We start from the raw sequence: 55250 nt of genomic DNA, 5'->3' as shown, positions 1-55250 counted from the left end.
AAGGACCACTCCGACAGCTTCCTGCTGCTCGAAACCGGCCGTGCCGACGCCTTCGTGATGGACGGCTCGATCCTGGCTGCGCTGGCCGCCAAGTCGAAGTCGCCCAAGGACTACAAGATCCTGCCGGACGTGCTGGCCGTCGAGCCCATCGCCATCATGATCCGCAAGGACGACCCCGCCTTCAAGAAGGCCGTGGACGACAGCATCAAGGCACAGGCCAAGTCGGGCGAACTCGCCAAGCTGTACGACAAGTGGTTCCTGAAGCCGATTCCCCCGGCTGGCGTGACCATCGGCCTGCCGCTGGGTGAAGCCACCAAGAACGCGTGGGCCAACCCGAACGACAAGCCGGCCGAAGAGTACGTCACCAAGGAATAAGCGGCGCGTCGCTGCGTGATGACGCCCACCTTTCGCGGTGGGCGTTTCTTTTCAAGGGACTGGTTTTCGAAGAGACGGTGAAGAAGGAGTAAACACAAATGGGCAACTGGGATTGGCAGGTTTTCCTGCAAGACCCCGGGGGGGAATATCCGAGCTACCTGCAATGGATGCTCTCGGCGTGGGGCTGGACCGTGTCGGTCGCGCTGCTGGCGCTGGTCGTGGCGCTGGTGCTGGGCTCGCTCATCGGCATCATCCGCACGCTGCCCGACAGCCCGTGGCTGGTGCGGCTGGGCAATGCCTGGGTCGAGCTCTTCCGCAACATCCCGCTGCTGGTGCAGATCTTCCTCTGGTACCACGTGATCCCGGCGCTCATTCCCGTCATGAAGAGCGTGCCGAGCTTCATCCTCGTGGTGCTGGCACTGGGCTTCTTCACTTCGGCGCGTATCGCCGAGCAGGTGCGCTCGGGCATCCAGGCGCTGCCCAAGGGCCAGCGCTACGCAGGCATGGCGGTGGGCTTCACCACCGCGCAGTACTACCGCTACGTGATCCTGCCGATGGCCTACCGCATCATCATCCCGCCGCTCACGAGCGAGACGATGAACATCTTCAAGAACTCGTCCGTCGCCTTCGCGGTGTCGGTCGCCGAACTCACCATGTTCGCCATGCAGGCACAGGAAGAAACCTCGCGCGGCATCGAGGTCTACCTCGCCGTGACGGCGTGCTACGTGGTCTCGGCGCTCATCATCAACCGCCTCATGGCGTTCATCGAGAAGAAGACCCGCGTACCGGGCTTCATCGTCTCGGCCGGCGGTGGCGGAGGACACTGAAATGATGAATCTCGACCTTTCCTTCTACAACTGGGACGTCATCAGCAACTTCGTCGTCAAGGGCTTCTACTTCAGCATCACGCTGACGGTGGTGGCCACGATCGGCGGCGTGATCTTCGGCACGATCCTGGCGCTCATGCGCCTGTCGGGCAAGAAGTGGCTCGATGCGCCCGCGGCGCTGTACGTCAACGGCATGCGAAGCATCCCGCTGGTGATGGTGATCCTGTGGTTCTTCCTGCTCGTGCCGGCGTCGTTCTATTCGCTGTTCGGCTCGGTGGGCTCCAACTACCGCTCCGAGATCTCGGCCGTGATCACCTTCGTCGCGTTCGAGGCCGCCTACTTCAGCGAGATCATGCGCGCGGGCATCCAGTCGATCCCGCGCGGCCAGGTCAACGCAGGCCAGGCCGTGGGCATGACCTACGGCCAGAACATGCGCCTGGTGGTGCTGCCGCAGGCCTTCCGCAACATGCTGCCCGTGCTGCTCACGCAGACCATCATCCTGTTCCAGGACACGTCGCTGGTCTACGCCATCGGTGCCTACGACATGCTCAAGGGCTTCGAGACCGCCGGCAAGAACTTCGGCCGCCCGATCGAGGCCTACCTGCTCGCGGCTGTCGTGTACTTCGTCATGTGCTACGCCCTTTCTTGGCTGGTGAAACGCCTGCACAAGAAGATCGCCATCATTCGCTGATTGAGTGGCTGAACCGGAGAGAAACCAATGTCCGAAAAAATGATTGAAATCAAGAACGTCTCCAAGTGGTATGGCCCGGTGCAGGTGCTCAACGACTGCTCCGTGAACATCGCCAAGGGCGACGTGGTGGTGGTGTGCGGCCCGTCGGGTTCCGGCAAGTCCACGCTCATCAAGACCGTGAACGCGCTCGAGCCCTTCCAGAAGGGCGAGATCACCGTCAACGGCATTCCGCTGCACGACCCCAAGACCAACCTGCCCAAGCTGCGCTCCAAGGTCGGCATGGTGTTCCAGCACTTCGAGCTGTTCCCGCACCTGTCGGTGACCGAGAACCTCACGATCGCGCAGATCAAGGTGCTGGGCCGCTCGCCCGACGAAGCCAAGACCCGCGGCCTGAAGATGCTCGACCGCGTGGGCCTGATGGCGCACAAGGACAAGTTCCCGGGACAGCTCTCCGGCGGCCAGCAGCAGCGCGTGGCCATCGCCCGTGCGCTGTCGATGGACCCGATCGTGATGCTGTTCGACGAACCCACCTCGGCGCTCGACCCCGAGATGGTTGGCGAAGTGCTCGACGTGATGGTGAACCTCGCCAAGGAAGGCATGACCATGATGGTGGTCACGCACGAAATGGGCTTCGCGCGCAAGGTCGCCAGCCGCGTGATCTTCATCGATGTGGGCGGCCGCATCCTGGAAGACTGCTCGAAGGACGAGTTCTTCGGCCATCCGGAAAACCGCCAGCCGCGCACCAAGGACTTCCTGAACAAGATCCTGCAGCACTGAGCGCCGCTGCTGCGTAGATCAAGCGACAAAGGCCATGCCGGCGACGGCATGGCCTTTTCTTTTGGGAGCGAGCCCGGGAGCAGGGCGGGCCCGGGCGCCATTCACTGCGGGCGAGTCTCCCCGGACAGCGCCTTGTCGAAGAAGTCCGGAATCTCCCGCCCCAGCCGTGCCAGGAACACCTGGCGGTCGAAACCCGGCGGGTCGTCCGCGATGTTGCCGTCGGGCGTCTGGATGGGCATGGACGGCGTGTCCATGAACGCGAAGTGCCATGCGCTCGGAATGCGGCGCAGCTCGGCCGCGGGCATGTTGCCGGCGACCCATTCGGCGTGGAAGCGCGGCACCAGGAAGCGGTCCTGCTCGGCTTCGTAGATTCGCACGGGCACCCGCACCTGCGCGAGCGACGAGGCCGTGAAGGGAACGCCGGCAGGGGCCAGCGACACGACCGCGCGCACGCGCGGATCGCGCAACGAGGGAAGCAACGATGCCGGCGCCGCGCTCGCGCTCGCGCTCGTGGTGCCGGAGGGCGGCGCGTCGCTGCGGTTGACACCGCAGAAGATCGGGTCGGCGGCGCGTTCGCTCGCGCAATGCGTGGTAATGCGCGACAGGTCGGCCTGGCCGCCCACGAGTGCCAGCACCGTGTAGCCGCCCGCCGAATGACCCACGGCGCCGATGCGATAGCCCTTGTCGTCGCGCGCGATCCGCTCCTTCCATAGCGGGTCTTGCAGCAGCGCGTCGATCACCCGCGAAGCCTGCTGCGGCCGCTCGCCGAAGTAGGCGGCCGCGCCCTTCTTCAGCAGCGACCCGTCTTGCCAGTTGTCGCCGGGATGGCGCAGCGCCGCGACCAGGTAGCCGTCCCGCGCGAGCGCTTCGGCCAGGCTGCTGTGGCCCAGCTCGGTGCCACCCAGGCCATGGCTCAGCAGGATCAAGCCCTTGATCTTGTCCTCGGGAGGCGCCTGGATGGCCGCCCGAACCGTGAACGGCCCCATGGGCGTCGTGCGCTCGGGCGCTTGCGTGGGGTAGTACAGCGCGACCACCGTGGGCGCGTCGTCGGGCGTGGCGCCCGGAATGCGGATCTGCCGCCAGCCGGCCTCGGAGGCCAGTGCCTGGAAGCACAGCAGCAGGCTGCTGGCGAGCAGCAGGGCGGGGCGGACAAGGGCTCTTCGCATCGCGGATCTCCTTGGTGAATGTGGAGCCGGATGGTCGCGATGTCATCGCATCGTTTCCATGGGATTGCGACGAAGTGCGTGAAAGGCGGTGTGAAATGACCGGATGCAGCGATGTGCTCAACTCGCCCGTTGTACGGCGAGCCGCATTCCCGACCTGAGTCATCGCAGAGATCCTGTTGGAAAATCGAAGGCATGACTGGGGAGAATCACGCCAGTGGTGCGAGCAGACGCATGAAGATGTACATCCTTGTTCGGGACGACATTCCCCTGGGCTTCGCGATGGTCGCTGTTGCCCATGCATCCTTGGCCGGTTATCTCAAATTCCAGAGCGAGCCGGAGACGCAGCAATGGCTTTCGGGCCCCTTTTTCAAGGCTGTCTGCAAGGCAAACACCAAAGAGTTCGAGAATGCCAAGCAGGTTGCCGATCACGTGGTGCTGACTGAGTCAGCCCTCGGAAATCAGGAGGTGGCGATCGTTTTCAAGCCTCGGGAGCAATGGCCAAGGATGTTCAAGTTCCTCCGGCTCTACAAGGAGCCGCCGCTGCTGTGAACCGGCCCTGAAACGCTGTAATTTGTTCGGTCCCATTGGATGGAACCTGGAAGCAATGAGCATCACCGAGATCACGGTTTCTGCAACAGAATGGGCCCGCGCCCATCCGACGATGTTCTTCAACCGCGATGAAGTCACGCTGGAGAGCATTGCCGAGCAGTTAGTCACTGGCGCACGGGTCCTGGGTGCAACGACTGTCAGGAGACTTTCCGCCGGCCCGTGGCAGACCGTCGCGGCCGACGAGGATTGGTTTCTCAAAGCCAGGCTGCCCATACCGGACGACTTCAGGTTCAGCCGCCTCGTCAGCTTCCCGGAGCAAGGTCAGAACTGTGTTCGTCCCGAGTTTCTTGTCGCGGCCTTCGCCGAGGATGTCATCGTCAAGGCTGCGCATTCGGAGCCAATTGTTCTTGGAGCCGTTTCTCCAACGGATGAGCTCCATGCGGTGCTGGGACGCATGGCGCCTTGGCGCCGTGTCATCGCATTCCGCGGCATCAAGGTCTAGGCGGTGCCGCGGGCAAGACTCGTCCTGGATGCGGACTTCCCCTGGGTCGAATACCGCATCACTGCGGTATCTGGCTTTTCACGAGCCCGACATACACGGGCAGCGCGATCACAGTGCCCAAGGCAAGCAGGAGCACTTCATAGGTCGCCAGTCCCAACCAGAACCTGTATGGCTCCTGCTGTCTGAAAACCTTGTACTTCGCGCCGATGACTCCTGTTTTCACCACGGAATAGGGATACCACAAGGGCAGAGCGAGCCAGCAGAGCAACGAGAGAGAGTAGAGGGGCAGCGACCAGAGGCCCGGCTCGACTGCCTTCGCGACGAGCGGCAGCGCGAGACCGCCCATCAACATGCCCGCTGAAATCCAGTTGAAGAACGCAGATCGATCCGTCGTGTTCGAGGTGGGCATTGCGCGATGGTAGCCGCCGCCCATGTCAGGTCGCGCCGATGCCCGTGGCGCATGGCTCAGGGCAGCCGCGAAACCCTTTGCGTCAGCAGATTGCAGAATCCCTGCACATCCCCTTCCGCCGCGGAGTACGCGAGAGAAGGCGCCAAGCGGTCGGTCGAAGTGCGGAGCTATGCTCGTGCCGTGGCAAGGACTGGAGCCGAGGGCACCGGCCCGCCTACACACACGGAGGAGAAGAGGATGAGAAGACCCAATCGATCCTTGCATCGCACGATGGCGTTGTGTCGCCTCGTCGCATCGGCCTGCGCGGCGGCGACCCTGTCGACGGCACTGCCGGCACAGGCAGCAGAAAACTGGACCGAGATCGCATCGACGCCCCGCAAGAAGGTGCTGCTGCAGCGCGATTCCATCCGCCCGCACGACGGCATGGTGGAGGCGTGGACGCTCTACCGCTACGACGAACTGCAGACCGACGTGGGCAAGACCCCGTACCGCACGTCGCGCTACCTCTACGACTACGACTGCAAGGGCGGGCGCGAGAAGGCGCGCCGCGTCGTGAGCCACAACGGGCCGCTGGAGGTGCACGACATCGACCTCAGCCGGCACACCGAGTGGAAGGCCGTCGGCGGGCCCACCACGGTGAGCGGGATCGTGTTCAAGCACGTGTGCGCCCAAGCCCGCTGATTGAGCCCGCTGATTGCGGACCCCTCCCTTCAGTTCAGTACGAGCCCGGCGGCGGTGTGTGCTTGAAGCGTCGCGACGAGGTCATGCTTCTGAACTTCGCGCGCGCAGCGCCCAGCCGGGCACGTCCGGCGCCGACCAGGCCTCCCACAGCCGACTTGATAGCATCGGCGGTGCGCGACTCCCTCGGGTACGAGGGCGAGAGGCCGCACTTGCGCATCACCCGGTTCACCTGATGGATGCGGGCCACTTCGCGCGTGGCGGCGGTGTAGAAGGTCACGCCGATCGAGATCGACAGGCGGCTCTCCGGCGCGGCGGCCGCGTCGACCCTCGATCTCGTCATGTGGGGCGAGGTGCTCGGGAAGTAGATGGCGTCCCCCGGCTGCGCATTGAATTCCAGCCCGCGCGGCAGGAACGCTTCGTCGAAGCGCACTTTCTTGAGCGACTGCGTGACGATGAAATCTTCCACGGCCTCGGCCGGCACGATGGTGCGGTCGCGGTGGTCCCACACGTTGAGCGTCTTGCGTCCGTGCAGCTGCAGCCAGAAGTTGTTCTCGCGATCGATGTGGAAGGGCGTGACGGAAGGCGGAGCGGAGAAGAAGACGAAACCGTTCACCAGGAAGATGTCGGGCTGTTCGCGCTCGACCAGGGAGCGCATCGAGTCGACCACCGACATCAGCAGCGCCCCGTAGCGCGGGATGACTTCGATGTTGTAGAAGGCGACCGACGAACCCGGCTCCTCCATCCGCTCGAAGAACTCCTCGATGCTGCGCCCGCCGGGAGGCCGTCCGTCGTGCGCCAGCGATGACGAGACCGTCCTTTTCGGGTCCATGAACCTGCACTGGTCCAGCTTCGAGAGCTCCATGCCGAGCTTCACGAGCTCGGGCACCTGGAAGAGGGGATGCTCGTGGAAGTTGTGGTGCATCGGCATGATCTTCAGGGTCGAGAAGCCCCCGGGGTTGTCGGTCCAAACCCGATACGTCGCTGCCGAGGCTCCGACGGAATTCATGTTGGTCGTGCACATAGCATCCTCCGGATCGCTTGTGGCCCTCCGCCCCTGAAACTGGACAGGAGCGAAGCCCGCGAGCTGAAGTAATACTTTAGGATTCAACTTTAGGCCGAACCCCTGACGTCAGCCTGACTCTGGAGTACCCACAGGAGAGAGTCCGGAAATGGCAGCCGGCCTGCCGAGCCGCAGGCCGGGCGCGACGCCGCTCAAGGCAAGCGCGAAATCCTCTGCGTCAGCAGGTCGAAGAACCCTTGCGCATCCCCTTCGGCGATCCAGTTCACGTTGGCCGGCTTCTTCAGCCCGCCATACCAGTCGACCACCGTCTGCCCGAAGCCCAGCCCCTCGCGGCTGTCGACTTCCACGTTCACCTTGCGGCCCCTGAAGAGCGAGGGCTGCAGCAGGTAGGCGACCACGGTGGCGTCGTGCACCGGGCCACCGGGCAGGCCGTAGTACTGCATGTCGTGCTGCACGTACGCGTCGAGGATGTCGGCCACGGTCCGGCCGGCCTGGTTGCCGAGGCCGCGCAGCTTTGCGATGCGCTCGGGGCTGGTCAGCACCTTGTGCGTCAGGTCCAGCGGCAGCATGGTGATCGGCACGCCGCTCTTCAGCACGATCTCGGCCGCGTGCGGATCGGCGAACACGTTGAACTCGGCTGTCGGCGTGATGTTGCCGCCGTTGAAATGCGCGCCGCCCATGAGCACCAGCTCGCGCAGGCCGCGCGTGATGTCGGGCGCCTGCGTGAGCGCGAGCGCGAGGTTGGTCTCGGGGCCGAGCATCGCGAGCGTCACGCTCTTCTCGGGCGCGGCGCGCAGCGTGCGGATCAGGTAGTCGACCGCGTTGCCCTCGGCCAGCGGCTGGCTGGGCTCGTGCACCTTCACGCCGGTGATGCCTTCGCTGCCGTGGATGTCGGCCGCGTAGATCGGCGTGCGCAGCAGGGGACGCGGCGCGCCGGCGTAGATCGCGATGTCGGGCCGCTTCGCCCATTCGCGGGCGAGGCGTGCATTGCGCGAGGTCTTGGCAAGCGGCACGTTGCCGGCCACGGTGGTGAGTGCCTGGATCTTCAACTGCTCGGGCGAGGCCATGGCGAAGAGCAGCGCGATCACGTCGTCGGCGCCGGGGTCGGTGTCGATGATGAGCGTGTGCGTCGTTGCCGGGGTGGCATCGGCGGCGTGGGCCTTCGGGGCGATGAAGCTGGCGGTCAAGAGGGCAACGAGTCCGAGAAAAAGAATCGGGAAGAGCGCGGCGAGGCGCGATGGCAGCGCCAGTGCTGCGGGCCTGGAATGCATGGGGAAGACTCCTTGCGGACGCTGTGAAGTAAGCGCCTCTCGAATCAGTCTGCCAGAGCATCGCGCGGCACGGACACCGGATCGCGAAGGCATTTTCGATGCGCTCGCGCGCGGCTGCAACGTTGCGCATACCAAGGCGTTAGCGCATCGGAAAGGCCGGAACTGAAAGTGCGCAAGACACGGCGAAGAGGTTTCATCCGCCGTGCCCCGCGTGTTGCGAAAACGCCGCTTGTTCAGGCTTTGCCGGAACTGGATGACCGCAGGCGCCGCGCGAAGAAGGCCAGTATCTCGTCGCGCGCCGCCACCGTGGGCTGCCCCGCTTCGTCGATCAGGTGCGCCGTCACCACGCTGTGCGGGCTCGCCACCACCTGCGCGAAGAAGGGCGGCGTATTGGTGCTGGCCGCGCTGTCGGGCAGTACGCGTGCGATGAAGCGCTCGCCCAGCGCCTGCGAGAAGGCCGCGAAGCGCTGCGCCCTGCAGTGCCTGTCGCCCTCGAAGCGGTAGGCCATGACGGTCAGGTCCTCGCGCTCCAGCCGTTCGCGCACCGAGGCCAGTTCGTCCGGCGACATGTTCGTGGCCTCCGGCTTGTCCATCGGCAACGAAGGCTGGCACACCACCGGCGCAAGCATCGCGGGCTCGAGCATCATCGAGAGCGCGAAGTTGCCCGTGAAGCACATGCCGATCGCACCGACACCGGGCCCGCCGCATTCCGCGTGCGCGAACCGCGCAAGCGCGCGCAGCCACTGCGTGACCGGGCTCGACTCGTTGGCCGCGAAGGCTCGGAACTCGGCGCTGACGCAGGCGCGCTTGAACACCGCGATGCCTTCCTCCGCGCCAGGCACGGCACCGTCGCGCCCGAACAGCGAAGGCATGTAGACGGTGAAGCCCGCGTCGCGCACCCAGCGTGCGAAGCGCGCCACGTGCGGGCTGATGCCGGGCATCTCGGTCATCACGATCACGGCCGGGCCCTGGCCCATGACGTAGACCTTCTTCTCGATGCCGTCGAGCGCGATCTGGCGCGCGGTGAAGTCGTCGAGCGGGTCGTCTTCGTTCATGGAGCGCTGCTGTGCCATGGGTTTTCCTTTTTGCCGTTCAGGTCGTGCGAAAGCCGGGAAGCTTGTATTGGACCTTCGGCCTCATCAGAATGGCAGTGTCCAATTCGACTTCTTTGAGGCTTTATCGGCCAACTCATCCAGATGCATGACTTCACCGTACTGGTGCTGCCCGGCGCCTTCAATTCCAGCGTCGCGGTCACCATGGACATCCTCGGCGCTGCGGAAGCGATGGCCGCGCGCGCGGGCGTCGCGCCGCCCCGTTGGCGGCTGTGCTCGGTGAACGGCGGCCCGGTGCAGCTGCACGCCGGCATGAGCCTCGACACAACGCGTATGCCCGTGCGCCCCCGCGACGACCGTTCCACCTGGGTAGTGCCGGGGCTCGGCCTCAACACGCCCGGCGAGATCCGCCAGTGCCTCGAGAGCGCCGATGCGGCCAAGGCCATCGCCGGCCTCGTGCGCCACGCCAAGGCAGGAGGGCAGGTCGCGGCCTCATGCTCGGCCGTGTTCCTGTTGAATGCCGCCGGCCTGCTGCAGGGCCGACGTGCCACCGTCTCATGGTGGTATGCCCCGCTGCTCGCTCGCATGTCGCCCGGCTGTACCGTCGATGCCGACCGCATGGTGTGCTCCGATGGCCCTGTCGTCACCGCGGGCGCCGCCTTCGCGCAGACCGACCTGATGCTGCACCTGCTGCGCGAGCGCTGCGGTAGCGCGCTAACCGATCTTGTCTCGCGCATGCTGCTGATAGACGGCCGCCAGGCGCAGGCACCGTTCATCGCGGCGGAGGTGCTGGCCAGCGGCAACGACCTGGTGGCGCGGCTGGCCGCTCGGGTCGAGTCCACCCTGCCCGATGCGCCCGCCGTGAGCGAACTGGCGCGCGAGTTCTGCATGTCGCAGCGCACGCTGGCGCGCCACGTCAAGAAGGCCACCGGCAAGAGCACCCAGGCGCTGGTGCAGAGCGTGCGGCTGCGGCGTGCCCGCGCGCTGCTCGAATCGAGTCGCATGACTGTCGAGCAGGTCGCAAGCGCCGTGGGCTACCAGGAGGCCACGGCGCTGCGGCGCCTGATGAAGAAGATCGCGGGTGCGAACCCGAGCCGCTACCGCAGTTGATGCGGCGAGATCAAGGGAACGAAATGCCCAGCACCACACCCTTGCCCGCCACGCTTTCGGGTGCCCCCAGCACGTTGGTGCCGGGAACGGTCGTGCCCGCCGTGATAGTGCTTGCGTTGCCGAAGATGTAGGCGTTGTTGTCGACGCCACCCACATAGAGGCGGTCGTTCTTCGCGTCCACGGCGATAGAGATGTTCGCCGTGGGCAGAGGCAGTCGCGCAAAGGTGGCTGGTGAACCAGCAGTGCTGGCACCATCGACCATGATGACCTCGCGTCCATCGCCTCCGAGGAAATAAAGCCTGTTCCGCGTGGCATCAAGGGCAACGTCGGTGGCAAATGCATTGGTACCGTTGAAGAGCAGGCGTGTCGGCGCGTTGTTGTAGGCGACCGAACTCTCGTAGACGGGCTCACCGGTCGACCCCTTGCGTGCGGGGGTCAACGTTGCAAGATCGAAGACTCCGCCAAGGCCGTCGGAGGTATAGACGAGCGAGCGGACCGGATCAACCGCAAAGCGCATGAGCATCGAGGAGCGGATGTACCAGATCTGGTAGGACGCGACAGGCTGCGATTCATTGGGGCTGATGGACTCGAGTGTGCGAATCTGGCCGTAGGCGGCGCTGATGTTGCTGATCTTCACCAGCGCCCCTTGACTGGACACCGGACCGCCCAGCCAGAGCACGTCGCGTTCGGCATCCAGCACCATCGTGCTGTAGCTGCCGAGTCCGCTCGACAGCAGGTCGTACTGCGCTGCCGTGACGTCGCCAGATGCCTGGCTTGCCTTGGGGATCATCAGGATGCGGGTGCCCATCGAGATGTACAGCCGGTCGCGTTTGGCGTCATAGGCCATGTCGCGCGGAGAGCCTCCCACGTTCTTGAAGGCGTTGATCGTCCGCATCTCGACTGTCTCGCCGGGCACCGGGTTGGGCTTGGAGAAGGACACGACCGCGGATCTGTAGGGCAGCAGGGCGAATGTTGTGTAAGCCGACGCAACCGGCGTGGGCTGCGTCTGTGGTTGTGCGGATGGCGCGGGCGTTGTCGTGCCGTTGCCCGACGAGGGCAACGGCAGCAACCCCATGCCACCACCACCTCCTCCTCCGCCTCCCCCGCCTCCGCAGGAAATCAATAGCGTAGCCAGCGCTGCCACGGCGGCGCTCTTCCATAGTCTCAGCATTGCTTTCTCCCTCGTTGCTTGCTTATATGCTTGGTTGTTGCCGCCGGTGGCTGGTGTGCAGCTCTGCGGGGCGCCGCGACGATACCTGCGATGGAGCGTTGAGGCAATCCACGTTTTCGTCGAATGCACCGTGCCCCAAAAGGAAAAGCCCCGCATGCGGGGCTCGCCGATAGCGTGAAAAGAGGCGCTTACTTCTTGCGCGCCGCGATAGCCTGCTCGGCCTTCGCCACCAGATCAGTGCCGATGGTCGACTTCCACTTGTCGTACACCGGCCGCGTCGCCTTCACGAACGCGGCGCGCTCGTCGGGCGTGAGGCTGGTCACGGTCACGCCCATGCCTGCGATGTCCTTGAGCACGGGCTTGTCGGCTTCCACCAGGCCCTTGCGCGCGATGGCGATCTCTTCCTTGCCCGCGTCGATGGCGGCCTGGCGCACGATGGCCTGGTCGGCCGGCGTCCACGAGGCCCAGATTTCCTTGTTGACCACGAACACCAGCGGGTCGGCCACGTAGCCCCAGGTGGTCACGAACTTCTGGCCCACGTTCTGCATCTTGAGCACCGTGAACAGGAAGAGCGGGTTCTCCTGGCCGTCGACCGCGCCGCTGGCGAGCGCGGGCTGCGCGTCGGCCCAGCTCATCTGCGTGGGGTTGGCGCCGAGCGCCGTGAACATGTCGGAGTAGATGGGCGAGCCCACCACGCGGATCTTCATGCCCTTCACGTCGGCCGGCGACTTGATCGGCCGCTTGGAGTTGGTGATCTCGCGGAAGCCGTTCTCGCCCCATGCGAGCGGCACCACGCCGGCCTTGTCGAGCGTCTTGAACATCTCCTTGCCGACCTCGCCCTGCGTGAGCGCGTCGATGGCCGCGTAGTCGGGCATCAGGAAGGGCATGGAGAACAGGTTGAGCTGCTTGACCTGCGGCGACCAGTTGATGGTCGAGCCCACGGCCATGTCGATCACGCCCTGGCGCAGCGCGCTGAACTCGCGCGTCTGGTCGCCCTGAATGAGCGACACGCCCGGGTACAGCTTGATGTTGATGCGGCCCTGGGTGCGTTCCTTCACGAGGTCGGCCCAGATCTTCCCGGCCTGGCCCCATGGCGTGGGCGGGCCCAGCACCAGCGACATCTTGTACTCGGCCTTGTAGGCGGCCTGCGCCATGGCGCCGGACGAGAACATGCCGAGGGCGGTGGCTGCGGCGGCGAGGCCGAGCAGGGTGCGGCGGAATTTCATGACGATGGCTCTCCTAATAATGGTTCTGCGACGGACAAAAAAATCAGTAGCCGAGCTTGTGCGGCAGCCAGAGCGCGAGCTCGGGAAAGATGATGACCAGCACCATCACCAGGAACATCGAGAACAGCAGCCAGCCGACCCAGCGCACGGTCTCTTCCATGCGCACGCCTGCGATGCGGCACGACACCATCAGGTTCACGGCGAGCGGCGGCGTGAACTGCCCCAGCGCCACCTTGAGCGTGAGGATCACGCCGAACCACACCGGGTCCCACTTGTAATACTGGACGATCGGCCACAGCAGCGGCACGAAGATCAGGAAGATCGACACGCCGTCCAGGAACATGCCGACCGTGATCAGCAGCAGGATCAGTAGCGCCAGCACGCCGTACTCGCCCAGCCCCGAATTCACGATGGCGTGGGCCACCGGGTCGATCACGCCCAGCGTCGCCAGCGAGTAGGCGAAGATGCCCGCGAGCGACACCACGATCAGGATCACGGCCGAGAGCTCGCCCGATTCGCGCAGGATCACGAACAGGTCGCGGACCTTGATGGTGCGATGCACCACCATGCCCACGAAGAGCCCGTAGAACACCGCCACCACGGCCGCCTCGGTGGGCGTGAACCAGCCCAGCCGCATGCCGCCAAGAATGAGCACCGGCGCCGCGAGGCCCCAGGTGGCTTCGCGAAAACTCTTCCAGAACGGCGGGCGCGGTTGCGCGGCTTCGAGCATGCCCATGCGGTGCTTGCGCGCAAGCCACACAGCCGGGACCATGAGCGCGAGGCCGGCCAGGATGCCCGGGATCATGCCGGCGGCGAAGAGCGCAGGCACCGAGGCATTGGGCACCAGCACCGAATAGACGATGAAGGCCACCGAGGGCGGAATCAGGATGTCGGTGGCCGCCGCGGCGCCCACCACGCTGGCCGCGAAGGGCCCCGGGTAGCCCGCGCGCGCCATGGCCGCGATCATCACCCCGCCCACCGCGGCGGCCGTGGCGGGGCCGGAGCCCGAGATGCCGCCCATGAACATGGCCACCGCGATGGTCACCAGCGGCAGCATGCCGGGCCCGCGCCCCACGATGGCAATGGCAAAGTTCACGAGGCGCAGCGCCACGCCCGAGCGGTCGAAGATGGAGCCGACCAGCACGAACATCGGAATGGCCAGCAGCGGATATTTGCCGAGGCCGGCATAGAAGTTCTGCGGCACGGCCAGCAGGCCGAACCACTGGGCGTCGCTGTTGGCCAGCGCGATGCAGGCGGCGCCCGCCAGGCCCAGCGCGGCGCCGATGGGCACGCCCACCAGCATCATCACGACGAAGGCGACGAAGAGCAGGGTGGCGATCACGATGCGTTGCCCTTGCTGTTGTCTTCGACTTCAGTGTGCGTCGTCTCGCGTCCGCGGCGGATCATGAGGCCCAGGGCCCGCAGCGCGATGCCGAAGGACACGATGGGCAGCCAGATCGAATACCACCAGGCGGGCAGGCCGATGCCGGGCGTCGTCTCTTCGAAGCGGTAGTCGTCCCACACCATGCGGATGCTGAGCGCGCCGATGAGCGTGAAGAGCACGGCGATCATCAGCGCGCCGAACTGCGCCAGCCGCTTGCGCCGCGCCATCGAGCCGCTTTCGGAGAAGTACTCGATGCGGATGTGCCGGTCGCGCGCCACAGCGGCCGAGCCGGCCACCAGCGCCAGCATGATCATGAGGAACACCGAGAACTCTTCCGTCCAGGCGAAGGAAGAATCGGTGAAGTAGCGGACGATGACGTTGGCAAAGGTGATGAGCGCCAGCGCGCCCATGATGATGACCGTGAGCCAGTCCTCGATGGCAAGGGGAACCTTGGTCGGTTCGTCTGCGGCTTCGATGTCGGGGGGAATGGGGCTGGCGGCGTCCAGCGTGGGGCCGGACTCGGGTGGAGTTGTCATCGCAGGATGGTCAGTGAGGCACGCACGAACGCCATGTCACCGGGCGGACGCCGGGACGCGTTCCATACACCTCGACAGGGAAACTGTTACCGATGCTAGGGGGTCCATGACCATTCATGTATCGGGGGTTTCCTTAGCCGCTCGGCCTGGGGCTGGCTCCTTTGGAGCGGCTTTCGGGGTGTGTGCACAGGGCGCCGGGTACTCCCCTCCGCGAATGTCCCCCGGCCTGCGGCCTCCTCCTTCATTTCGCTGCGGGGAGCACCCGACGCCCTGCGCACGATGAGTGCGGCTGTGACGTTGGCGGTTCGACCGCCGCGGCGGATTGCAGATGAGCGTGCGGGGGCGTACCGCTGGGCTTTCGTGAGAGACGGGCGCTGGAGAAACCGAAGTCCGAAGGGCTGGTGTTGGTAGCGGTCAACTTTGGTATGACTGCGTTCGATGTTCGCTTCAGACTGACATGAGTCGTTCGCGTAGAACGGATCGGCCGACTTCAATCGCGAAGGAGCAGACATCGCCTCTGTCGAACTTTGTGGCTAAAAACTGCCGGATCCTCCGATCCAACCGAGTTTGTGAGATTTAGAGAGCATCAGGAGGTGCGGACAACTGCAACGGCGGGACCCGATAAAAAATCGATGACCCGCTGCACGAAAGCTTCGAGCCCTGTCGGGCAGCCGTCGGTCTGAAGCTTCTCAAGCGCCTTGCGATTCCACTCTCTGCCCTTGCTCACACCGGTATTGATCCATTGCTCGAGCTCTCCGCAGGGAACGACGAATATACCGATCTTGGCGAGGTCCTCGATGAGGCTCTCGACCGCAGTCAACTGGTCGCCCGTGAAGTAGGAGATGCCCACCTCTTTCACGACTTCCCACTTGGATGTCGTCGCCTTAAGCGTGCTCTCGAGCCGCTTTCGGGATGAGCGAGCGTCAGCATGAGGAGACGTGATCCATGCGTTGACGCCGTCGAGCAGCTTCTGCAAAAACTGATCTTCCGGCATCTGGAGCACCCATTTCCCGATTTCGGCGCGTTGCTTTTCAAGCTCCGTCGGGATCGCGGCGCCCGTCAACGCTTTGACGATCTTGTCCAACGGGCTACTCGCGTTGAGGATATCGATGTCTACGATGACAGCGACCGGCGCTCCGGCGCTTTTTAGTAGCTGGACAGGAGTGTCCGCAGCGCCCTTTCCATTCGTATGGATAAAAAGCAGGTCTTCGCCCCTCTTGCCGCCGAGTGTGCGGTGCGCAACGAACTGATAGATCGCTCGATCGGGATCGCCTTCACAGACGACCACTCCTTGATGGAAGAGCGAGTCGAGGACTGGCTGGCTTGAGAGAAGCGGTGTGCGCGTCAACGCTGTCACTGTTGAGGCTGGCACCTGGGTGTAGCACGTTGTATCGGCCGTGCGATTGAGTCGCAGGACGTTGGCATTGTCGTTCTCGCTGACAACGCCCCACATGAATGCGGAGCTATGGGTCGAAACAATGATCTGTGCAGGGCGATCAATGCTCAGTCGCCCCAACAGTTGGCCCAGCACGCGCGCCTGCTTGGGATGAAGGAATGCTTCGGGCTCATCGAGCAAAAGGGGGCGATCTGGAAAGACAATCGCAGCCATGAGGATCCCGGCAAACGACTGGTACCCGTCGCCTTGTTCTTTGAGAAGTTGCCCAGTACGGAGCTGTTGTTTGAGGTTATCCATCGATTCGGAAAGGTCGCCGAATGCGTCGCCGACCTTGAAGTACCAGCGCTTCATGGCCGTCCAATCAAGCGCAATATCGCGTCCAAAGGCTTCCGAGAACGCTTGCCGCAGCTGTGGTTGCACATCAAGGCGTCGACGAAAAAACTCTTGCAGCGCGTGTGTAGGTCCCTCTGTCTCTAGATCGTAGGCCTCTTGCGGAGCGGTCAACTCGAACCGTGTGCCTGCATGGAGATGACTGATCAGAAACCTTCCCAGCGACTGAAGCCGGTGCTTCAGGTCGGTGTGTTCGATCACAGTTTTCGACCAGCCGATCTGGCTTTCTACGCTGTGAATCTTGACAAGACTCTCGGCTATGCCGAGAACGTTCTCGTTCATCGGCGAATGTTTTGAAGGGAGGATATCGAAGTGATTTCGAAAGTCCTCCTTGGAGGGCATCATCACATCAATGCTCTTGAAAAGTGTGAGCGCGCTCTCTGGACCTCCCAAAGCGAAGTCCCGCAGGTCTCGCAGGGTTTGTGACTTGCCGCTATTGTTTGGGCCAACGAGCACGGTTATTGGCCCGAACGCAACCGCCTCGTCGCTATGGTTGACGGCGGAAACAAACTTGAGCGGCATGCTTTTTCTCCTCGATTGGCGCTGTACAGGCCTTGCTGGAACTGGAATCGATGACGCGATAGAACTCGGCGCGCCTAGTATCGATCTTGCACAAGGCCGTTTCTAACACTCAGGCTTGCCTTCAATACGCGCAGTTCATTGTTGGACTACGGCTCAACAAGCATAGAACTGTCGCTTGTCAGGTGCTGCTCAATGGCGGAAATCAGGCGACCGACTGCGCAGCGATGACCGGAGGCAACGCCTGCAAAGCGGATACTCGCATTGTCTGTCGACGATCGGCGTGGAACACATAGCTGTTAACCGAGCCCTGCCCCACGAAACTCAATCGAACCGAGTTCCCTCCACCATAGAGGCTTCAGCCGTCCCATCCCAAAGGACCTGTCCCCAGGCGGGCCGCGGAATCCACAGCCCAGCCGCTACCCGCCAGCCTCAGGCGCCTCACGCCGCGCCTTCTCACTCACCTGAAACAACTCCCCCGCCTTCCGAGCCATCTCAGCCGCAAGCCAAAGCAGGTTATTCAACTGCCGAGGTCCATCCCCGCTGCACCAGTCGATCTCTTCCCCATGGCAGACCCAAAGGAGGGCTTCAAGCTGAGTAAGGGTGTTTTCAAGAAGATCCGCCGGGTCTTGGGCGGTTTCTGCAGAAGCTACCGGCGTAGTTGGCCGGGCTATAGTCTTGGTAGCCATTGATGTGCGCTCCTTAGAGGTCGTTGCACGTTTTTGGTTAGACGGCCGGGGTGCTCGTAACACCCTGGCCGTCGCCTTTTGATACCTCGCATCTGCATCAGTGCTTTCGCACCGACAACCTGCCGCGAGGCAAGCAGCCTTCAAACATCTCGGTGGTGGCTTGGTGTGTGGGCCTTTCTGCTCCCCTTGGCGGGGTATCGAGTGACAGGGGCATTCACTCTAGAGAAGAACCCGGCAAAGCAGCCGCTGCTGCAGCACGAAGTCGCGAAGACTGCCAACAAATGCAGCTTCCGCAATGCGCTGCTGCACGTGCGCCTCGTGAGCCGCGCTGTGCCAGTCAGCAGCGGCACTCAACGCTCAGGCCGATGGGGTGCCTTGCGCAGCGAAATAAAGCAGGAGGCCGAAGGCCGGGGGACATTCGCGGAGCAAGGTACCCCGTCGGCCTGAGCGCCCCCGGATGCGAATGAGCGGAGGGCTTCAGTCCATCCAGCCCCGAGCCCGGTCCAGATGCTCACGGCACTCGCGCACCATGCGTTCCAGCAGCTCCGCGCAAGTCGGAATGTCGTCGATCAGCCCGATGCACTGGCCGGCCGAGACCACGCCGTTGTGCACCTCGCCAGACTCCAGCGCCGCACGTCCGCGCGCGCCGGCCACCAGCGGGCGCACGTCCTCGAACTCGCAGCCGCCCGGACGGTTCTCGGTGGCCACCACTTCTTCGGAGATGGCGTTGCGGAACACGCGCGCCGTGTTGTGCAGGGTGCGAAACATCAGCTTGGTGTCGCGCTCGGTCGCCTCCACCAGCGCCTGCTTGATGTTGTCGTGGATCGGCGCCTCCTTGGTCACGCAGAAGCGCGTGCCCATGTTGATGCCCTCGGCGCCCAGCGCCAGCGCCGCCGCCATGCCGCGCCCGTCGGCGATGCCGCCCGACGCGATGATCGGAATGCGCAGCTTGCGCGCCGCCACCGGCAGCAGCACCAGGCCGGGCACGTCGTCCTCGCCCGGATGGCCCGCGCACTCGAAGCCGTCCACCGACACCGCGTCGACGCCGTTGCGCTCCGCCGAGAGCGCATGGCGCACCGAGGTGCACTTGTGGACGATCTTCACGCCGTGCTCCTTCAGCGCCGCGATGAAGTCCTTCGGGCTGTTGCCCGCGGTCTCGACGATCTTCACGCCGCTGTCGATGATGGCCTGCACGTACTCCGCATAGGGCGGCGGCTTCACGGCCGGCAGGATCGTGAGGTTCACGCCGAAGGGCTTGTCGGTCATCGTGCGCGTGCGCTCGATCTCGCGGCGCAGGTCGTCGGGCGTGGGCTGCGTGAGCGCGGTGAGGATGCCGAGGCCCCCGGCGTTCGACACGGCCGACGCCAGCTCGGCGCGGCCCACCCATTGCATGCCGCCCTGGATGATCGGGTAGCGGATGCCCAGCAGTTCGGTGATGCGGGTCTTCATCGTCGCGGCCTCTCGCTTACAGCGCCTTCACCAGTTCCGGCACGGCCGTGAACAGGTCGGCCACGAGGCCGTAGTCGGCCACCGAGAAGATCGGGGCTTCTTCGTCCTTGTTGATCGCCACGATCACCTTGGAGTCCTTCATGCCGGCCAAGTGCTGGATCGCGCCCGAGATGCCTGCTGCGATGTACAGCTGAGGCGCGACGATCTTGCCCGTCTGGCCCACCTGCCAGTCGTTCGGGGCGTAGCCCGCGTCGACGGCTGCACGGCTGGCACCGAGGCCGGCGTTCAGCTTGTCCGCCAGAGGTGCCATCACTTCGGTGAACTTCTCGGCGCTGCCCAGCGCACGGCCGCCCGAGACGATGATCTTGGCGGCGGTCAGCTCAGGACGCTCGCTCTTGGTGACTTCGCGGCCCACGAAGCTGCTCTTGCCGCTGTCGGCCACGCCTGCAGCGTTTTCCACTGCTGCGCTGCCACCGGTGGCGGCTGCCGCATCGAAGCCGGTCGTACGAACGGTGATCACCTTGGTCGCATCGCTGCTCTGCACGGTGGCAATCGCGTTGCCCGCGTAGATCGGACGCTCGAAGGTGTCGGCGCTCACCACGGCCGTGATGTCGCTGATCTGCGCCACGTCCAGCTTGGCAGCCACGCGCGGAGCGACGTTCTTGCCGTTGGCGGTCGAGGGGAACAGGATGTGGCTGTAGTTGCCGGCAATGGCCAGCACTTGAGCTGCGACGTTCTCGGCGAGGTTCTCTGCCAGGCTGGGGCTGTCGGCCGCGATGACCTTGGAGACACCGGCGATCTGGGCCGCCGCCTTGGCCGCTTCGGCCGCATTGGCGCCAGCCACCAGCACGTGCACATCACCACCGCAGGCCAGCGCCGCGGTCACGGTGTTCAGGGTCGCGGGCTTGACGGTCGCGTGGTCGTGTTCGGCAATAACAAGTGCGGTCATGTTCAGATCACCTTCGCTTCGTTCTTCAGTTTGTCCACCAGCGTTGCAACGTCAGGCACCTTGATGCCGGCACCACGCTTCGGCGGCTCCGCGACCTTCAGGGTCTTCAGGCGGGGCTTCACGTCCACGCCCAGGTCCTCGGGCTTGACCGTGTCGAGCTGCTTCTTCTTGGCCTTCATGATGTTGGGCAGCGTCACGTAGCGCGGCTCGTTCAGGCGCAGGTCGGTGGTGATGACTGCGGGCAGCGTGAGCGCGACGGTCTCCAGGCCGCCGTCGACTTCGCGGGTAACAGTGGCCTTGTCACCGGCGACTTCGACCTTCGAGGCGAAAGTGGCTTGGGGCAGGTCAGCCAGCGCAGCCAGCATCTGGCCGGTCTGGTTGGCATCGTCGTCGATGGCCTGCTTGCCGAGGATGATCAGCTGGGGCTGTTCCTTGTCGACCAGCGCCTTCAGCAGCTTGGCCACGGCCAGGGGCTGCAGTTCTTCGGAGGTTTCAACGAGGATGCCGCGATCGGCGCCGATGGCCATGGCGGTGCGCAGGGTTTCCTGGCACTTGGCATCGCCGCAGGAGACAGCGATGACTTCGGTCACGACGCCCTTTTCCTTCAGCCGCACCGCTTCTTCAACGGCGATCTCGTCGAAGGGGTTCATGCTCATCTTGACGTTGGCAATGTCCACTCCGGTGCCGTCGCTCTTCACGCGCACCTTCACGTTGTAATCGACGACCCGTTTGACGGGGACCAGAACCTTCATGGCTGTTCCTTTGAATGACGAAGAAGAAGAGAAGAAATAAGGAAGCGGGTCACTCGAGCTTGGCGCCCGACTGCTTGATCAGGCGCTCCCACACCGGACGCTCGGCCTTCCACGCAGTGGCGAAGAGCTCGGGCGAGCTTTCCTTGACCTCGAAGCCCATGGCCGCGATGCGCTCGCGCACGTCGGGCTGCTGCGTGGCCTTGCGCACTTCCTCGGCGATGCGGTCCACGATGGGCTTGGGCGTCTTAGCGGGCACGGCGATGGCGAGCCAGCCGGTCACGCGGTAGGCCTCGTCCTTCAGGCCCTGCTCGGCCAGCGTGGGCACATTGGGCAGCGTGCTCATGCGGCGCTCGCCGCTCACGCCGATGGCGCGGATCTTCCCGGAGTCGATGTGCGGCTTGGCCACCAGCGCGCTGGCATACGCCATCTGGATCTGGCCGCCGATCAGGTCCTGCATCATCGGCGCCTCGCCCTTGTAGGCGACGTGGCTCATGTCCGACTGCGTCGAGAGGCTCATGTGCGCGCCGGCCAGGTGCGGATATGCGCCGATGCCGTACGAGCCGTAGGCCACCTTGCCCTTGTTGGCGACAACGTACTTCAGCAGCTCGGGGCCGGTCTTGGCCGGCACGCTCGGGTGCACCACCAGCACCAGCGGCGCCGCCGCGATCTGGTAGACCAGCGTGAGGTCGCGCGCCGTGTCGTAGGGCAGCTTCTCGTACAGGAACTCGTTGGTCATGAGCGAGTTGCTCAGGCCCAGCACGATGGTGTAGCCATCGGGCGCCGACTTGGCGACCGCGTCGGTGCCGATGATGCCGGCCGCGCCGGGCTTGTTGTCGATGACGATGGGCTGGCCCATGCCGGCCGACATCTTCTGGCCGATCACGCGTGCGAGCACATCGGTCGCGCCGCCGGCCGCGAAGGGCACGACCATGCGGATGGGCTTGTTCGGGTAGGGGGCCTGTGCATGTGCAGGCGTCAGCGCAACGAGGGCTGCGGCGGATGCGGCTGCGCACAGCAGGGCGCGGCGGTTCGAGGTCGGATGGGTCAAGGTTTGTCTCCCTTTGGTTTCAGAAAAATCTCGAAGAAGAAGTTCAGTCGAGCGCAATGCGGGTCTTGAAGGGCAGGGGCTCCAGCGCCTTCTGCAGCCGCTCCTGCAGCGGCGCGGCCAGCGCACCCGCCGCAGCGCCGTCGATCTGCACGCGCACAAGGCTTTCGCCTTCGGTCTTGGCGACGGGTCGCGCGGCCTCGGGCACGCCCAGTCCGGTGCAGGCTTCGGCAACGGCGGCGTTCACCACCTGCAGCGCGGCCATTGCGCGCAGCTCGGGCTTGTAGATCTTCCCGACGTTGGTCATCGGCATGGTCGCGATCACCGACACCCATTTGGGTCGCGCCGGAGCCTCGTCCACGCGCGCCGAGGTGAAGGCCAGCAGCTCTTCTTCGGTCGCGGAGGCGCCGGGCACCAGCGTCGCGAAGATCACGGGCAGCTCGCCCGCGTAGGCATCGGGCGCGCCGACAGCCGCGCACAGCTGCACGGCCGGGTGCGCGCCCAGCGCGTCCTCGATGGTCTTGGGGTCGATGTTGTGGCCGCTGCGGATGATGAGGTCCTTCGAGCGGCCCGTGAGGTTGAGCCGTTCCTCCTCGTCGATCCAGCCCAGGTCGCCGGTGGCGAGCCAGCCGTCGGCGGTGAAGGCCTTGGCGTTGTCGGCCGGGTCGACGAAGCCGGAGAACACGTTGGGCGACTTGAACAGCACCATGCCCTGCTCGCCGCGCGGCATCTCGCGGTCGCTGGCGTTGCCGTTCTCGTCCAGCGCCACCACGCGCATCTGCATGTAGGGCAGGCGAAAGCCCACGCAGCCCGCGGGCCCGTTCACGCCCGGCGGCGTGATGGTCGAGATGCCGGCCATCTCCGTCATGCCCAGGCTCTCGTGCACGTGCAGGCCGAACAGGCGCTCGAAGCGCGCGGCCAGCTCGGGCGCGAGCACGGCGGCGCCGGTGCGGCAGTAGGTGATCGACGAGATGTCCGCGCCGTCCAGCGGCACGTTGGCCAGCGCGGCGAGCACGGTGGGCACGGCCGAGAGCGACGTGGGGCGGTACTTCGCCACCAGCTTCCAGTAGTTGGCCAGCACCTCCTTGTTGCGCAGCAGCGAGGGCGTGGGAATGATCACTTCCACGCCCGCCGACAGCGACGAGAGCGAGGCCGGCAGCACGCCCGCCACGTGGAACAGCGGATAGCCGTTGATGGAGATGCCGTTCTCGTTCATGCCCGCGACCTGCACGCTGGCCCATGCGGTGAACACCTGCGCGCCATGGCTGTGGCGCGCGAGCTTGGGCGCGCCGGTGGTGCCGCCGGTGTGGAAGTAGGCGGCGATGTCTGAAGGCGCGATGTTGCGGCCGCTCACGAGGCGGTCGTCGGGTTGCGCGGCGCGCAGCACGTCGAACTCGGCGACGCCTTCGGGCAGTGCACCGGCCGCGCCCGGCGCCTCGTCGTGCGGCGCAACGCGCAGCACGGCGGTGAGCGTCGGCACCTGGCCGCGCAGGCGCATGGCCTTCGACCACATGCCCGATTCGGCATCGGAGCCGTAGGCGATCAGCACCTTGGCGCGGCCGGCGGTCATCAGCGCGACCAGCTTCTCGTCGGTGAGCAGCGGGTTCAGCGGCTGCACGATGCCGGCCGCCTCGCCGCCCCACAGCGCGAGGTGGTACTCGAGGCAGCCGGGCAGCAGCACGGCGACGGCGTCGTCGGGCCCCACGCCGAGCGTGTGCAGCATGTTCGCGGTCTGGTGGATGCGCGAGAGCAGCTCGGCATAAGACCAGCGGATCGGCTCGTCGGCCGGGTTGCCGGTGCGCAGGAAGGTCAGCGCGGTCTTGTCGCCGAAGGCATGGCCCGCGTTGCGGAAGATCTCGTAGGTGCTGCGCACCTTGAGCGCCTGCTCGAGCGGCGTTTCCTCGAGCTTGCGGATGTCGGCGAGGCTGCGCACGGGCAACGCGGGGCGGAACGGCGCGCTCACCGGTGTGCCGTAGTCGTTCTCGTATTTCTGCGTCATGTCTGTCTCCTTTGTTTCGTCGCCCTGCGGACCTATGCGTTCTACTGGTTCGTGATGTGGTTGTCGCGAATCACCTTGCCCCAGCGCTCGAAGTCTTCCTTCATGCGCACGCCGGTCTGCTCGGGCGTGCGGTAGGCCGCGAAGGTGCCCACGCTCTGGAGCTTCTCCTGCACTTCCTTGTCGGCCAGCGCCTTCTTCAGCTCGGCGCTCATGCGGTCGACGATGTCCTTCGGCGTGCCGGCCGGCGCCAGCAGGCCGCCCCACGAGGTGGCGTCGAAGCCGGGGAAGCCTTGTTCGGCCACCGTCTTCACGTCGGGCAGCAGGCTCACGCGCTGGCCGGAGCCGACGGCGATGGCGCGCAGCTTGCCGGACTTGATGTGCGGCAGCACGCCCACGAGGTCGGAGAACATCGCGGGCACCTGGCCGCCGAGCAGGTCGGTTACGGCCGGGGCGCTGCCGCGGTAGGGCACGTGCAGCATCTCGAACTTGCCGATGGTCTTCAGCTGCTCGGTCGTCAGGTGGCCGAAGCTGCCGGAGCCCGCGCTCGTGTAGTTGAGCTTGCCGCCCTCGGCCTTGGCCTTGGCGATCAGGCCCTGCACGCCGGTCACGTCGGGCAGCGACTTCGGATTGACCACCAGCACGATCGGCAGGTCGTAGATGCTGCCCACGGGCGTGAAGTTCTTGAAGATGTCGTAGCCGGGCGATGCGTAGAGATGCGAGGCCAGCAGCGTGGGCGTGGCCAGCGTCACGAAGGTGTAGCCGTCGGCCGCCGCGCGCGACGCAGCCGCCGCGCCCACGGTGCCCGAGGCGCCGCTGCGGTTGTCGATCACGATGCTCTGGCCGAGTGCCGTCGACATCTTCTGCGCCACGATGCGCGAGGCCACGTCGGTGGGGCCACCGGGCGGGAAGGGAACGATCAGCGTGATCGGCTTGGCGGGCCAGGCCTGGGCGAAGGCGGTGCCGGCCACCAGGGGCAGGGCGAGAGCGAGGAGGGCGCGGCGCAGGGGGCTGCGCAGGGAAAGGGATGCCATTGGTTTGTCTTCCTTGGGATTTCAGGTGTCTTTTTCTTCAGACGACGCCGTTCGTCTTCAGCGCCGCGAGCTTCTCGTCCGACAGGCCGAGCAGCGACTGCAGCACGTCGTGCGTGCCTTCGCCCAGCGTGGGCGGCGCGCTACGCACCGGCAGGCGCTCGCCGTCGAAGCGGTAGGGCGGCGCGAGCACGTTGACCGTGCCAGCCACCGGATGCGGCTGCGTGGTCACGAGGCCGGCATCGGTCGCGCGCTTCGATTGCAGCGCCTCCAGCAGGCCCAGCACCTCGCCGCAGGGAATGCCGGCGGCGGTGAGCTTCGCGAGCAGGTCGGCGCGTTGGCGCTTCGCGAGCTCGGCATGCAGCTCGGGCAGCAGCGCGGCGCGGTTGGCCGAACGCAGGATGTTGGTCTTGAAGCGCTCGTCGGCCGCGAGGTCGGGCCGCTCGATCACCTCGGTGCAGAAGCGCGCGAACTGTGCGTTGTTGCCCACGGTGATGACCAGCGGGCCGTCGGCCGCGTCGAACACGCCATACGGCACGATCGACGGATGCGAGTTGCCGTAGCGCGGCGGGTCTTCGCCCATGAGCAGCGCTTCGAGGCCGTAGTAGGCGGTGATCATCAGGCCGCAGTCGTACAGCGCCATCTCCACGTGCCGGCCCTTGCCGGTCTTCTCGCGCTGGTACAGCGCGGCGAGGATGGCCTGCGCCGAGTACATGCCGGTGAACAGGTCGACGGCCGCCACGCCGAACTTCAGCGGCGGCTGGTTCGCCTCACCGTTGAGCGCCATCAGGCCGGCCTCGCCCTGCACCACGAGGTCGTAGCCCGGGCGCGCAGCCTCGGGGCCTGTGCGGTCGTAGCCCGAGATCGAGCAGTAGATGAGGCCCGGATGTTCCTTGCTGAGCTGTTCATAGCCGAGGCCCAGCTTGTCGATGCCGTCGAACTTGAAGTTCTGGATGACCACGTCGCACTGTTTGGCGAGATCGCGCGCGATCTGCTGGCCTTCGGGCGTCTGCAGGTCGAGCGTGACCGAGCGCTTGTTGCGGTTCACGCTGTTGAAGTAGGCGGTCTCGGTCTTGCCCACGCGCAGGCCCCAGTCGCGCGTGTCGTCGCCGCGGCCCGGGTGCTCCACCTTGATGACTTCGGCGCCCATGTCGGCCAGCACCATGCCGCACCAGGGGCCCGCGAGGATGCGGGACAGATCGAGAACGCGAACGCCGGCAAGCGGCAGCGATGAATTCGGCAGTGGCATGAGATCAGCTCCCTGGAAACGAGAAAGCCCCGCACGGTGCATACGTCGCGCGAGGCGGAAAGGCAGGGCGAGCGGCCGGCGTCAGGACGCGTCCTGCTTCTGGTGGCGCAGCGCGGCGAAGTCGGCCTTGCGCTTGCCGAGGAAGGCGCCGATGCCTTCGGCCGCCTCGGCATCCGCCTGCGACTCGACCATGTACACGGCCTCGGCTTCGAGCTGCTCTTCCAGCGTGGAGCGGTGCGCCTGTCGGCACAGCGTCTTGATGCGCGCGCTGGCGCGCTGCGGGCCGCCCGCCACCTTGGCTGCGAGCGCGATGGCCTCGGCCAGCGCGGCGCCCTTGTCGGTCAGGCGGTTGACCGCGCCCAGCGCATGCAGTCGTTCGGCCGGCATGCGGTCGCCGGTCAGGCACATCTCGGTGAGCACCTGGCGCGAGACGAACTCCGAGAGGAAGGCCGTGGCGCCGCCGTCGGGCGTGAGGCCGACCTTGACGTAGGCCACGGTGTAGAAGGCGTCGCGCGCAGACACCAGCATGTCGCAGGCCAGCGCCATCGACAGGCCCGCGCCGGCAGCGCCGCCTTCGACGGCCGCGATGACGGGCTTGCCGCAATCGCGGATCGCGCGGATCAGGTTGTTCAGGCCTTCGAGCTTCTCGCGGCGCTCCGACGCGGGCAGCTCGCGGCGCTTGGCCAGCAGGTTGAGGTCGCCGCCGGAGCAGAAGAAGTCGCCCGCGCCGGTGAAGACGATGGCGCCGACCTCGGGGTCGTTCTGTGCGTCGGCGAGCGCGGCGGAGAGTTCGGCGTACAGCGTCGGCGTGATCGCGTTGCGCGCGGCCGGGTTGCTGTTGGTGAGGATGCGCACGGCACCCTCCTGCGAGATCAGAACCGTCTTGTTGTCGCTCATGCCGCAACCTCCTTGCCGAGCGAGATGTAGCGCTGCAGGTGGTGGTCTTCGTCGCCGAGCTGGTGGTCGATCATCACGAGGCGCTTGGCGTAGTGAGGCAGCGGCAGCTCCCACGTCATGCCGATGCCGCCGTGCATCTGGATGCTTTCCTCCGCCACCAGCGCGCCGATGCGGCCGATGCTGAACTTGGCGGCCGACAGCGCACGCTCGCGCGTCAGGCGGTCGCCGGTGTCGATGGCGGCTGCGGCGTTGATGACGGCCGAGCGGGCCTGTTCGATTTCGAGCAGCAGGTCGGCCATGCGGTGCTGCAGCGCCTGGAAGCTGCCGATCAGCGTGCCGAACTGCTTGCGCGTGCGCAGGTATTCGAGCGTCGCGGACTTGGCCGCTTCCATCGCGCCCACGGCTTCGGCGCACAGCGCGAGCACGCCGCGGCCGATGGCGCGTTCCAGCGTGGCGTGGCCCTGGCCTTCGGCGCCTAGCAGCGCGTCGGCGCCCAGCTTCACGCCGTCGAACGAGAGTTCCGCGACGCGGCCGCCGTCGATGGCGGGGCAGCCGCGCACCGATAGGCCCGCCGTCTTCGCGGGCACGAGGAACAGCGAGATGCCGGCTTCGTCGTCCACGCCGCCCGAGGTGCGGGCCGATACGAGGAACAGGTCGGCCTGCTCGCCCTGCGGCACGACAGCCTTGGCGCCGTGCAGCACCCAGCCGTCGCCACTGCGCTCGGCCTTCGTTTGCACGCGCGTGCGTTCGTAGTGCGTGTCGGCTTCATCGTGCGCGAAGGCCGCGACGATCGCGCCGTTGATGATGTCGCCGATCTTTTCCTTCTGCGCATCGCTGCCTGCAGCGCTGATCGCCTCGCCGACCATCACCGCGCCCAGCAGCGGTTCGATCACCAGGCCGCGGCCCAGTGCCTCGAAGACCACGGCGATGTCGAAGCCGCCGCCGCCGAAGCCGCCATCGGCCTCGCTGAAGAGGGCGCCGATCACGCCGAGCTCGGCGAACTGCTGGAAGATTTCCTTGCTGAATCCGTGCTCCGACTTCGCGATGCGGTCGCGCGCGTCGAAGGCGTACTGCTCGCTGATGAAGCGGTTCAGGCTGTCGGCGAGCATGCGCCGGTCTTCGGTGTGTTCGAAGTTCATGGCATGTCTCCTTTAAAGCCCGAGGATCATCTTGGAGATGATGTTCTTCTGGATTTCGTTCGAGCCGCCGAAGATCGACAGCTTGCGGTTGTTGAAGTAGCGCGAGGCGGCGGCCGAGGCGTAGTCGGGGCCGAAGGTCTCGCCGGTGTAGCCGTCCTTCAATGCTTCCGCGATGAAGGGGCGGCCATAGACGCCCATCGCGCGGCGGGCCAGCGACGAGATTTCCTGGCGGATCTCGGTGCCGCGAATCTTGAGCATCGAGCTTTCCGCGCCCGGCACGCCGCCGCCGGCCACCGCCGCGATCACGCGCAGGTTGGTGGTCTTCATGTTCTCCAGGTCGATCTCGACGCGCGCCATGCGCGCCGCGAAGGCCGGGTCTTCCGCCAGCGGCTTGCCGTTCTTGGTCTGCGTGGCGGCAATGCCCTTCAACTGTTCGAGCGCGGCCACCGAGAAGCCCACGCCCGCGATGTTGGTGCGCTCGTAGGTCAGCAGGTACTTGGCGCAGGTCCAGCCCTTGTTCTCCTCGCCCACGAGGTTCTCGGCGGGCACGCGCACGTCGGAGAAGAACACTTCATTGACTTCATGCTCGCCGTCGAGCGTGATGATCGGGCGCACTTCGACGCCGGGCGACTCCATGTCGATCAGCAGGAAGCTGATGCCTTCCTGCTTCTTCGCCTCGCGATTGGTGCGCACCAGGCAGAAGATCATGTTGGCGTGCTGGCCCAGCGTGGTCCAGGTCTTCTGGCCGTTCACGATGTAGTGGTCGCCCTGCGCGTCGATGCCGCGCACGGCGGTGGTCTTCACCGCCGCGAGGTCGGAGCCCGCGCCGGGTTCCGAGTAGCCCTGGCACCACCAGTCGGCCCCATTCAGGATGCGCGGCAGCCAGTAGCTTTTCTGGGCCTCGTTGCCGTACTTGATGAGCACCGGGCCGAGCATGTTCACGCCGAAGGGCACGATGCGCGGCGCGAAGGCCAGCGCGCATTCGTTCTCGAAGATGAACTTCTCCACCGCCGTCCAGCCCGGTCCGCCGTACTGCTCGGGCCAGTGGTTGGCCAGCCAGCCGCGCTCGTTGAGGATGGCGTGCCATTCCTGCATGTCGGCCTTCTCGAGGATCTTGCCGCTGCGCACTTTCTCGGACAGCCGCACCGGCAGCTTGGCGGCCAGGAAGGCGCGCACTTCACTGCGGAAGGCTTCTTCTTCGGGGGTGAAGTTCAGGTCCATCGCTGGCTCCTCTTCAGTAGATTTCAAAGAGACCGGCTGCGCCCATGCCGCCGGCGATGCACATCGTGACCACCGCGTACTTCGCGCCGCGGCGCTTGCCTTCGATGAGCACGTGGCCCGCGAGGCGCGCGCCGGTCATGCCGAAGGGGTGGCCGATGGAGATCGCGCCGCCGTTCACGTTGAGCAGTTCCGAGGGAATGCCCAGCTTGTCCTGGCAGTAGATCGACTGCGAGGCGAAGGCCTCGTTGAGTTCCCACAGGCCGATGTCCTGGACCTTGAGGCCGTGGCGCGCGAGCAGCTTGGGCACCGCGAACACCGGGCCGATGCCCATCTCGTCCGGCTCGCAGCCGGCCACCGCGAGGCCGCGGAAGGCGCCCAGCGCCTTGATGTTGGCGCGCTCGGCATCCTTGGCTTCCATCAGCACGCAGGCCGATGCGCCGTCCGACAGCTGCGAGGCGTTGCCGGCGGTGACGAACTTGTCTTCGCCCATCACTGGCTTCAGCTTGGCGAGCGCCTCGTAGGTGGTGCCGCGGCGGTTGCAGTTGTCTTCGGTGGCGGTCACTTCGCGGTAGCTGACTTCCTTCGTCTCCTTGTCGGTCACCGCCATGGTGGTGGTGCAGGCGACGATCTCGTCCTTGTAGCGGCCGGCGATCTGCGCTTCTTCGGTGCGGCGCTGGCTCTCGGCCGAGAAGCGGTCCTGCGCTTCGCGGCTGATGTTGTAGCGCTTGGCGACGATGTCGGCGGTTTCGATCATCGCCATGTACAGCTCGGGCTTGTGCTCGACGATCCACGGGTCCATGCCGCTGTCGCCTGCGTCGGTGGCGCTGCGGGTGCGGATCTGCGAGATGCTTTCGACGCCACCCGCGATCATGGCCGGCGCGCCGTCCACCACGATGCGGCCCGCGGCCATGGCGATGGCTTGCAGGCCCGAGGCGCAGAAGCGGTTCACGGTGGTGCCGGCGATGCCGATCGGCAGGCCCGCACGGATGATGGCCTGGCGCGCGATGTTGCGGCCGGTGGTGCCTTCGGGGTAGCCGCAGCCGAGGATGGCGTCCTCGATCAGAGCGGGGTCGAGGCCCGAGCGCTCGACGGCCGCCTTCACGGCGAAGGCCGCCAGCGTGGGGCCGGGGGTGATGTTGAATTCGCCGCGGTGCGCCTTGGTGAGCGGGGTGCGGGCGGTGGAAACGATGACGGCTTCACGCATGGGGTTGTCTCCTGGACGGCTGGCTCTGTGATTACTCGGATTGATTGAGGCTGGCGAAATCGGCGCCGCGCTCGACCAGCTGCACCAGCAGCGGCGAGGGCTTCCAGAAGATCGGGTCTTCCTTCGCAAACTCCTGGATGTCGGCCAGCACCTTGGGCAGGCCCACGGTGTCGGCGTACTTCATCGGGCCGCCGCGGTGGCGCGGGAAGCCGTAGCCGTAGAGGAAGGTCACGTCCACGTCGAGCGGTCGCAGCGCGATGCGCTGGAGCACGACGTTGGCGCCTTCGTTGATCATCGCGGCCATGTAGCGGCGCATGATTTCTTCCTCGGTGAAGGCGCGTGGCTTGATGCCCGCGCGCTCGCGCTCGGCGTCGATGATGGCCAGCACCTCGGGGTCGGGCACGCCGGTGCGCGCGCCTTCGGGGTACAGGTAGTAGCCGCGCTGCGTCTTCTGGCCGAACCAGCCGCGCTCGCAGATGCGGTCGGCCACCTGCACGTAGCGGGCCTTCGGGTCGCGCGTGGCGGCCTTGCGCTTGCGCGTGGCCCAGCCGATGTCGCCGCCCGCGAGGTCGGACACCTGGAAGGGGCCCATCGGGTAGCCGAAGTTGCGCACGGCCGCGTCGATGTCGTAGGGCGATGCGCCGTCTTCCATCATGTGGTCGGCGGCCTGGCGGTACACGGCCAGGATGCGGTTGCCGATGAAGCCGTCGCACACGCCGGCGCGCACCGGCACCTTCTTCAGCTTCTTCGCGAGCTCGAAGCCGGTGGCGACCACGTCGGCGCTCACCTTGGCGGGCACCACGATCTCCAGCAGCTTCATGATGTTGGCGGGCGAGAAGAAGTGCAGGCCCACCACGTCCTGCGGACGCGAGATGCTGGCGGCGATCTCGTCGATGTCGAGGTACGAGGTATTGGTGGCGATCACGGCGCCGCGCTTGCACACGCGGTCGAGCTCGGCGAACACGGCCTTCTTGACGCCCATTTCCTCGAACACGGCCTCGACCACGATGTCGACCTGCGCGAGCGCGTCGTAGCTGGTGGAGCCCGAGAAGCGCGCCATGACGGCTGCCTTGGCCTCGGGCGTCATGCGGCCCTTGGCGATGAGGCCGTCATAAACCTTCTCCACGTTGGCGCGGCCGCGCGCGAGTTGCGTGTCGTCGCGCTCGATCATGGTCACGGGCATGCCGGCGTCGAGCATCGCCACCGCGATGCCCGCGCCCATGGTGCCGCCGCCGACGATGCCGGCGGACTCCAGCGCGCGGGGGCTGGCCGACTTGGTCTCGGGCGCCTTCAGCACTTCGCGCTCGGCGAAGAAGGCGTGGATCAGGCCGGCGCGCTGCGGGCTGTCGATGCACTGCAGGAACAGCTTGCGCTCCAGCGCCATCCCTTCGTCGAAGGGCAGCGTGAGCGCGCCTTCGACGGCCTCGACGATCTTCATCGGCGAGAACAGGCCGCGGCTCTTCTTGGCGGTGTCGGCGCGGGCGGCCTCGAGGGCGGCGCGGCTGGCTTCCTTGTCGGCCAGCGCGCCGGCTTCGCGCGTACGGCGCACCGGGGCCTTGGCGGCGACCAGTTCATTCGCGTAGGCGAGGCCTTCGGCGCGGGCGTCGGCGTCGGCGTCGGCGTCGGCGTCGGTGCCGAGGCGGTCGACGAGGCCGAGCGACAGCGCTTCCCTCGCGCCGGCGTGGCGGCCGCTGAGCATGAGTTCGATGGCGGGCTTCACGCCGATCAGGCGCGGCGCGCGCTGCGTGCCGCCCGAGCCGGGCAGCAGGCCCAGCGCCACTTCGGGCAGGCCCAGCTTCGCGGTGGGCGAGGCGATGCGGTAGTGGGCCGACAGCGCCACCTCGAGGCCGCCGCCGAGCGCGGCGCCGTGGATCGCGGCGACCACGGGTTTCGTGCAGTTCTCGATCTTCAGGCACACCTCGGGCAGCGAGGGCGGCTGCGGGGTCTTGCCGAACTCGCGGATGTCGGCGCCCGCGATGAAGTTGCGGCCCGCGCCGACGATCAGCACCGCCTTGGCAGCGCTGTCGGCCTCGGCCGCGTCGATGGCGGCCACGAGGCCGCGGCGCACATCCACGCCCAGGGCGTTGACGGGCGGGTTGTCGATGGTCACCACGAACACGTCGCCAAGACGTTCGAAGGTGACAGGACCGGTGGACGTGGAGGGGCTGGGAGTGGTGGTGGCCATGTGCGTGTCGCTTGTCTCTTGCGTTGCGGACCGTGCGGGTCCGAGGCTCTGGGGTGAACCCAGCATTCTTGGCCTGAGCCGCCGCTTTGACAATTGCATAGCCGGTTGACAGACTGTCAAAGGATTTTTGACACAATCGGCCCATGGACCTCCAGTCGCTCACCCTGTTGGTGGAAATCCTCGATGCCGGCAACCTGAGCGCGGCCGCGCGGCGGCTCAAGATGACCCGCGCCAACGTCAGCTACCACCTGAACCAGCTGGAGCGCTCGGTGGGCGCGCAGCTGGTGCGCCGCACCACCCGCCGCGCCGAGCCGACCGAGATCGGCCTGCGGCTCTACCAGCACGGCATCGCCATCCAGGCCGAGCTGCTGGCGGCGCGCGAATCGGTGACGACGCTGGGGCAGGGCCTGCAGGGCCGCGTGCGCCTGAGCGTGCCCAGCGGCTACGGGCAGCTGGTCATGGCCGACTGGCTGATCGACTTCAAGCGCCAGTACCCCGGCATCGTGCTCGACGTGGTGTTCGAGAACCGCATCGAGGACCTGCTGCGCGACGAAGTCGACATCGCGATCCGCGTGATTCCCGAACCGCCGCAGAACCTGGTGGCGCGCGCGATGGGGCCGGTGCGCTACGTGGCCTGCGCTTCGAGCGAATACGCGGCGAAGAACCCGTTGCCGGTGCAGCTCGACGCGCTGCAGGGCGCGCCGGTGGTCACGGCCGCCGTCATCGGCCGGCAGCTGCGCGTGTCGGCCTACCAGGGCGAGACGAGGCGCGAGGTGATCCTGGAGCCGACGCTGATCTCGGAAAACTTCCTTTTCCTGCGCCAGGCCATCCTCGCGGGCCTGGGCATCGGCCTGGTGCCCGACTACGTGGTGCAGGAAGACGTGCGCCGCGGCGACGTGGTGACCACGCTCGACGACTGGCGCCTCTCGATCTTCGGCACGCAGATGTTCATGCTCTACATGCCGAACCGCCAGCACACGCGGGCGATCCGGACGTTCATCGATTTCGTGCTGGAGCGGGTGCGGGTGCCGGGCTACGACGGACCGGACGTGCAGTAGATCAAGAGGGCCGTCACGCCGATCGCAAGCCAGGTGAGGAAGCCCACGAGGCTGCCCAGATCCGCATTGATGACGATGCGTCCGCTGGACGTGCGAAGCCACCTGCAGGTCATCGCTTCGACGCCTTCTTTGGGCTGCTCGACAACGACATGTCCCAGCGTGGCGATCGGAACGACGATGAACCCGGTGATGTAGCCGGTCAGGTGCACCAAGGCTTCTCCGATGGGCTGCAGCACCAGTTCGATTACTGGCCGGATCAGGGCTTCGGCAAGGCCTTCAAGGGGCATTGGTTCTTTCCAGCAAACGCAGCTTCACAGACTTCCAATCGGTCGGTTTGGCCTGATGGCTACGACGTTCGCCGGTCGGTCTCCGCGCTCTCGTAATACCGCGACTTGTCCACGTACATCGCCCGGTCCGCGCGCTGCAGTGCGGCTTCCAGCGGCTCGTCGCCGTGGCAGGTCGCAAGGCCGATGGCGAGGCTCAGCGCGTGGCCGCTCTGGCCGGCGTGGAACTGGTTGTTCATCTCGAGCAGCGTGAGGATGCGCTCGCGCATCGCCTCGGCGCCGCGTTCGTCGGTCATGGGCAGCAGCACGGCGAACTCGTCGCCGCCGATGCGCGCGGGCCAGGCCGGCAGGTCGACGGCCTTGTCGAGCACTTCGCCCATGCGGCGCAGCAGCGAGTCGCCGGCCGCGTGACCCTCCTGGTCGTTGACCTGCTTCAGGCCGTTGAGGTCGATGGCCACGATCGACACCGGCCACGGCCCCTTGCGCGCGAGGCGGTTGAGTTCTTCGGTGTAGTAGGTGCGGTTGCACAGCTGCGTGAGCACGTCGTGCTTGCCGAGGTATTCGAGGTACGCCTCGGCCTTCTTGCGCGCGGTGATGTCGACCAGCGACACCAGCACCAGGTCCCAGGTGTCGAGCCGGTCGTCCTGCACCGCGAACTGCATGTGGATGTTCAGCACCTCGCCCGACAGCGAGTAGTTGAGCACCTCGCGGTGCTGCACCGTCTTGCCGTTCCACAGGTCCTGCAGCTGCTCGGCGAACGACTCGCGCATCTCGTCGCGGAAGATGCGCGAGAGGTTGCCCAGCAGCGCGGGCAGGTCGGGCGCGCCGAACATGCGCAGCGTCTCGTGGTTCACGTCGATCACGCGGATCTCCTGCATGCAGCGCGTGACGAAGTCAGGGTGCACCTTGATGAAGGTTGCGAAGTCGGTGATGCCGCGCGAGCGGATGGTGTCGAGCAGCGAGCGCACCGCGCTGAAGTCTTCCACCCACAGCGACACCGGCGAGCGGTCGAACAGGCTGCGCGCGTAGATGGCGCTCTCGTCGCGCAGGCGCTGCGCGGCCACGCGCTCGGTGACGTCGTCGAGCGCCACCAGCACGCGGCTCCAGCTGTCCTCGTAGCCGGGCAGCACGCGGGCGCGCACGCGCACGTCGAGCCTGCGGCCATCCAGCGCGTAGTTGACGGTCTCGCTCTCGAAGCTGAGCTGGCCGCGCCAGAGCTGGTCGAGCTCGTGCACCACGGTGGCCGACATGTCGCCGCGGAACACGCGGTCGAGTGCGCCCAGCAGGGTCTGCTCGCTGTCGGCGCCGAAGAGCTTCAGCGTGTGCTGGTTGACCCGCAGCACCTTCAGCAGCGCCATGCAGTCGCTCACCCGGCGCGGATCGGCCGACAGGTGCGCCACCAGGTCGGTGATGCCCTCGGCACGCCAGCCGTCGAGCTTGCGCTTGAGGTCGCCGTAGTCCTCGATCCAGAGGGAGACGGGCGCCAGGTCGAACATGGCGTCGAGGTCGCCGGCGGACGGCGGAACCGGATCGGAGCCGGATGCGGGCAGGGCCATCGATGGAGCTTTCTGGAAGGCGGCCGCGGCCGTTGATGGCCGGTACCGACGATGTGAGTCCTAAATTATTACTCGCGGCTGCCTGACTCAGCGACTGTAGAGGCCCACCACGCTCTGGCCGCCCAGCGCGCGGCCCTTGAGCGCGGCCAGCAGCGCATCGCGGCCCAGGCCGGCCGGCAGGCTGCCCGGCGCGAGCTCGGTGGCGATCACGGTCACCACGTAGTGATGCGGCCGGTCGCCCACCGGCGGGCACATGCCGCGGTAGGCGGGCGTGCCGGCCACGTTCGGGCCCATGGTGAAGTCGAAGTTCGAGCCCGCCGCCCCTTCGCCCGCCTTGAGCTCGCCGCGCTCGGCCGCGATGTTGTAGGCCACCCAGTGCGACACGCCGAGGCCGGCCGCGCCGTCGGGGTCGAACACCAGTACGGCGACCGACTTCGTCTTGGCCGGCAGGTTGCTCCAGGCCACCGGCGGCGAGATGTTCTTGCCGCCGCAGTCGCCCACGCCCGCGTGTTCGGCCGGGATGGTGCCGTTGTCGCCGAAAGCGCTGGAGCTGACCTTCATGCCCGTGGAGGAACCCTTGCCGCCGGACGACATGCCTGCGCAGCCCGCAAGGAGGCCGGCGAGGGCGAGGGCCGTGGCCGACAGGGCCAGGGGGCGGAGCTTGCTGTTGCCATTGCCATTACGTGTTTTCTGCATTTCTTCTTTCTCCTGGAGAGTTGTCTTCACTCGGCCGCACCGAGCCACACGCTGCCGTCCGCCTTCTCGTGCACCGCCAGCGGCGTGAGCTGTGTGCCGCGGCAGGGGCCGCCGACGCACTCGCCGGTGTCGGGCTCGAAGATCGCGCCGTGCCGGGCGCACATCAGAAAGCGGCCTGAACTTTCCAGCACCTGGCCTTCGAAATCAAGCGGGCCGCCCGCATGGGGGCACTGGTTGAGATAGCCGTACACGCCGGCCTGCCAGCGCACGGCGAAGGCCCGCGCGCCGCCGGGTGTGGTGAAGACGGCAGCGAGGCCGCCCTCGGCCAGTGTCGGGGCGATCAGCTGGGGCTCGGTCGTATTCATGCCTGTGATTGCATTTGTCGTCGGAAGCGAAGCAAACAGTATCTCCTGCGCGCCGGTGCCGGGCAGTCTGCTCGGCCGATCTCGCGTAGGCGAACGGCACGCTTTCTGCTGCAATCGCCGGATGAACGATGCTTCCCCGACCGCCGCCGAGGTGCTGATGGCGCAGCCGCTGACTCCCCAGGCCTTCAGGCCGTACGGCACCGTGATCGCGGCGCCCGCCGGCGAGGGCCGGCCCATCAACGGCGGCAATGCGCAGCGCTTCGACCTGCTCGACGACCTGCGGCTCGACGCCGAAGGCGGCCGGCCGATGCTGGCGCTGTTCCGCGCGCAGGCGCGTCGCTTTCCCCACGAGGTGTCGGAGATGGAGTGCCACGCGCTGGGCAGCCAGACCTTTGTGCCGTTGGGCGACAGGCGCTTCGTGATCGTGGTGGCCCGCGCCGGCGATGCACCCACGTCTGCGCAACAGCTCGCGGCGTTCGTCACCGACGGGCGCCAGGGCGTGGTGCTCGCGCCCGGCACCTGGCATCACGCGCTGCTGGCGCTGGATGCGGGTGACTTCGCGGTGATCGAGCGTGCGGGGAGCGGCGGCGTCGACTGCGACGTCTGCCTGCTGCGGGAGCCGGGCAGCGTGCGGCTCTGAGGCTGCGGCCTCAGCCCGCGATGCGCTGCGCCAGCGCGACCAGCGACCGGTCCGACCCCGCCGGCCCGAGCAGCGAGATGCCCAGCGGCGCGCCGTCGCGCGAGGCCAGCGGCATCGACAGCTGCGGAAAGCCCGCCAGCCCCGCGATGCACAGCATGCGGATCGCGCGGTTGCGGTAGTCCTCCAGCGCGGCCTCGCTGTCGCTGCGCAGCGGGGCGATGTCGGGCATGGTCGGCATCAGCAGCACGCCGTCGCTGCCCAGCAGCGACGCCAGGTGTGCGCGGAACGCGATGCGGAAGGCGCGAGCGGTAGACACCTGCGTGTCGGTCACTTCCCGCGACCACGCGAAGCGCTCGGCCACGCCCGGCCCCAGCGGCGGGGCGTAGCGTTCGATCAACGGGCCATCGGTGAGCCAGGCTTCGCGCGACTGCAGGTAGCGGAAGTTCCAGTACATGGTGTCGAAGGACTCCAGCGCCACCTCGATGCCCTTGGCGGGGCCGAGCGCGCCCTGCACGCGGTCGGCTGCGCCCTTCAGCGCTTCGACTGCGGCAGGCATGGCCAGCGCCCAGACATCGTCGGGCCGCAGCAGCCGCACGCGTTCTGGCAGGGGCGTGGCATCGGTGCCCAGCAGCACGTCGGCCACGCGCGCGAAGGTACCGATGTCGCGCGTGAACCAGCCGCAGGTGTCGAAGCTGGGCGCGAGGTCGAGCGCGCCTTCGAGGCTCACCCGGCCATGGGTGGGGCGCAGCCCGTACAGGCCGCAGTGGTTGGCCGGCGCGCGCACCGAGCCGCCGGTGTCGGTGCCCAGCGCGAAGTCGCAGAGGTTCGACGACACGGCCGAGGCCGAGCCCGAGGAGCTGCCCCCCGCGATGCGCGAGGGCGCGCCGCCGTTGACCGGCGCGCCGAAGTGCGCGTTGTTGCCGTTCATCGAGGATGCGAGTTCATCGGTCACGGTCTTGCCGACGAAGCGCGCGCCGGCATCGAGCAGCTTCTGCACGGTCGGCGCGGTGCGGGTCTTGATGCCCGACATCGCCAGCACGATCGGGTTGCCGCCGCCCGTGGGGTAGCCGGCCACGTCGAACAGGTCCTTCGCCGCAAAGCTCAGGTCGGCCAGCGGGCCGGTCGTGGCGCGCGGCACCGGCGCATCGGGGTACGGAACGAAGGCGTGGGCGGGGTCGTGCAGGGGCATGGCAATGAAGGATGTTGAAGAGGCAGTCGGTCAGGCGACGAGCACCGGAGCGATGGCCGCCGCCGCGTCGGTGTGGATGCAGCGCACGCGGTGGTTCGGCGCAAGCTCGACCACCGGCGGCTGCGCCGCGCGGCAGGCATCGCTCGCGAGCGCGCAGCGTTCGGCAAAGGCACAGCCGGGCGGCAGTGCCGACAGGTCGGGCGGCGCGCCGCCGATGGTCTCGAGCCGCGTGCCGCGCGCCAGCGCACCATGTGCGCGGCTCTTGAGCAGCGCGATCGTGTACGGATGGCGCGGCGAGCGGATCAGCTCGCGCGCGGTGCCTTCCTCAACGATGCGCCCCGCGTACATCACGGCGATGCGGTCGGCCACTTCCACCGCCGCGCCGATGTCGTGCGTGACGAAGATCACCGAAAGGCCCAGATCGCGCTGCAGCTCGCGCAGCAACAACAGGATCTGGATCTGCACCGTGGCGTCGAGCGCAGTGGTGGGCTCGTCGGCCAGCAGCAGCTGGGGCTTGCAGGCGAGTGCGAGCGCGATCATGGCGCGCTGGCGCATGCCGCCCGACATCTCGTGCGGATAGGCCTGCAGGCGCCGCTCGGGGCTCGGGATGCGCACGCGCTCGAACAGCGCCAGCGCGCGCTGCTGGGCCTCGGCCTGCGTCACCGATTCGTGCCGGCGGATCGACTCGACGATCTGTGCGCCCACCGAGTACACCGGGTCGAGCGCCAGCAGCGGCTCCTGGAAGATCATCGACGCGACCTTGCCGCGGAAGTCGGCCAGCTCGCGCTGCGACATCGCGAGCACGTCGCGGCCCGCCACCTGCACCGTGCCGCCCATGCGCGTGCGGCGCTCGGGGTGCAGGCGAAGCAGGGTGCGCATGGTCACGCTCTTGCCCGAGCCCGATTCGCCGATCAGCGCGACGACCTCGCCGCGCTTCACCTCGAGGCTCACGCCGCTGACGGCATGCACCGGCTTGCGGCCGCCGCTGAAGGTCACGCTGAGGTCGCGCAGCCGGACCATCGGTTCGTTGTTGTCGCTCATGCTGCTTCCCTCCGGGCTTCAGTGGCCATCGGATGCCCGCTGCCGGGCTCGTGGATCAGGCAGCTCACCGCATGCCGCGAGCCGGTGACGATGCGCTCGGGCACCACCTTGCCGCACACCGGCGCGGCCAGCGCGCAGCGCGGATGAAAGCGGCAGCCCGAAGGCGGGTTGATCGGGTTCGGCGGATCGCCCGCGAGCGCCGCCTCCTCGGTGCGATGGTCGGGGTCCATCGAGGGCATGGAGGACAGCAGCGCCCGCGTGTAGGGATGCGCGGGCTGGTCGTAGAGCGCGTCGGCCGGGCCGATCTCGGCCACCTGGCCCAGGTACATCACCATGACGCGGTCGCTCACGTAGCGCACCACGTTGAGGTCGTGGCTGATGAACACGTAGGTCAGGCCGAACTCAGCCTTCAGGTCGAGCAGCAGGTTGATGACCTGTGCTTCCACCGACTTGTCGAGCGCGGAGACGGCTTCGTCGAGGATCACCACGCGCGGCTGCAGTGCCAGTGCCCGCGCGATGTTCACGCGCTGCCGCTGGCCGCCCGAAAGTTCGTGCGGGTAGCGCTCGGCAAAGCGTTGCGGCGACAGGCCGACGCGAGCCAGCAGGTCGCGCGCCCGTTCCACCGATTCGCGCCGCGACACACCATGCACCTGCGGACCGAAGGCCACCGAGTCCTCGATGGTCAGGCGCGGGTTCAGCGAGGCATAGCTGTCCTGGAACACCATCTGCACCTGGCGGCGGAATTCCTTCAGCGGCAGGTCGCGGCTGCCGACCTCGCGGCCGTCGAACACGACTTCGCCGCGCGTGGGTTCGATGAGCTGCATCAGCAGGCGCGCGGTGGTCGACTTGCCGCAGCCGGACTCGCCGACCACGCCGAGCGTTTCGCTCTTCATGACTTCGAAGTCCACACCGTCCACGGCGCGCACCACGCCGCCGCCACGGCCCAGCGGATCTTTCTTCAGGGGGAAGTGCTTGACCAGGCCCTTGATCGTCAGGAGCGGTTGGGCCGGGCCGCCGATGTCCTTGAGTGCGTCCATTGCCTTGCCTCAGCCCTTGTTGTCCATGGCCGAACGCAGCCCGTCGGACAGGATGTTGAAAGAGATCGAAGTGATGAAGATCATCACACCCGGCAGCGCCGCGACCCAGGGTTGCACGTAGATGGCGGTGCGCAGCGTGTTCAGCATCAGGCCCCATTCGGGCTCCGGCGGCTTCACGCCCAGGCCGAGGAACGACAGGCCCGACGCCAGGATCATCGACACAGCGATCAGGCTGGTTGCGTACACGAAGATCGGCCCGAGCACATTGCCCAGCACATGCACGCGCACGATGGTGAAGGGCCCGGCACCCGAGGCGCGCGCCGCTTCGACGTAGTCGCGGGTGCGCACCTGCGTGGTCACGCTCTCGGCCACGCGCGCGATCTGCGGAATGAACACGATGGTCAGCGAGATCAGCGAATTGACCACGCCAGCGCCCAGTGCGCCCGACAGCGCGATGGCCAGCAGCACCGAGGGGAAGGCATAGAACACGTCGATGGTGCGCATGATGAGCGTGTTGGTCAGCCCGCCCGCGTAGCCCGCGACGATGCCGATGACCGTGCCCAGCACGAAGGCACACAGCACCGGCGTGATGCCGATGAACAGCGACAGCCGCGCACCGACGATGAGGCGCGAGAGCATGTCGCGGCCCAGCTCGTCGCTGCCGAAGGGCAGGCCCTCGGTGCCGATGGGCTTCAGGCGCTTGAGCATCGACGACTGGTAGGGGTCGGCCGGCGCGAGCCACGGCCCGAAGACCGCAAGCGCGATCAGCAGCAGCACGACGAGGGCCGCGCCGACGGCTACGGGATCGCGCCGGAAGCGCAGCCAGACCGAGGCCCAGTAGCCGCGCGAGCGCTGGGCCGGCAGCGGCTCGACGGCCGCGGCGATGGAGGAGGGGGCGAGCACGGAGGACATGGTCTTTCAGGCCCGGGCAATGCGTGGGTCGAGCAGGGTTTGCAGCACGTCGACCAGCAGGTTGAGCACGACGAAGAACAGCGCAAGCACGAGGATCGTGCCCTGCAGCAGCGGCAGGTCGCGCTGGAAGATGGCCGAGTTCAGCAGGAAGCCGGTGCCCGGCCAGGAGAACACCGTCTCGATGAGGATCGAGCCACCGAGCAGATAGCCCAGCTGCAAGCCCATCACGGCCAGCGCCGTGGGCGCCGCGTTCTTCACCATGTGGCGGAACACGCCCGCGTGCGTGAGCCCCTTGGCGCGCAGGCCGACGATGAACTCCTGGTCGAGGATGTCGGCCACCAGCGCACGCACCGTGCGCGCGATGATGCCCATGGGAATCACCGACATCGTGAGCGCCGGCAGCAGCAGGAACTGCAGGTGCGCCCAGTCCCAGGCCCAGTCGTCCGAGCCGCTGGGGCCCGCACCCGTTGCCGGCAGCCACATGAGCTGCGACGAGAACACGATCACCATCACCATGCCCAGCCAGTAGTGCGGCACGCTCACGCCGAGCACCGAGAACATCGAGGCCAGGCGGTCGACCCACGAGTTGCGGAAGTAGCCCGCCACGAAGCCGAACAGGCAGCCCAGCACGAAGCCGATGAAGGTCGCCACCACCGCGAGTCGCAGCGTGTTGCCCACGGCGGTGAACACCTCGCCGGCCACCGCGCGGTTGCTGGCGATCGACACGCCCAGGTCGCCGTGCAACGCGCGCCACAGCCACATCGCGAACTGCTCGGGCAGCGAACGGTTGAAGCCGTAGAGCTCGCGCAGCTGCGCCTGCAGGTCGGCGGAGGCGTCGGGCGGCAGGATCGACACCAGCGGATCGCCGGGTGCGATGTGCACGAGCAGGAAGCACACGAGGGCCACGCCGATCATGATCGGCACGGCGTAGATCACGCGGCGCAGGAGGTAGGCGAACATTGGCTGGCTCGTGGCTGGCTGAAAAAAACGATCAGTCCATCGTCATCGTCGCGATGTCGATGAACCAGCTCTTGGGCTGCACCACGTTCTTCACCTTGGGCGACATGGCGCGCGGACCGACGTCGTGCGCGATCCACACGAAGGGGGCGTCGTCCACGATGTGCGTGTGCAGCTTGGCCAGCGCGGCGTCGCGCGCCTTGTCGTCGAAGCTGGTGCGCGCGTCGGCCACCAGCTTGTCGACCTCGGCGTTGCCGTAGTAGCCCCAGTTGTTCGACACCGGCGGGACGGTCTTGGTGCTCACGAAGCGCACCATCGCGAAGAAGGGGTCCATGGCTGCGAAGCTGATGTTGACCGCGTTGGCGCCGTTGGCCGACGGGTCCTTCGCGCCCTTGCGCCAGTTGGTGAACAGCGTGTTCCATTCGATCACGTCGAACTGAACGTCGAAGTAGCACTGCTTGAGCGACTGCTGCGCAAACTCGTTCATCGGCAGCGGCTGCATCTGGCCCGAACCCGACGCAGAGATCTGCACCTTCACCTTGATCGGCTTGGCGGCCGAGTAGCCGGCCTGCGTCATCAGCGCCTGCGCGGCCTTCACGTCGTACCTGATGTCGAAGGTGGGCTTGCCGAACCACGGGTGTCCCGGCGGCACCGTGCCCTTGGGCTCGGCCATCATGCCGCCCAGCAGCTGCTTCATGCCGCCGCGGTCGATGCACAGGTTGGCGGCCTGGCGCACGCGCTTGTCGAGCCAGGGCGAGCCTTCGGCGAAGGAGAGCTGCCAGGGCCACACGTGCGGCTGTGCGTTCGAATAGATCTTGAAGCCGCGCTGCGTGATCTGCGCCATGGCGTCGGGCGCGGGTGCCTCGATCCAGTCGACCTGGCCGCCCAGCAGCGCGGCGGTGCGCGCGTTGGCTTCGGGCATCGGCAGCATCACGACCTTGTCGATCTTCGGCACGCGCTTCGCGTCCCAGTAGCCCTTGTTGGCGGCCAGCTCCAGCCGCTCGCGCGCCACGAAGCGCGTGACCTTGAACGGACCCGAGCCCGACGGGTCGGCGGCGAAGGCGGTCCAGGCGGCCTTGGCCTTGTCGGCGGGCGTGGCGCCGGCGGCCGCGTCGAACTTCTTCTGCCAGTGCGCGGGCGAGGCCATGAACAGGTTCGTGAGGTTGATCGGCAGGAAGGCGTCGGGCTCGCTGGTGGTGAGTTCGACCGTCGTGTCGTCGATCTTGCGCGCCGACCTGAGCGTGGGCATGCGCGAGGCCGTCACGCCGACCTGGCTGGGGTCGAACTGCACGGCGTCCTTGTCGAGCACCTTCTGCACGTTCCACACCACGGCGTCGGCGTTGAAGGCCGAGCCGTCGTGGAACTTGACGCCGGGGCGCAGCTTGAAGACCCACTTGGTCTTGTCCTTGGCGTCGACCGCCCACGAGGCGGCGAGGCCGGGAATCAGCACGCTGGGCGCATCGGCCTTCGACAGGTCCCACTGCGTGAGCGAGTCGTAGATCGGGATGCCGGTGAAGCGGTTGCCCTCGAAGCCCTGGTCTGGCTGGCCGAGCGTGCGCGGAATGTCGGCCGCCGTCATGGCGATGCGCAGCGTCTTCTCCTGCGCCATCGCATGGGGCGTGGCGAGCACCAGGGTGGCGAGCGCCGCGCAGACGGCCAGGGGTTTCAGGAACAGGGCGGGGGCAGCACGCTTCACATGGAACTCCGTTGGGGTGGAATGGAGAAAAGGACGAAAAAACTGTCAAGCACGACACATGCCAGCGGTGGTGTCCCTCGTCGGGCTAGGGCCATGACAGCGCGAGCTCGCGCCTTGCGCAGCGCAGGTCCATCTCGACTTCCATGTCCACGATCGGCGGCCGTGCCATGTGCCAGGTCAGGCCGGTGGTGAGGCCGCCGCGCTGCACGATCTCGTCGAACACCAGTGCGCCGATGTCGTGCACCGTGTAGGCCTGCACCGTCGCGGCGTCGCGCCAGCCGAAGCCCAGCACGGCGAGGCGGCGCTCCATTTCCGTCATCACGTAGCCGAGCTTGGCGCGAAGGCCCTCGGGGCTGGTGTCGCCCAGGCGGACCATCACCTCGCGGTAGCTGGCATGCCCGTCGGGCGCCTCGCCGCCGCCGGAGACCACGAAGCTTGGCGGCGCGGCATCGTCGTCGGCCGGCACGGTGTACGAGAAGGCTTGGAAGGCCGGCGTGGCCGGGGCGCCGATGCGCGGGCACACGTTGGTGCGCGCCACCGGATTGCGCTCGCCGCGCACCAGCCCCCAGCGCTCCAGCGTGCCGGCGTAGACGCGGTTGAAGTCGTGGAATCCGCGCTCGGAGAACGGCGCGGGCGAGCGCAGTTCGCAGGCGCACAGCGCCGCCAGCGGACGGCCGATGGCGCCCAGGTGCGCCGCGATGACGTCGAAGCCTTCTTCCAGCGGAACAGGCTGCTGGAAACGCACCCGCTCGATGGCGAAGCCGGGAAGCGCCGCCACGCCCGCGGAATACTGGAACACGCCTTTCGCGTAGCGATAGCCGCCTTCGGGGAATGCAATGGTCTGGTTGGTGCCTGTGGTGGTCATGCCGTGTTCTTTCCTCGTCGGCGCCCAATGTAGGGAGCGACGAGGCCGGCGGGAAGGCTCATTTCCGCACGCGCGTGTTGCCGGAATCAGAACGCGGCGCCGCGCCCGCACCGTATCGCCCCATGCTGGTGGCCAGCATCTCGAGCAGCGCGCCAGTCGCCGGCGACTGGCGCCGCCCCGGCATGGTGAGGAGGCTGGCCGCGGTGGCGGCGAAGTCGCGCTCCTGCAGCGGCACGGCGCACAGGTCGCCGTTCGACACCTCGTGCAGCGCCGCGTAGCGCGGCAGGAAGGTGATGAGGTCGCTGTTGCGCACCAGGCCCTTGGCCATGTCGAGCGTGCCGGTCTCGATCGCCAGTTCGAGCGACACCTGCGTCTTCGAGGCGATGCGGTCGACCAGGTGGCGGATCTGGAACGAGCGGTCGGGCAGCGCCACGCGGCGGCCTTCGAGCTCGCTGAAGGACACGCTGCGCCGCCGCGCAAGCGGATGCGTGGGCGCGACGATGGCGCACAGCGGCTGCTCCAGCCGCGCATGCTCGCGGAAGGCGTGGCGCTCGGGCAGGTTGAAGGCCAGCGCGATGTCGATGCGGCCTTCCTGCAGCGCCTCGAGCACCGCGCGCGAACCCACCACCGAGGCCTGCAGCTTCACCTGCGGATGCCTCTTCTGGAAGCGCGCCAGGTTGTTCGCGAGAAAGTGCCCCACCATGCCCTCGATGCTGCCGATGCGCACCGTGCCGGCGGGCTCGCCGCTCAGCTCCTGCAGCGCGCCGCGCAACTCCTCGCTGCTCTGCAGGGCCTGTTCGGCATGCGCCAGCACCAGTTCGCCGGCCGGCGTGAGGGTGGTGCGGTTGGCGCGGCGGTCGAGCAGGGCGGCCTGCAGCTCGCCTTCGAGCTTGGCGATCTGGCGGCTGATGGCGCTCGGCGCCACGCCCAGCTGCTCGGCGGCGCGGCGCAGCGAGCCGGCCCTGGCGGTCTCGCGAAAGTAAAGCATTGCCGTGGACAGCATGTCGGTTTCCGGTATGTAGGGTGGTTTGCGCGGGACCGGACCTTCGGCCGATCGGCGCGGCACGTCAAGCAACGGGCGTGCCCCCGGGGGGGCGTGCGGCCCCCGCCATCCCGGCTATGCCGTCCGACGAATGGACGCCCCGGCGGCCGCTTTCCACAATGCAGCCGCTCATGCCCCAAGCCTGAAGGAACCTCGCGTCTGCGAGGGACAGGAACCGATGACGACACTGACACAGGGTTCGCGCGGCGCCGATGTCCGCAGGTTGCAGGAGGCGCTGAACCGCAAGCTGCGACCTGGCCCCGAACTCGCGCTCGACGGCGACTACGGCCCGGTCACCCGGATGGCGGTGCGCCGCCTGCAAGTCGCTCACTGGCTCGCCGAGGACGGCGAGGCCGGCCTCTGCACGCAGAACGTGGTTTTCGACAACGAATGCCACGCACCGATCCTGCACCCCGTCGCGCTGATCCCGCAGCCCACGCCCGGCCAGTGCTGGGCCGCCTGCACGGCCATGATCACGCGCTCCAACGTGCAGGCGGTGGTCGCGCGCACGCCGCCCGGGCTGATCGCCGACGACGGCGGCCTGTGCACCTTCGAGGATGCCGACGAAGCCATGACGGCCGATGCGCTCTTCGCCGCCGCGCACGGGCTGACGGTGCGTCCGCCGGCTTCCTGGTCGGTCGGCCAGCTGCGTGCCGCGCTGCATGACGGGCCGCTGATGCTCGACCTGCCGTGGGGGGCCAAGGGGTATGCGGCCGGTGTCGGGCGGCCGGGCCACATGGTGCTCGTCGTGGGCATTCGCGGCGACGACGATCCCGGCGGGCGCGGCACCACGCTGCGCATCTTCGACCCGTGGCCGCCGGGCAAGGGCGCGCGCTGCTCGGTCAACCTTCACAAGTGGCTGCAGCTCGTGGACCCGGGCGCCTGCCGGGTGTTCTTGCGCTAGCGGGTTTTCTCCTCCCTGGAAATTTGCGCGTTCCGGCGAACCGATCGGCGGGTTCGGCGCCTCTTGGTGTCCGAGGGTCTTCCTCATGCACTCATTCATCAAGAAGGATCGAAGGAATCGCCATGCTCTACGCAAAGAATCTTCCCGGCTGGGAGCGCGCGCTGCGCGTCGTCATGGGCCTCGCGGGCCTGGTTTTCGCGGCCATCGGCTGGAGCACGGCCGGCTTCGGGCTGGCCGTGGCCGTCGCCCTCATGGGCGCGATGCTCGCGCTGACGGGGCTGATCGGCTTCTGCCCGATGTGCGCGATGGTGGGGCGCAAGCCCGACAAGGGGCGCTGAGGCGCGGGCGGGGGCTCCCGGGGGGGCGATGCGACAATCCCGGGGCCATGACAGACACCCTCACGATCACCCGCCCCGACGACTGGCACCTGCACGTGCGCGATGGCGCCGCACTCGAAGCCGTCGTTCCCCACAGCGCGCGCCAGTTCGGCCGCGCGCTGATCATGCCGAACCTGCGCCCCCCCGTGACCACCGCCGCGCAGGCCGTGGCGTATCGCGACCGCATCCTCGCCGCCGTGCCCGAAGGCACCGGCTTCGAGCCCGTGATGTCGCTCTACCTGACCGACAAGCTGCCGCCCGAGGAAATCGCGCTGGCCGCCGAAGCCGGCGTGCGCGCGCTCAAGCTCTACCCGGCCGGCGCCACCACCAACAGCGATGCCGGCGTGACCGACATCCGCAAGACCTACAAGACGCTCGAGGCCATGCAGAAGCACGGCCTGCTGCTGCTGGTGCACGGCGAGGTGACCGACCCCGCCATCGACCTGTTCGACCGCGAGGCCGTGTTCGTCGACCGCGTGATGATCCCGCTGCGCCGCGACTTCCCCGAACTGAAGGTGGTGTTCGAGCACCTGACCACCAAGGAAGGCGCCCACTACGTGCGCGACGCCGACCGCTTCACGGCAGCGACCATCACGGCGCACCACCTGCTGTACAACCGCAACGCCATCTTCACCGGCGGCATCCGCCCGCACTACTACTGCCTGCCCGTGCTCAAGCGCGAGACGCACCGCGTGGCGCTGGTCGAGGCCGCCACCAGCGGCAGCGACCGCTTCTTCCTGGGCACCGACAGCGCGCCGCACCCGGCGCACCTGAAGGAGCACGCGCTCGGCTGCGCCGGCTGCTACACCGCGCTCACGGCCATCGAGCTGTACGCCGAGGCCTTCGACAACGCGGGCGCGCTCGACAAGCTCGAAGCCTTCGCGAGCTTCAACGGCCCCGACTTCTACAACCTGCCGCGCCACACCGACACCATCACGCTCAAGCGCGAAAGCTGGACCGTGCCGGAGACGGTGCCTTACGGCGAAGCCACGCTCAAGCCGCTGCGCGGCGGCGAAACCGTGAACTGGAAGCTCGCATGACCACCCCCGCGCTGCGCGTGATGCTGCTGATCGACGCCGACAACGTCTCGGCCGACGTGATCGAGCAGGCCGTGCAGCTCACCATGGAAGAGTACGGCGCCATCCACGTGCGCCGCGCGTACTGCAACGCCGAGATGGCGGTGAACCGGCAGGCGCTCTTCAAGCGGCTGTCGGTGCGGCCGATGGTGAACCTGTCGGCCGGCAAGAACAGCACCGACATCGCGCTGTCGGTCGATGCGATCGACCTCGTCATCGACGAGCGGCCCGACGTGGTGGTGCTGGTGTCTTCCGACTCCGACTTCGCGCCGCTCGTGATCCGCCTGCGCGAGAAGGGCTGCCGCGTCTGCGGCATCGGCCAGCAGGGCAAGACGGGCGAGGAGACGGTCGGCATCTACGACTCGTTCGTGGATCTCGCGCATCACGCCACGAAGCCGGCGGCACGCACCGCGCCGGCGAAGAAGGCGGCCGCGGCCAAGTCGGCGCCCGCGAAGACCGCGCGGGCCAAGGCGGCGCCTGCAGCCAAGAAGGCGGCGGCCAAGACGCCGGCGCGCAAGACGGCGAAGGCCGCCAAGGCTGCGCCGCCACCGCAACCGCAAATCTCGGAGGCGGCCGAGTTCATCCTGCAGGCTGCACCGGCCCTGCGCAGCGGCAACGACGTGCCGCTCAACGACGTGGCGAAGGCCCTGCGCACGGCGGGCCTGCTCGGCAAGCACGGCAGCTCGCTCAAGCTCTTCGACAAGCTCACCGCGGAGTTCGCCGTGATGCAGCATCCGGACCGCATCCGCTGGACGGGCGCGCCCGCGCCTTGAACCTGCCGGCTGTCGATTGGGCGCAGCCCTGGCTTGCGCCCTATCGCGTCCACGGCGAAGCGGTCGCGCAGACCGCGCGGCAAGCAGGCGTGGCTTCCGCCCTGCAGACGGTCAAGCCCTCATCGGTGCCCGATTTCGTACGGCAGGACGCATTGCCAGCGGGCCAGGCCTACGAGGCCCATATCTTCCAGACCCGCACGGTCCCGACCCGAGACAACCTGCACGACTTCTTCAACGGACTCGTCTGGCTCGCTTTTCCGCAGACCAAGCGTCGCCTCAACGAGCTGCAGGCTGCCGAGATCGAGCGCAACGGCGTTGCTGCCGTGCGCGGGCCGCTGCGCGATGCGCTCACGCTGTTCGACGAGAACGGCGCGGTGCTCGATGCGCCGCCCGCGTTGTGGCAGGCGCTGGTCGCGCGCGACTGGCACACGCTGTTCGTCGCGCAACGCGGGCTGTGGAGCGAGGCGCGCCTGCTGCTGTTCGGCCACGCGTTGCTCGAGAAGCTGGTGACGCCGCGCAAGCCGATCACCGCGCACGTGTTGCTGACGCATGACCTGACCGGCGTGGATGACGTGCGCATGGCACGGGCACTCGATGCGCGCGAGCTGGAGCGCAAGCCCTTCGCGCCGCTGCCGGTGCTCGGCGTGCCCGGCTGGTGCGAGGAGAACGAGGCGGCGTCGTTCTACGACGATCCCCAGGTCTTCAGGCCCTTGCCGGGCCGGGGAATACCGGGGGCCTAGAACTTTTGCTCCTATCATGGCTCTACCGGCTGCCGCCGACCGGAGCGCCCAGAACACCTAAAACACCCAGGGCTTCCAGGCCGCAAACTGCTCGATATACGGCTTGAAGAGGGCCCCGGGGCCCTCATCTGGGTGGCAGATTTCCCCACGGAGAATTCAACTTGAAACGTATCCTTCTGTTCGTCCTGACCAATGTGATGGTCGTCGCGGTGCTCGGCGTGGTCGCCAGCCTGCTCGGCGTCAATCGCTTCCTCACGGCCAACGGGCTCAACCTCACGGCGCTGCTCGGCTTTGCGCTGGTGATGGGTTTCGGCGGCGCGATCATCTCGCTGCTCATCAGCAAGCCCATGGCCAAGTGGACCAGCGGCCTGCACATGATCGACAACCCCCAGACGCCCGACGAGGCCTGGATCGTCGGCACGGTGCGCAAGTTCGCCGACAAGGCCGGCATCGGCATGCCCGAGGTCGGTATCTTCGAAGGCGAGCCCAATGCCTTCGCCACCGGCGCTTTCAAGAACTCGTCGCTGGTGGCGGTGTCCACCGGCCTGCTGCAGAACATGACGCGCGAAGAGGTCGAGGCCGTCATCGGCCACGAGGTCGCGCACATCGCCAACGGCGACATGGTCACCATGACGTTGATCCAGGGCGTGATGAACACCTTCGTCGTGTTCCTGTCGCGCGTGATCGGCTATGCGGTCGACAGCTTCCTGCGCCGCGGCGACGACCGCAGCTCGGGCCCCGGCATCGGCTACTACGTGAGCACCATCGTGCTCGACATCGTGCTCGGCTTTGCCGCCGCGATGGTGGTGGCCTGGTTCTCGCGCCAGCGCGAGTTCCGCGCCGATGCAGGCGCCGCCGCGCTGATGGGCCAGAAGCAGCCGATGATCAACGCGCTCGCGCGCCTGGGCGGCCTGCCGGCCGGCGAACTGCCGAAGGCCGTGGAAGCCATGGGCATCACCGGCAGCATGGGCAAGTTGTTTGCCACGCACCCGCCGATCGAAGAGCGCATTGCGGCGCTGCAGAACGCGCAGCGCTGAAAACGGGGCCGGCCGCCTCGGCCTGCCAACAAGAAAGCCGCCACGTTGCCGTGGCGGCTTTTTGCTTTCTGCCGGCAGGATGGTGGCGAATCAGCTGTTCGTGGATTCGGGTGCTTCCAGCGCTTCCGGCGTTTCCGGTGCCGCCGATGCTGCAGGCACGGCGGCCCGGTCGGTACGCGCGCGCTGCAGCGTGCGTGCGACCTCGCCCTGGGCCATGCCATACATGTCCGCGAACTCCTTTTCGCTGCGGCCGCTGGCTTCGAAGGCGCGCAACAGCGCCTCGCGCTTGGCGGCCTGTTCGGCCAGTTGGGCGAGGGCCTCGTCGAGCACGGCGTTGTTGTTCGCGTCGCGCGAACGCACCAGAACGGCATAGGCTTCGCGGTCGAGGCCCGAGGCTTCGACGGCGCGGGCCAGGCGCGCAACGAGTTGCGGGCGCAGGTCTTCGCCGGTGCGCTGCGAGCGGCGGCGGTGCAGCTCGAGGATCGCGTGGTGCACGTGCTCGGGCGCCACTGGCTCGGCGACGTTGCCGTCGAGGTCGTGGCGCGGATGGCCGGCCGCCACGCTCTCGAGGTAGCGCGTGGAGCGCGCGTGCAGGCCCATGGCCACCTTGAGCTCTTCGGCCTTGAAGTCGTCGGGATGGCGGGCGATCAGTTCTTCGTACACGCCGAGCTTCAGCGGCAGGAAGCGCGCGCCGAAGAGGTTCGGGTACAGCTCGAACAGGCGTTCGAGCGCCGGGTGCACCTTGCGCTGCGGACGTGCCGGCTGCTGCGGTTGCTTCTGCTGCTTCTGCTGCTGTTGTTGCGCCTGCGGCTTCTTCGGCCTGTTGCGCTGCTGCTGATGTTGCTGCGGACGCCTTGCCTGTTGCGCTGGCGCGGCAGACGGCGCGTCGGCGCCGGCTTCGGAATCCGTCGGCGCGCCTTCGGTGCCGGTCCGCAGGGCCTGCAGCTGCTGGGCCATGTCCAGGCGCTCGCCACGGGGGCGGCGCGACTTGTTGTTCGGGTTGGCGGTGGTTGCTTCGGTCATTCTGGAAGTTCTTCGGCGCCTTGGCGCGAAAACGGGAAGGAATTCAGGGGAACACGGGTGCGCACGCGGCGCGGGTTGAACGTCTTTGGCGCATTGTCGTTTCTGCGGTCATCCTTGGGGCAAGGCCGAAGCCTGTGCGGCCTGCCGGCCGATCAGCAGCCGGAACGGCAGCAGCATGAAAACGCCGACGGCGAGCTTCACGCCGAGGTCGCCCAGCGCCCAGGTGAACCACGGGCCGTCGGTGCCCGCGAACGCGATGCCCCAGAACACGATGCTGTCGAGCACGGCCGCGATGACGGTGGCCACCAGCGGCGCGCGCCACCAGAGGCCGCGGCGCAGGCGGTCGAAGACGCCGATGTCGAGCAGTTGCGATGCGATGAAGGCCAGCCCCGAGGCAGCCGCGATGCGCACCGGCGCGAGCAGCAGCGACACGCCCACAGCCACGGCGAAGCCCACCCACGCCACGCGTCGCGCCATGCCGGGGCCGAAGCGCCGGTTGACGAGATCGCTCACGAGGTACGCCACCGGATAGGTGAAGGCGCCCCAGGTCAGCCAGTCGTTGATGGCGAACTGCACGAGGATGTTGGACGCGAGCACCACGGCCGCCATCGCCAGCGTGGCGGCGATCAGGTGGCCCAGGGTGGGGCGCTCGAAGAATGTGGCGGAGTGCTGCATGACCTGCCTCAGACGCTCGCCGTGCGTTCGCGTTCCGACTCCGCCAGCACGCTGCGCGCCACGGCCTCGGCCACCTTGATGCCGTCGACGCCGGCCGACAGGATGCCGCCCGCGTAGCTCGCGCCTTCGCCGGCAGGGTACAGGCCGCGCACGTTGAGGCTCTGGAAGTCGTCGCCGCGCGTGATCTTGATGGGCGAGGAGGTGCGCGTCTCGACGCCCGTGAGCACCGCGTCGTGCGTGTCGAAGCCCTTGATCTTGCGGCCGAAGGCCGGGAAGGCCTCGCGCATCGCCTCGATGGCGTAGGCGGGCAGGGCCTTGTGAAGGTCGGTCGGCGTCACGCCCGGCTTGTACGACGGCATCACGCTGCCGAGCGCGGTGGAAGGCTTGCCGGCGACGAAGTCGCCCACCAGCTGGCCGGGCGCGCGGTAGTCGCCGCCGCCGAGCACGAAGGCATTGCTTTCGAGTTCGCGCTGCAGCGCGATGCCGGCGAGCGCATCGCCAGGGAAGTCGCGCGGGTCGATGCCCACCACGATGCCCGCGTTGGCGTTGCGCTCGTTGCGCGAGTACTGGCTCATGCCGTTGGTGACCACGCGGCCCGGCTCGCTGGTGGCCGCGACCACGGTGCCGCCGGGGCACATGCAGAAGCTGTAGACCGAGCGGCCGTTGCTCGCGTGGTGCACCAGCTTGTAGTCGGCGGCGCCGAGCAGCGGATGGCCCGCATGGCGGCCCCAGCGTGCGCGGTCGATCAGGCCCTGCGGATGCTCCACGCGGAAGCCGATGGAAAAGGGCTTGGCCTCGATGTGCACGCCGCGCGCATGCAGCATCGCGAAGGTGTCGCGCGAGCTGTGGCCCAGCGCCATCACGACGTGGTCGGCGCGCAGCTCGCTGCTCTGGCCGGTCGTCTGGTCGAGCACCGTGAGGCCGCGAAGGTGGCCGTCTTCGATGCGCACGTCGGTCACGCGCTGCTCGAAGCGGATCTCGCCGCCCAGCGCCACGATCTGCTCGCGGATGTTCTCGACCACCTTCACCAGCTTGAAAGTGCCGATGTGCGGGTGCGCGACGTAGAGGATCTCGGGCGGCGCGCCGGCCTTCACGAACTCTTCCATCACCTTGCGGCCGAGGAAGCGCGGGTCCTTGATCTGGCTGTAGAGCTTGCCGTCCGAAAAAGTGCCGGCGCCGCCTTCGCCGAACTGCACGTTCGACTCGGGGTTGAGCACGCTCTTGCGCCACAGGCCCCAGGTGTCGCGGGTGCGCTGGCGCACGGTCTTGCCGCGCTCGAGCACGATGGGCCTGAAACCCATCTTCGCGAGCATCAGCGCCGCGAAGATGCCGCAGGGGCCGAAGCCGATCACCACGGGCCGCGATGCGCCTTCGGGCGCGCTGGCCGGCGGCGTGTAGCGCATGTCGGGCGCGTTCTGGATGTGCGGATGGTCCGCGTGCTTCGCGAGCAGGCTCGCTTCGAGCTTCGCATCGGCCAACTGCACGTCGCAGATGTAGACCGTGAGCAGGTCGGCCTTGCGCGCGTCGAAGCTGCGCTTGTAGACGTTGTGGGAGACGATCGCCTCGGGCGAGATGCCGAGCGTTTTTGCGATCAGTGCGGACAGCGCCTCGGGCGCGTGGTCGAGCGGGAGTTTGAGTTCGGAGATTCTCAGCATGGCGGCGTGGGGCTTGTGTTTATCAAGCAGGCCGCGCATTTTAAGCGCCGCAGGCGCTATGAAAGGGATAGCGCGTCAGGCCGGCAGGAAGCCTTCGACCGACAAGTAGCGCTCGCCCGTGTCGTAGTTGAAGCCCAGCACCACCGCATCGGGCGCCAGCGAGGGCAGCTTCTGCGCGATGGCCGCGAGCGTCGCGCCCGACGAGATGCCGACCAGCATGCCTTCCTCGCGCGCGCAGCGGCGGGCCATTTCGCGCGCCGGCTCGGCATCGACCTGCAGCACGCCGTCGAGCAGCGAGGTGTCGAGGTTCTTCGGGATGAAGCCCGCGCCGATGCCCTGGATGGGGTGCGGCGCCGGCGCGCCGCCGGAGATCACGGGCGAGGCCACCGGCTCCACCGCGAACACCTGCAGCTTGGGCCACTTCTTCTTCAGCACCTTCGCCACGCCGGTGATGTGGCCGCCGGTGCCCACGCCGGTGATCAGCACGTCGATGCCGTCGGGAAAGTCGGCAGCGATTTCCTCGGCCGTGGTGCGCACGTGCACGTCGACGTTGGCGGGGTTGTTGAACTGCTGCGGCATCCATGCGCCGGGCGTGCCGGCGACGATTTCCTCGGCGCGGGCGATGGAGCCCTTCATGCCGTTGGCGCGCGGCGTCAGGTCGAAGGTGGCGCCGTAGGCCAGCATCAGGCGGCGGCGTTCGATGGACATGCTGTCGGGCATCACCAGGATCAGCTTGTAGCCCTTGACGGCCGCCACCATCGCCAGGCCGATGCCGGTGTTGCCCGAAGTAGGC

General features: G+C 67.3%; 54 protein-coding genes (2 of these 54 only partly in view). 16 read left to right on the top strand and 38 right to left on the bottom strand.

The genetic code is table 11. The features are described 5' to 3' along the window. From EJO71_RS09735 to EJO71_RS09720, 4 genes are all read left to right on the top strand, one after another. Nucleotides 1-375, top strand: the final stretch of a protein-coding gene (locus EJO71_RS09735; RefSeq protein WP_125948199.1) for an amino acid ABC transporter substrate-binding protein. 525 nt of this gene lie to the left of the window's left edge; only the last 375 of its 900 coding nucleotides appear in the window; the start codon falls outside the window, past its left edge; its stop codon occupies nt 373-375. A gap of 98 nt (nt 376-473) precedes the next feature. Continuing rightward, nucleotides 474-1202 carry an amino acid ABC transporter permease gene (locus tag EJO71_RS09730; RefSeq protein ID WP_125948200.1) on the top strand — a complete coding sequence of 243 codons (729 nt, stop codon included), beginning with the start codon at nt 474-476 and terminating at the stop codon, nt 1200-1202. 1 nt (nt 1203) lies between these two features. Then, on the top strand, nt 1204-1893 hold the full coding sequence (locus EJO71_RS09725) for an amino acid ABC transporter permease (protein ID WP_125948201.1): 690 nt from the start codon (nt 1204-1206) through the stop codon (nt 1891-1893). A gap of 39 nt (nt 1894-1932) precedes the next feature. Next, entirely contained in the window at nt 1933-2670 is a 738-nt protein-coding gene (locus EJO71_RS09720) for an amino acid ABC transporter ATP-binding protein (RefSeq protein WP_125948202.1), read from the top strand. 101 nt (nt 2671-2771) lie between these two features. On the opposite strand, the gene EJO71_RS09715 is transcribed toward EJO71_RS09720, so the two are convergent. Further along, nucleotides 2772-3836, bottom strand: coding sequence for an alpha/beta fold hydrolase (locus EJO71_RS09715; RefSeq protein ID WP_125948203.1), 1065 nt, complete (start codon nt 3834-3836; stop codon nt 2772-2774). Between the two features lie 231 nt (nt 3837-4067). On the opposite strand from EJO71_RS09715, the gene EJO71_RS09710 reads away from it, so the two are divergent. Both EJO71_RS09710 and EJO71_RS09705 read left to right on the top strand, forming a co-directional pair. Continuing rightward, nucleotides 4068-4385: a peptidyl-tRNA hydrolase gene (locus tag EJO71_RS09710; RefSeq protein ID WP_125948204.1), complete on the top strand. Its 318-nt coding sequence runs from the start codon at nt 4068-4070 to the stop codon at nt 4383-4385. A gap of 55 nt (nt 4386-4440) precedes the next feature. Further along, the gene (locus EJO71_RS09705) at nt 4441-4887 is read left to right on the top strand and encodes a hypothetical protein (RefSeq protein ID WP_125948205.1); all 447 of its coding nucleotides are present in this window, start codon (nt 4441-4443) and stop codon (nt 4885-4887) included. 58 nt (nt 4888-4945) lie between these two features. On the opposite strand, the gene EJO71_RS09700 is transcribed toward EJO71_RS09705, so the two are convergent. Then, nucleotides 4946-5296, bottom strand: coding sequence for a hypothetical protein (locus tag EJO71_RS09700; protein WP_125948206.1), 351 nt, complete (start codon nt 5294-5296; stop codon nt 4946-4948). Nucleotides 5297-5533: 237 nt separating this feature from the next. Here EJO71_RS09700 and EJO71_RS09695 point away from each other — a divergent pair, with 237 nt between their 5' ends. Continuing rightward, the gene (locus tag EJO71_RS09695) at nt 5534-5977 is read left to right on the top strand and encodes a surface-adhesin E family protein (protein ID WP_125948207.1); all 444 of its coding nucleotides are present in this window, start codon (nt 5534-5536) and stop codon (nt 5975-5977) included. Nucleotides 5978-6011: 34 nt separating this feature from the next. Here EJO71_RS09695 and EJO71_RS09690 read toward each other — a convergent pair whose 3' ends face one another. The 3 genes from EJO71_RS09690 to EJO71_RS09680 form a co-directional block, all read right to left on the bottom strand. Continuing rightward, on the bottom strand, nt 6012-6983 hold the full coding sequence (locus tag EJO71_RS09690) for a cupin domain-containing protein (protein WP_240651318.1): 972 nt from the start codon (nt 6981-6983) through the stop codon (nt 6012-6014). 206 nt (nt 6984-7189) lie between these two features. Then, the gene (locus EJO71_RS09685; RefSeq protein ID WP_240651319.1) at nt 7190-8269 is read right to left on the bottom strand and encodes a nucleoside hydrolase; all 1080 of its coding nucleotides are present in this window, start codon (nt 8267-8269) and stop codon (nt 7190-7192) included. 233 nt (nt 8270-8502) lie between these two features. Then, on the bottom strand, nt 8503-9324 hold the full coding sequence (locus EJO71_RS09680) for a dienelactone hydrolase family protein (RefSeq protein ID WP_240651320.1): 822 nt from the start codon (nt 9322-9324) through the stop codon (nt 8503-8505). A gap of 141 nt (nt 9325-9465) precedes the next feature. On the opposite strand from EJO71_RS09680, the gene EJO71_RS09675 reads away from it, so the two are divergent. Beyond that, complete coding sequence (locus EJO71_RS09675) at nt 9466-10431, top strand: helix-turn-helix domain-containing protein (RefSeq protein ID WP_125948210.1); 966 nt, start codon at nt 9466-9468, stop codon at nt 10429-10431. A 10-nt stretch (nt 10432-10441) separates the two neighbouring features. Here EJO71_RS09675 and EJO71_RS09670 read toward each other — a convergent pair whose 3' ends face one another. From EJO71_RS09670 to EJO71_RS09585, 17 genes are all read right to left on the bottom strand, one after another. Next, a complete protein-coding gene (locus tag EJO71_RS09670; protein ID WP_164549651.1) occupies nt 10442-11506 on the bottom strand; it encodes a hypothetical protein in 1065 nt (354 codons plus the stop codon). Nucleotides 11507-11790: 284 nt separating this feature from the next. Beyond that, the gene (locus EJO71_RS09665) at nt 11791-12828 is read right to left on the bottom strand and encodes a DctP family TRAP transporter solute-binding subunit (RefSeq protein WP_125948212.1); all 1038 of its coding nucleotides are present in this window, start codon (nt 12826-12828) and stop codon (nt 11791-11793) included. Between the two features lie 43 nt (nt 12829-12871). Then, the gene (locus tag EJO71_RS09660) at nt 12872-14170 is read right to left on the bottom strand and encodes a TRAP transporter large permease (RefSeq protein WP_125948213.1); all 1299 of its coding nucleotides are present in this window, start codon (nt 14168-14170) and stop codon (nt 12872-12874) included. Beyond that, entirely contained in the window at nt 14167-14748 is a 582-nt protein-coding gene (locus tag EJO71_RS09655) for a TRAP transporter small permease (RefSeq protein ID WP_125948214.1), read from the bottom strand. The genes EJO71_RS09660 and EJO71_RS09655 overlap by 4 nt, the downstream gene beginning before the upstream one ends. Before the next feature lie 586 nt (nt 14749-15334). After that, complete coding sequence (locus EJO71_RS09650) at nt 15335-17056, bottom strand: AAA family ATPase (protein ID WP_125948215.1); 1722 nt, start codon at nt 17054-17056, stop codon at nt 15335-15337. Between the two features lie 1163 nt (nt 17057-18219). Beyond that, nucleotides 18220-19191, bottom strand: coding sequence for a nitronate monooxygenase family protein (locus EJO71_RS09640; protein WP_125948217.1), 972 nt, complete (start codon nt 19189-19191; stop codon nt 18220-18222). 16 nt (nt 19192-19207) lie between these two features. After that, entirely contained in the window at nt 19208-20140 is a 933-nt protein-coding gene (locus EJO71_RS09635; RefSeq protein WP_093207435.1) for an FAD-binding protein, read from the bottom strand. A 2-nt stretch (nt 20141-20142) separates the two neighbouring features. After that, nucleotides 20143-20892, bottom strand: coding sequence for an electron transfer flavoprotein subunit beta/FixA family protein (locus tag EJO71_RS09630; protein WP_125948218.1), 750 nt, complete (start codon nt 20890-20892; stop codon nt 20143-20145). 49 nt (nt 20893-20941) lie between these two features. After that, nucleotides 20942-21940 (bottom strand): tripartite tricarboxylate transporter substrate binding protein, encoded by a 999-nt coding sequence (locus tag EJO71_RS09625; RefSeq protein ID WP_125948219.1) that lies wholly within the window; start codon nt 21938-21940, stop codon nt 20942-20944. Nucleotides 21941-21983: 43 nt separating this feature from the next. Then, nucleotides 21984-23936 (bottom strand): acyl-CoA synthetase, encoded by a 1953-nt coding sequence (locus EJO71_RS09620; RefSeq protein WP_125948220.1) that lies wholly within the window; start codon nt 23934-23936, stop codon nt 21984-21986. A gap of 41 nt (nt 23937-23977) precedes the next feature. Beyond that, nucleotides 23978-24967, bottom strand: a complete 990-nt coding sequence (locus EJO71_RS09615) for a tripartite tricarboxylate transporter substrate binding protein (protein ID WP_125948221.1) — start codon at nt 24965-24967, stop codon at nt 23978-23980. Nucleotides 24968-25004: 37 nt separating this feature from the next. Then, entirely contained in the window at nt 25005-26213 is a 1209-nt protein-coding gene (locus EJO71_RS09610; protein ID WP_125948222.1) for a CaiB/BaiF CoA-transferase family protein, read from the bottom strand. A gap of 81 nt (nt 26214-26294) precedes the next feature. Further along, nucleotides 26295-27110, bottom strand: coding sequence for an enoyl-CoA hydratase (locus tag EJO71_RS09605; RefSeq protein ID WP_125948223.1), 816 nt, complete (start codon nt 27108-27110; stop codon nt 26295-26297). Then, entirely contained in the window at nt 27107-28249 is a 1143-nt protein-coding gene (locus EJO71_RS09600) for an acyl-CoA dehydrogenase family protein (protein ID WP_125948224.1), read from the bottom strand. Before EJO71_RS09600 ends, EJO71_RS09605 begins: the two co-directional genes overlap by 4 nt. Before the next feature lie 12 nt (nt 28250-28261). Next, nucleotides 28262-29470 carry an acyl-CoA dehydrogenase family protein gene (locus tag EJO71_RS09595; RefSeq protein ID WP_125948225.1) on the bottom strand — a complete coding sequence of 403 codons (1209 nt, stop codon included), beginning with the start codon at nt 29468-29470 and terminating at the stop codon, nt 28262-28264. Nucleotides 29471-29483: 13 nt separating this feature from the next. Continuing rightward, on the bottom strand, nt 29484-30674 hold the full coding sequence (locus EJO71_RS09590) for an acetyl-CoA C-acyltransferase (RefSeq protein ID WP_125948226.1): 1191 nt from the start codon (nt 30672-30674) through the stop codon (nt 29484-29486). Nucleotides 30675-30705: 31 nt separating this feature from the next. Further along, nucleotides 30706-32859 carry a 3-hydroxyacyl-CoA dehydrogenase NAD-binding domain-containing protein gene (locus EJO71_RS09585; RefSeq protein ID WP_125948227.1) on the bottom strand — a complete coding sequence of 718 codons (2154 nt, stop codon included), beginning with the start codon at nt 32857-32859 and terminating at the stop codon, nt 30706-30708. A gap of 143 nt (nt 32860-33002) precedes the next feature. Here EJO71_RS09585 and EJO71_RS09580 point away from each other — a divergent pair, with 143 nt between their 5' ends. Beyond that, nucleotides 33003-33917 (top strand): LysR family transcriptional regulator, encoded by a 915-nt coding sequence (locus EJO71_RS09580; protein ID WP_125948228.1) that lies wholly within the window; start codon nt 33003-33005, stop codon nt 33915-33917. Here EJO71_RS09580 and EJO71_RS09575 read toward each other — a convergent pair. The 4 genes from EJO71_RS09575 to EJO71_RS09560 all read right to left on the bottom strand — a co-directional run bounded on the left by EJO71_RS09575 (nt 33893) and on the right by EJO71_RS09560 (nt 36818). Then, a complete protein-coding gene (locus EJO71_RS09575; protein ID WP_125948229.1) occupies nt 33893-34204 on the bottom strand; it encodes a hypothetical protein in 312 nt (103 codons plus the stop codon). The two genes, EJO71_RS09580 and EJO71_RS09575, sit on opposite strands and share 25 nt — an antisense overlap. 59 nt (nt 34205-34263) lie before the next feature. Continuing rightward, complete coding sequence (locus tag EJO71_RS09570) at nt 34264-35757, bottom strand: GGDEF domain-containing protein (RefSeq protein ID WP_171022513.1); 1494 nt, start codon at nt 35755-35757, stop codon at nt 34264-34266. A gap of 87 nt (nt 35758-35844) precedes the next feature. Next, nucleotides 35845-36453 (bottom strand): YbhB/YbcL family Raf kinase inhibitor-like protein, encoded by a 609-nt coding sequence (locus tag EJO71_RS09565; protein WP_206169002.1) that lies wholly within the window; start codon nt 36451-36453, stop codon nt 35845-35847. A 26-nt stretch (nt 36454-36479) separates the two neighbouring features. Continuing rightward, a complete protein-coding gene (locus EJO71_RS09560; protein ID WP_125948230.1) occupies nt 36480-36818 on the bottom strand; it encodes a Rieske 2Fe-2S domain-containing protein in 339 nt (112 codons plus the stop codon). 121 nt (nt 36819-36939) lie between these two features. Here EJO71_RS09560 and EJO71_RS09555 point away from each other — a divergent pair, with 121 nt between their 5' ends. Then, nucleotides 36940-37458 (top strand): ureidoglycolate lyase, encoded by a 519-nt coding sequence (locus tag EJO71_RS09555; RefSeq protein ID WP_125948231.1) that lies wholly within the window; start codon nt 36940-36942, stop codon nt 37456-37458. A gap of 10 nt (nt 37459-37468) precedes the next feature. Here EJO71_RS09555 and EJO71_RS09550 read toward each other — a convergent pair whose 3' ends face one another. The 8 genes from EJO71_RS09550 to EJO71_RS09515 all read right to left on the bottom strand — a co-directional run bounded on the left by EJO71_RS09550 (nt 37469) and on the right by EJO71_RS09515 (nt 46158). Then, nucleotides 37469-38647 carry an amidase gene (locus tag EJO71_RS09550; RefSeq protein ID WP_125948232.1) on the bottom strand — a complete coding sequence of 393 codons (1179 nt, stop codon included), beginning with the start codon at nt 38645-38647 and terminating at the stop codon, nt 37469-37471. A 30-nt stretch (nt 38648-38677) separates the two neighbouring features. Further along, entirely contained in the window at nt 38678-39688 is a 1011-nt protein-coding gene (locus EJO71_RS09545; RefSeq protein WP_240651321.1) for an ABC transporter ATP-binding protein, read from the bottom strand. Next, nucleotides 39685-40725 (bottom strand): ABC transporter ATP-binding protein, encoded by a 1041-nt coding sequence (locus EJO71_RS09540; RefSeq protein WP_125948233.1) that lies wholly within the window; start codon nt 40723-40725, stop codon nt 39685-39687. The genes EJO71_RS09545 and EJO71_RS09540 overlap by 4 nt, the downstream gene beginning before the upstream one ends. A gap of 9 nt (nt 40726-40734) precedes the next feature. After that, the gene (locus EJO71_RS09535; RefSeq protein WP_125948234.1) at nt 40735-41637 is read right to left on the bottom strand and encodes an ABC transporter permease; all 903 of its coding nucleotides are present in this window, start codon (nt 41635-41637) and stop codon (nt 40735-40737) included. 6 nt (nt 41638-41643) lie between these two features. Next, nucleotides 41644-42597, bottom strand: coding sequence for an ABC transporter permease (locus tag EJO71_RS09530; RefSeq protein ID WP_125948235.1), 954 nt, complete (start codon nt 42595-42597; stop codon nt 41644-41646). A gap of 31 nt (nt 42598-42628) precedes the next feature. Continuing rightward, nucleotides 42629-44290: an ABC transporter substrate-binding protein gene (locus tag EJO71_RS09525; protein ID WP_125948236.1), complete on the bottom strand. Its 1662-nt coding sequence runs from the start codon at nt 44288-44290 to the stop codon at nt 42629-42631. Nucleotides 44291-44375: 85 nt separating this feature from the next. Then, a complete protein-coding gene (locus EJO71_RS09520) occupies nt 44376-45155 on the bottom strand; it encodes a hypothetical protein (RefSeq protein ID WP_125948237.1) in 780 nt (259 codons plus the stop codon). Between the two features lie 58 nt (nt 45156-45213). Next, a complete protein-coding gene (locus EJO71_RS09515; RefSeq protein WP_125948238.1) occupies nt 45214-46158 on the bottom strand; it encodes a LysR family transcriptional regulator in 945 nt (314 codons plus the stop codon). Between the two features lie 217 nt (nt 46159-46375). On the opposite strand from EJO71_RS09515, the gene EJO71_RS09510 reads away from it, so the two are divergent. The 6 genes from EJO71_RS09510 to htpX all read left to right on the top strand — a co-directional run bounded on the left by EJO71_RS09510 (nt 46376) and on the right by htpX (nt 51104). Next, nucleotides 46376-47101, top strand: coding sequence for a papain-like cysteine protease family protein (locus EJO71_RS09510; RefSeq protein ID WP_164546783.1), 726 nt, complete (start codon nt 46376-46378; stop codon nt 47099-47101). Nucleotides 47102-47223: 122 nt separating this feature from the next. Next, nucleotides 47224-47439 (top strand): DUF2892 domain-containing protein, encoded by a 216-nt coding sequence (locus tag EJO71_RS09505; RefSeq protein WP_125948240.1) that lies wholly within the window; start codon nt 47224-47226, stop codon nt 47437-47439. 47 nt (nt 47440-47486) lie between these two features. Beyond that, nucleotides 47487-48518 carry a dihydroorotase gene (gene pyrC / locus EJO71_RS09500; protein WP_125948241.1) on the top strand — a complete coding sequence of 344 codons (1032 nt, stop codon included), beginning with the start codon at nt 47487-47489 and terminating at the stop codon, nt 48516-48518. Beyond that, the gene (locus EJO71_RS09495; RefSeq protein ID WP_125948242.1) at nt 48515-49327 is read left to right on the top strand and encodes an NYN domain-containing protein; all 813 of its coding nucleotides are present in this window, start codon (nt 48515-48517) and stop codon (nt 49325-49327) included. Before pyrC ends, EJO71_RS09495 begins: the two co-directional genes overlap by 4 nt. Continuing rightward, on the top strand, nt 49324-50067 hold the full coding sequence (locus EJO71_RS09490) for a DUF3025 domain-containing protein (protein ID WP_125948243.1): 744 nt from the start codon (nt 49324-49326) through the stop codon (nt 50065-50067). Before EJO71_RS09495 ends, EJO71_RS09490 begins: the two co-directional genes overlap by 4 nt. A 161-nt stretch (nt 50068-50228) precedes the next feature. Next, complete coding sequence (gene htpX / locus EJO71_RS09485; RefSeq protein WP_125948244.1) at nt 50229-51104, top strand: protease HtpX; 876 nt, start codon at nt 50229-50231, stop codon at nt 51102-51104. A gap of 90 nt (nt 51105-51194) precedes the next feature. Here the strand turns inward: htpX and EJO71_RS09480 are convergent, their stop codons facing one another. The 4 genes from EJO71_RS09480 to cysK form a co-directional block, all read right to left on the bottom strand. Beyond that, nucleotides 51195-52127 carry a ProQ/FINO family protein gene (locus EJO71_RS09480; RefSeq protein ID WP_125948245.1) on the bottom strand — a complete coding sequence of 311 codons (933 nt, stop codon included), beginning with the start codon at nt 52125-52127 and terminating at the stop codon, nt 51195-51197. Nucleotides 52128-52235: 108 nt separating this feature from the next. Continuing rightward, nucleotides 52236-52736, bottom strand: coding sequence for a VUT family protein (locus EJO71_RS09475; protein ID WP_240651349.1), 501 nt, complete (start codon nt 52734-52736; stop codon nt 52236-52238). A 74-nt stretch (nt 52737-52810) separates the two neighbouring features. Continuing rightward, a complete protein-coding gene (locus EJO71_RS09470; RefSeq protein WP_125948247.1) occupies nt 52811-54457 on the bottom strand; it encodes an NAD(P)/FAD-dependent oxidoreductase in 1647 nt (548 codons plus the stop codon). A gap of 75 nt (nt 54458-54532) precedes the next feature. Continuing rightward, nucleotides 54533-55250, bottom strand: partial view of a cysteine synthase A gene (gene cysK / locus EJO71_RS09465; protein ID WP_125948248.1) — the 3' portion only. 203 nt of this gene lie beyond the right edge of the window; only the last 718 of its 921 coding nucleotides appear in the window; its start codon lies beyond the right edge, outside the window; the stop codon is at nt 54533-54535.

This window comes from Variovorax sp. 679 (assembly GCF_003952185.1).
Taxonomy (GTDB): Bacteria; Pseudomonadota; Gammaproteobacteria; order Burkholderiales; family Burkholderiaceae_C; genus Variovorax.
This window is presented reverse-complemented; position numbering and strand designations above follow the sequence as displayed.

Excerpts from the sequence above, each read along its gene's own strand:
- EJO71_RS09725 (WP_125948201.1), top strand. The coding sequence starts at position 1,204 with ATGATGAATCTCGACCTTTCCTTCTACAACTGGGACGTCATCAGCAAC.
- EJO71_RS09515 (WP_125948238.1), bottom strand. The coding sequence starts at position 46,158 with ATGCTGTCCACGGCAATGCTTTACTTTCGCGAGACCGCCAGGGCCGGC.
- EJO71_RS09715 (WP_125948203.1), bottom strand. The coding sequence starts at position 3,836 with ATGCGAAGAGCCCTTGTCCGCCCCGCCCTGCTGCTCGCCAGCAGCCTG.
- EJO71_RS09555 (WP_125948231.1), top strand. The coding sequence starts at position 36,940 with ATGAACGATGCTTCCCCGACCGCCGCCGAGGTGCTGATGGCGCAGCCG.
- EJO71_RS09470 (WP_125948247.1), bottom strand. The coding sequence starts at position 54,457 with ATGCTGAGAATCTCCGAACTCAAACTCCCGCTCGACCACGCGCCCGAG.
- EJO71_RS09695 (WP_125948207.1), top strand. The coding sequence starts at position 5,534 with ATGAGAAGACCCAATCGATCCTTGCATCGCACGATGGCGTTGTGTCGC.
- EJO71_RS09535 (WP_125948234.1), bottom strand. The coding sequence starts at position 41,637 with ATGTCCTCCGTGCTCGCCCCCTCCTCCATCGCCGCGGCCGTCGAGCCG.
- EJO71_RS09530 (WP_125948235.1), bottom strand. The coding sequence starts at position 42,597 with ATGTTCGCCTACCTCCTGCGCCGCGTGATCTACGCCGTGCCGATCATG.
- EJO71_RS09495 (WP_125948242.1), top strand. The coding sequence starts at position 48,515 with ATGACCACCCCCGCGCTGCGCGTGATGCTGCTGATCGACGCCGACAAC.
- EJO71_RS09505 (WP_125948240.1), top strand. The coding sequence starts at position 47,224 with ATGCTCTACGCAAAGAATCTTCCCGGCTGGGAGCGCGCGCTGCGCGTC.
- EJO71_RS09605 (WP_125948223.1), bottom strand. The coding sequence starts at position 27,110 with ATGAGCGACAACAAGACGGTTCTGATCTCGCAGGAGGGTGCCGTGCGC.
- EJO71_RS09640 (WP_125948217.1), bottom strand. The coding sequence starts at position 19,191 with ATGAAGACCCGCATCACCGAACTGCTGGGCATCCGCTACCCGATCATC.
- EJO71_RS09680 (WP_240651320.1), bottom strand. The coding sequence starts at position 9,324 with ATGAACGAAGACGACCCGCTCGACGACTTCACCGCGCGCCAGATCGCG.
- EJO71_RS09565 (WP_206169002.1), bottom strand. The coding sequence starts at position 36,453 with ATGCAGAAAACACGTAATGGCAATGGCAACAGCAAGCTCCGCCCCCTG.
- EJO71_RS09550 (WP_125948232.1), bottom strand. The coding sequence starts at position 38,647 with ATGCCCCTGCACGACCCCGCCCACGCCTTCGTTCCGTACCCCGATGCG.
- EJO71_RS09510 (WP_164546783.1), top strand. The coding sequence starts at position 46,376 with ATGACGACACTGACACAGGGTTCGCGCGGCGCCGATGTCCGCAGGTTG.
- EJO71_RS09700 (WP_125948206.1), bottom strand. The coding sequence starts at position 5,296 with ATGCCCACCTCGAACACGACGGATCGATCTGCGTTCTTCAACTGGATT.
- EJO71_RS09520 (WP_125948237.1), bottom strand. The coding sequence starts at position 45,155 with ATGACCACCACAGGCACCAACCAGACCATTGCATTCCCCGAAGGCGGC.
- EJO71_RS09655 (WP_125948214.1), bottom strand. The coding sequence starts at position 14,748 with ATGACAACTCCACCCGAGTCCGGCCCCACGCTGGACGCCGCCAGCCCC.
- EJO71_RS09600 (WP_125948224.1), bottom strand. The coding sequence starts at position 28,249 with ATGAACTTCGAACACACCGAAGACCGGCGCATGCTCGCCGACAGCCTG.
- EJO71_RS09630 (WP_125948218.1), bottom strand. The coding sequence starts at position 20,892 with ATGAAGGTTCTGGTCCCCGTCAAACGGGTCGTCGATTACAACGTGAAG.
- EJO71_RS09675 (WP_125948210.1), top strand. The coding sequence starts at position 9,466 with ATGCATGACTTCACCGTACTGGTGCTGCCCGGCGCCTTCAATTCCAGC.
- EJO71_RS09560 (WP_125948230.1), bottom strand. The coding sequence starts at position 36,818 with ATGAATACGACCGAGCCCCAGCTGATCGCCCCGACACTGGCCGAGGGC.
- pyrC (WP_125948241.1), top strand. The coding sequence starts at position 47,487 with ATGACAGACACCCTCACGATCACCCGCCCCGACGACTGGCACCTGCAC.
- EJO71_RS09705 (WP_125948205.1), top strand. The coding sequence starts at position 4,441 with ATGAGCATCACCGAGATCACGGTTTCTGCAACAGAATGGGCCCGCGCC.
- EJO71_RS09580 (WP_125948228.1), top strand. The coding sequence starts at position 33,003 with ATGGACCTCCAGTCGCTCACCCTGTTGGTGGAAATCCTCGATGCCGGC.
- EJO71_RS09690 (WP_240651318.1), bottom strand. The coding sequence starts at position 6,983 with ATGAATTCCGTCGGAGCCTCGGCAGCGACGTATCGGGTTTGGACCGAC.
- EJO71_RS09710 (WP_125948204.1), top strand. The coding sequence starts at position 4,068 with ATGAAGATGTACATCCTTGTTCGGGACGACATTCCCCTGGGCTTCGCG.
- EJO71_RS09665 (WP_125948212.1), bottom strand. The coding sequence starts at position 12,828 with ATGAAATTCCGCCGCACCCTGCTCGGCCTCGCCGCCGCAGCCACCGCC.
- EJO71_RS09480 (WP_125948245.1), bottom strand. The coding sequence starts at position 52,127 with ATGACCGAAGCAACCACCGCCAACCCGAACAACAAGTCGCGCCGCCCC.
- EJO71_RS09670 (WP_164549651.1), bottom strand. The coding sequence starts at position 11,506 with ATGGGGTTGCTGCCGTTGCCCTCGTCGGGCAACGGCACGACAACGCCC.
- EJO71_RS09730 (WP_125948200.1), top strand. The coding sequence starts at position 474 with ATGGGCAACTGGGATTGGCAGGTTTTCCTGCAAGACCCCGGGGGGGAA.
- EJO71_RS09620 (WP_125948220.1), bottom strand. The coding sequence starts at position 23,936 with ATGACGCAGAAATACGAGAACGACTACGGCACACCGGTGAGCGCGCCG.
- EJO71_RS09585 (WP_125948227.1), bottom strand. The coding sequence starts at position 32,859 with ATGGCCACCACCACTCCCAGCCCCTCCACGTCCACCGGTCCTGTCACC.
- EJO71_RS09635 (WP_093207435.1), bottom strand. The coding sequence starts at position 20,140 with ATGACCGCACTTGTTATTGCCGAACACGACCACGCGACCGTCAAGCCC.
- EJO71_RS09685 (WP_240651319.1), bottom strand. The coding sequence starts at position 8,269 with ATGCATTCCAGGCCCGCAGCACTGGCGCTGCCATCGCGCCTCGCCGCG.
- EJO71_RS09595 (WP_125948225.1), bottom strand. The coding sequence starts at position 29,470 with ATGGACCTGAACTTCACCCCCGAAGAAGAAGCCTTCCGCAGTGAAGTG.
- EJO71_RS09590 (WP_125948226.1), bottom strand. The coding sequence starts at position 30,674 with ATGCGTGAAGCCGTCATCGTTTCCACCGCCCGCACCCCGCTCACCAAG.
- EJO71_RS09610 (WP_125948222.1), bottom strand. The coding sequence starts at position 26,213 with ATGCCACTGCCGAATTCATCGCTGCCGCTTGCCGGCGTTCGCGTTCTC.
- EJO71_RS09540 (WP_125948233.1), bottom strand. The coding sequence starts at position 40,725 with ATGGACGCACTCAAGGACATCGGCGGCCCGGCCCAACCGCTCCTGACG.
- EJO71_RS09720 (WP_125948202.1), top strand. The coding sequence starts at position 1,933 with ATGATTGAAATCAAGAACGTCTCCAAGTGGTATGGCCCGGTGCAGGTG.
- EJO71_RS09575 (WP_125948229.1), bottom strand. The coding sequence starts at position 34,204 with ATGCCCCTTGAAGGCCTTGCCGAAGCCCTGATCCGGCCAGTAATCGAA.
- EJO71_RS09650 (WP_125948215.1), bottom strand. The coding sequence starts at position 17,056 with ATGCCGCTCAAGTTTGTTTCCGCCGTCAACCATAGCGACGAGGCGGTT.
- EJO71_RS09475 (WP_240651349.1), bottom strand. The coding sequence starts at position 52,736 with ATGGCGGCCGTGGTGCTCGCGTCCAACATCCTCGTGCAGTTCGCCATC.
- EJO71_RS09570 (WP_171022513.1), bottom strand. The coding sequence starts at position 35,757 with ATGGCCCTGCCCGCATCCGGCTCCGATCCGGTTCCGCCGTCCGCCGGC.
- EJO71_RS09615 (WP_125948221.1), bottom strand. The coding sequence starts at position 24,967 with ATGGCATCCCTTTCCCTGCGCAGCCCCCTGCGCCGCGCCCTCCTCGCT.
- EJO71_RS09545 (WP_240651321.1), bottom strand. The coding sequence starts at position 39,688 with ATGAGCGACAACAACGAACCGATGGTCCGGCTGCGCGACCTCAGCGTG.